The 57,671-nt window shown below is 37.8% G+C and carries 50 protein-coding genes (2 of these 50 only partly in view); 33 read left to right on the plus strand and 17 right to left on the minus strand.

All coding sequences use genetic code 11. From position 1 onward, the window contains the following. Nucleotides 1-513, plus strand: the 3' portion of a protein-coding gene (locus V9G42_08735; GenBank protein MEI2759495.1) for a T9SS type A sorting domain-containing protein. Its footprint begins 1,224 nt before the window's first position; the window shows 513 of its 1,737 coding nt (coding positions 1,225-1,737); its start codon lies beyond the left edge, outside the window; its stop codon occupies nt 511-513. A 91-nt stretch (nt 514-604) separates the two neighbouring features. On the opposite strand, the gene V9G42_08740 is transcribed toward V9G42_08735, so the two are convergent. Further along, nucleotides 605-1,477: a UbiA-like polyprenyltransferase gene (locus tag V9G42_08740; GenBank protein ID MEI2759496.1), complete on the minus strand. Its 873-nt coding sequence runs from the start codon at nt 1,475-1,477 to the stop codon at nt 605-607. A 74-nt stretch (nt 1,478-1,551) separates the two neighbouring features. Between V9G42_08740 and V9G42_08745 the strand changes: the two genes are divergently transcribed. The 5 genes from V9G42_08745 (at nt 1,552) to V9G42_08765 (ending at nt 5,347) form a co-directional block, all read left to right on the plus strand. Beyond that, on the plus strand, nt 1,552-2,124 hold the full coding sequence (locus V9G42_08745; GenBank protein MEI2759497.1) for an acyl carrier protein phosphodiesterase: 573 nt from the start codon (nt 1,552-1,554) through the stop codon (nt 2,122-2,124). A 131-nt stretch (nt 2,125-2,255) separates the two neighbouring features. After that, nucleotides 2,256-3,635, plus strand: coding sequence for a 7TM diverse intracellular signaling domain-containing protein (locus tag V9G42_08750; GenBank protein ID MEI2759498.1), 1,380 nt, complete (start codon nt 2,256-2,258; stop codon nt 3,633-3,635). Nucleotides 3,636-3,644: 9 nt separating this feature from the next. Beyond that, complete coding sequence (locus tag V9G42_08755; protein ID MEI2759499.1) at nt 3,645-4,271, plus strand: response regulator transcription factor; 627 nt, start codon at nt 3,645-3,647, stop codon at nt 4,269-4,271. A gap of 198 nt (nt 4,272-4,469) precedes the next feature. Continuing rightward, nucleotides 4,470-4,664, plus strand: a complete 195-nt coding sequence (locus V9G42_08760; GenBank protein MEI2759500.1) for a LuxR C-terminal-related transcriptional regulator — start codon at nt 4,470-4,472, stop codon at nt 4,662-4,664. Nucleotides 4,665-4,822: 158 nt separating this feature from the next. Then, nucleotides 4,823-5,347: a hypothetical protein gene (locus V9G42_08765; protein MEI2759501.1), complete on the plus strand. Its 525-nt coding sequence runs from the start codon at nt 4,823-4,825 to the stop codon at nt 5,345-5,347. 57 nt (nt 5,348-5,404) lie between these two features. Here V9G42_08765 and V9G42_08770 read toward each other — a convergent pair whose 3' ends face one another. The 5 genes from V9G42_08770 to yidC all read right to left on the minus strand — a co-directional run bounded on the left by V9G42_08770 (nt 5,405) and on the right by yidC (nt 10,755). Further along, nucleotides 5,405-6,817: a bifunctional class I SAM-dependent methyltransferase/glycosyltransferase family 2 protein gene (locus tag V9G42_08770; protein MEI2759502.1), complete on the minus strand. Its 1,413-nt coding sequence runs from the start codon at nt 6,815-6,817 to the stop codon at nt 5,405-5,407. 9 nt (nt 6,818-6,826) lie between these two features. Continuing rightward, nucleotides 6,827-7,483: a CoA transferase subunit B gene (locus tag V9G42_08775; GenBank protein ID MEI2759503.1), complete on the minus strand. Its 657-nt coding sequence runs from the start codon at nt 7,481-7,483 to the stop codon at nt 6,827-6,829. 44 nt (nt 7,484-7,527) lie between these two features. After that, on the minus strand, nt 7,528-7,881 hold the full coding sequence (locus V9G42_08780; protein ID MEI2759504.1) for a four helix bundle protein: 354 nt from the start codon (nt 7,879-7,881) through the stop codon (nt 7,528-7,530). A 290-nt stretch (nt 7,882-8,171) separates the two neighbouring features. Next, nucleotides 8,172-8,879 carry a CoA transferase subunit A gene (locus V9G42_08785; GenBank protein ID MEI2759505.1) on the minus strand — a complete coding sequence of 236 codons (708 nt, stop codon included), beginning with the start codon at nt 8,877-8,879 and terminating at the stop codon, nt 8,172-8,174. A 22-nt stretch (nt 8,880-8,901) separates the two neighbouring features. Then, complete coding sequence (gene yidC, locus V9G42_08790) at nt 8,902-10,755, minus strand: membrane protein insertase YidC (GenBank protein ID MEI2759506.1); 1,854 nt, start codon at nt 10,753-10,755, stop codon at nt 8,902-8,904. 148 nt (nt 10,756-10,903) lie between these two features. On the opposite strand from yidC, the gene V9G42_08795 reads away from it, so the two are divergent. The 10 genes from V9G42_08795 (at nt 10,904) to V9G42_08840 (ending at nt 21,313) form a co-directional block, all read left to right on the plus strand. After that, the gene (locus V9G42_08795) at nt 10,904-12,247 is read left to right on the plus strand and encodes an RsmB/NOP family class I SAM-dependent RNA methyltransferase (protein MEI2759507.1); all 1,344 of its coding nucleotides are present in this window, start codon (nt 10,904-10,906) and stop codon (nt 12,245-12,247) included. Between the two features lie 71 nt (nt 12,248-12,318). Continuing rightward, a complete protein-coding gene (locus V9G42_08800; GenBank protein ID MEI2759508.1) occupies nt 12,319-14,427 on the plus strand; it encodes a tetratricopeptide repeat protein in 2,109 nt (702 codons plus the stop codon). A gap of 153 nt (nt 14,428-14,580) precedes the next feature. Next, entirely contained in the window at nt 14,581-15,579 is a 999-nt protein-coding gene (locus V9G42_08805; GenBank protein MEI2759509.1) for a hypothetical protein, read from the plus strand. A gap of 17 nt (nt 15,580-15,596) precedes the next feature. After that, nucleotides 15,597-16,742, plus strand: a complete 1,146-nt coding sequence (locus V9G42_08810; protein MEI2759510.1) for a carboxylate-amine ligase — start codon at nt 15,597-15,599, stop codon at nt 16,740-16,742. After that, nucleotides 16,742-17,581: a GMP synthase gene (locus V9G42_08815; GenBank protein ID MEI2759511.1), complete on the plus strand. Its 840-nt coding sequence runs from the start codon at nt 16,742-16,744 to the stop codon at nt 17,579-17,581. The genes V9G42_08810 and V9G42_08815 overlap by 1 nt, the downstream gene beginning before the upstream one ends. A 115-nt stretch (nt 17,582-17,696) precedes the next feature. Further along, nucleotides 17,697-18,266: a bifunctional pyr operon transcriptional regulator/uracil phosphoribosyltransferase PyrR gene (pyrR, locus tag V9G42_08820; GenBank protein MEI2759512.1), complete on the plus strand. Its 570-nt coding sequence runs from the start codon at nt 17,697-17,699 to the stop codon at nt 18,264-18,266. Beyond that, nucleotides 18,247-19,176 carry an aspartate carbamoyltransferase catalytic subunit gene (locus tag V9G42_08825; GenBank protein MEI2759513.1) on the plus strand — a complete coding sequence of 310 codons (930 nt, stop codon included), beginning with the start codon at nt 18,247-18,249 and terminating at the stop codon, nt 19,174-19,176. The genes pyrR and V9G42_08825 overlap by 20 nt, the downstream gene beginning before the upstream one ends. A gap of 81 nt (nt 19,177-19,257) precedes the next feature. Further along, entirely contained in the window at nt 19,258-19,614 is a 357-nt protein-coding gene (locus V9G42_08830; GenBank protein ID MEI2759514.1) for an STAS domain-containing protein, read from the plus strand. Nucleotides 19,615-19,631: 17 nt separating this feature from the next. Continuing rightward, a complete protein-coding gene (locus tag V9G42_08835) occupies nt 19,632-20,399 on the plus strand; it encodes a T9SS type A sorting domain-containing protein (protein MEI2759515.1) in 768 nt (255 codons plus the stop codon). Continuing rightward, a complete protein-coding gene (locus V9G42_08840; GenBank protein MEI2759516.1) occupies nt 20,399-21,313 on the plus strand; it encodes a ribonuclease Z in 915 nt (304 codons plus the stop codon). The genes V9G42_08835 and V9G42_08840 overlap by 1 nt, the downstream gene beginning before the upstream one ends. Nucleotides 21,314-21,315: 2 nt before the next feature. Here V9G42_08840 and V9G42_08845 read toward each other — a convergent pair whose 3' ends face one another. Further along, complete coding sequence (locus V9G42_08845; GenBank protein MEI2759517.1) at nt 21,316-23,847, minus strand: putative LPS assembly protein LptD; 2,532 nt, start codon at nt 23,845-23,847, stop codon at nt 21,316-21,318. Nucleotides 23,848-23,958: 111 nt separating this feature from the next. Here V9G42_08845 and V9G42_08850 point away from each other — a divergent pair, with 111 nt between their 5' ends. Then, nucleotides 23,959-25,338 carry an N-acetylmuramoyl-L-alanine amidase gene (locus tag V9G42_08850; protein MEI2759518.1) on the plus strand — a complete coding sequence of 460 codons (1,380 nt, stop codon included), beginning with the start codon at nt 23,959-23,961 and terminating at the stop codon, nt 25,336-25,338. Nucleotides 25,339-25,349: 11 nt separating this feature from the next. Then, nucleotides 25,350-26,279 carry an MlaD family protein gene (locus V9G42_08855; protein MEI2759519.1) on the plus strand — a complete coding sequence of 310 codons (930 nt, stop codon included), beginning with the start codon at nt 25,350-25,352 and terminating at the stop codon, nt 26,277-26,279. Between the two features lie 51 nt (nt 26,280-26,330). Here V9G42_08855 and V9G42_08860 read toward each other — a convergent pair whose 3' ends face one another. From V9G42_08860 to V9G42_08870, 3 genes are read right to left on the minus strand one after another with little or no spacing between them, the layout of a single operon-like run. Continuing rightward, complete coding sequence (locus V9G42_08860; GenBank protein MEI2759520.1) at nt 26,331-26,951, minus strand: bifunctional nuclease family protein; 621 nt, start codon at nt 26,949-26,951, stop codon at nt 26,331-26,333. 33 nt (nt 26,952-26,984) lie between these two features. Then, complete coding sequence (locus tag V9G42_08865; GenBank protein ID MEI2759521.1) at nt 26,985-27,962, minus strand: electron transfer flavoprotein subunit alpha/FixB family protein; 978 nt, start codon at nt 27,960-27,962, stop codon at nt 26,985-26,987. Between the two features lie 24 nt (nt 27,963-27,986). Then, nucleotides 27,987-28,724, minus strand: coding sequence for an electron transfer flavoprotein subunit beta/FixA family protein (locus V9G42_08870; protein MEI2759522.1), 738 nt, complete (start codon nt 28,722-28,724; stop codon nt 27,987-27,989). Between the two features lie 77 nt (nt 28,725-28,801). On the opposite strand from V9G42_08870, the gene V9G42_08875 reads away from it, so the two are divergent. The 4 genes from V9G42_08875 (at nt 28,802) to V9G42_08890 (ending at nt 30,246) form a co-directional block, all read left to right on the plus strand. Then, entirely contained in the window at nt 28,802-29,122 is a 321-nt protein-coding gene (locus tag V9G42_08875; protein ID MEI2759523.1) for a tetratricopeptide repeat protein, read from the plus strand. 95 nt (nt 29,123-29,217) lie between these two features. Then, nucleotides 29,218-29,448, plus strand: a complete 231-nt coding sequence (locus V9G42_08880; GenBank protein MEI2759524.1) for a YtxH domain-containing protein — start codon at nt 29,218-29,220, stop codon at nt 29,446-29,448. 14 nt (nt 29,449-29,462) lie between these two features. Then, the gene (locus tag V9G42_08885; GenBank protein ID MEI2759525.1) at nt 29,463-29,828 is read left to right on the plus strand and encodes a phage holin family protein; all 366 of its coding nucleotides are present in this window, start codon (nt 29,463-29,465) and stop codon (nt 29,826-29,828) included. Then, nucleotides 29,821-30,246 carry a hypothetical protein gene (locus V9G42_08890; GenBank protein MEI2759526.1) on the plus strand — a complete coding sequence of 142 codons (426 nt, stop codon included), beginning with the start codon at nt 29,821-29,823 and terminating at the stop codon, nt 30,244-30,246. The genes V9G42_08885 and V9G42_08890 overlap by 8 nt, the downstream gene beginning before the upstream one ends. 7 nt (nt 30,247-30,253) lie before the next feature. Here the strand turns inward: V9G42_08890 and V9G42_08895 are convergent, their stop codons facing one another. Continuing rightward, nucleotides 30,254-30,418 carry a hypothetical protein gene (locus tag V9G42_08895; protein ID MEI2759527.1) on the minus strand — a complete coding sequence of 55 codons (165 nt, stop codon included), beginning with the start codon at nt 30,416-30,418 and terminating at the stop codon, nt 30,254-30,256. 214 nt (nt 30,419-30,632) lie between these two features. On the opposite strand from V9G42_08895, the gene V9G42_08900 reads away from it, so the two are divergent. Continuing rightward, the gene (locus tag V9G42_08900) at nt 30,633-32,096 is read left to right on the plus strand and encodes a glyceraldehyde-3-phosphate dehydrogenase (protein ID MEI2759528.1); all 1,464 of its coding nucleotides are present in this window, start codon (nt 30,633-30,635) and stop codon (nt 32,094-32,096) included. A 54-nt stretch (nt 32,097-32,150) separates the two neighbouring features. On the opposite strand, the gene V9G42_08905 is transcribed toward V9G42_08900, so the two are convergent. From V9G42_08905 to V9G42_08930, 6 genes are read right to left on the minus strand one after another with little or no spacing between them, the layout of a single operon-like run. Next, on the minus strand, nt 32,151-33,665 hold the full coding sequence (locus V9G42_08905; protein MEI2759529.1) for a T9SS type A sorting domain-containing protein: 1,515 nt from the start codon (nt 33,663-33,665) through the stop codon (nt 32,151-32,153). Next, a complete protein-coding gene (locus V9G42_08910; protein ID MEI2759530.1) occupies nt 33,662-36,622 on the minus strand; it encodes a T9SS type A sorting domain-containing protein in 2,961 nt (986 codons plus the stop codon). Before V9G42_08910 ends, V9G42_08905 begins: the two co-directional genes overlap by 4 nt. A 21-nt stretch (nt 36,623-36,643) precedes the next feature. Then, complete coding sequence (locus tag V9G42_08915; GenBank protein ID MEI2759531.1) at nt 36,644-38,149, minus strand: T9SS type A sorting domain-containing protein; 1,506 nt, start codon at nt 38,147-38,149, stop codon at nt 36,644-36,646. Beyond that, nucleotides 38,146-39,186, minus strand: a complete 1,041-nt coding sequence (locus tag V9G42_08920; protein MEI2759532.1) for a T9SS type A sorting domain-containing protein — start codon at nt 39,184-39,186, stop codon at nt 38,146-38,148. The genes V9G42_08915 and V9G42_08920 overlap by 4 nt, the downstream gene beginning before the upstream one ends. After that, the gene (locus V9G42_08925; GenBank protein ID MEI2759533.1) at nt 39,179-40,699 is read right to left on the minus strand and encodes a T9SS type A sorting domain-containing protein; all 1,521 of its coding nucleotides are present in this window, start codon (nt 40,697-40,699) and stop codon (nt 39,179-39,181) included. The genes V9G42_08920 and V9G42_08925 overlap by 8 nt, the downstream gene beginning before the upstream one ends. Further along, nucleotides 40,696-48,138 (minus strand): T9SS type A sorting domain-containing protein, encoded by a 7,443-nt coding sequence (locus V9G42_08930; GenBank protein ID MEI2759534.1) that lies wholly within the window; start codon nt 48,136-48,138, stop codon nt 40,696-40,698. Before V9G42_08930 ends, V9G42_08925 begins: the two co-directional genes overlap by 4 nt. 469 nt (nt 48,139-48,607) lie before the next feature. On the opposite strand from V9G42_08930, the gene V9G42_08935 reads away from it, so the two are divergent. The 10 genes from V9G42_08935 to V9G42_08980 all read left to right on the plus strand — a co-directional run. Continuing rightward, complete coding sequence (locus V9G42_08935; GenBank protein MEI2759535.1) at nt 48,608-49,840, plus strand: ABC transporter permease; 1,233 nt, start codon at nt 48,608-48,610, stop codon at nt 49,838-49,840. A 210-nt stretch (nt 49,841-50,050) separates the two neighbouring features. After that, nucleotides 50,051-50,419: a 30S ribosomal protein S6 gene (gene rpsF / locus V9G42_08940; GenBank protein MEI2759536.1), complete on the plus strand. Its 369-nt coding sequence runs from the start codon at nt 50,051-50,053 to the stop codon at nt 50,417-50,419. Nucleotides 50,420-50,427: 8 nt separating this feature from the next. Continuing rightward, entirely contained in the window at nt 50,428-50,700 is a 273-nt protein-coding gene (rpsR, locus tag V9G42_08945) for a 30S ribosomal protein S18 (GenBank protein MEI2759537.1), read from the plus strand. Nucleotides 50,701-50,712: 12 nt separating this feature from the next. After that, nucleotides 50,713-51,162, plus strand: coding sequence for a 50S ribosomal protein L9 (gene rplI / locus V9G42_08950; GenBank protein ID MEI2759538.1), 450 nt, complete (start codon nt 50,713-50,715; stop codon nt 51,160-51,162). Between the two features lie 84 nt (nt 51,163-51,246). Then, nucleotides 51,247-51,807 carry an elongation factor P gene (efp, locus tag V9G42_08955; GenBank protein MEI2759539.1) on the plus strand — a complete coding sequence of 187 codons (561 nt, stop codon included), beginning with the start codon at nt 51,247-51,249 and terminating at the stop codon, nt 51,805-51,807. Between the two features lie 209 nt (nt 51,808-52,016). Beyond that, nucleotides 52,017-52,451: a response regulator gene (locus V9G42_08960; protein MEI2759540.1), complete on the plus strand. Its 435-nt coding sequence runs from the start codon at nt 52,017-52,019 to the stop codon at nt 52,449-52,451. 13 nt (nt 52,452-52,464) lie between these two features. After that, entirely contained in the window at nt 52,465-54,816 is a 2,352-nt protein-coding gene (locus V9G42_08965) for a response regulator (GenBank protein ID MEI2759541.1), read from the plus strand. Between the two features lie 11 nt (nt 54,817-54,827). Then, the gene (locus tag V9G42_08970; GenBank protein MEI2759542.1) at nt 54,828-55,997 is read left to right on the plus strand and encodes a sigma-54 dependent transcriptional regulator; all 1,170 of its coding nucleotides are present in this window, start codon (nt 54,828-54,830) and stop codon (nt 55,995-55,997) included. A gap of 90 nt (nt 55,998-56,087) precedes the next feature. Further along, entirely contained in the window at nt 56,088-56,381 is a 294-nt protein-coding gene (locus tag V9G42_08975) for a hypothetical protein (GenBank protein MEI2759543.1), read from the plus strand. Continuing rightward, nucleotides 56,362-57,671: the 5' portion of a T9SS type A sorting domain-containing protein gene (locus tag V9G42_08980; protein MEI2759544.1), read on the plus strand. It continues 1,774 nt past the right edge of the window; the window shows 1,310 of its 3,084 coding nt (coding positions 1-1,310); its start codon is at nt 56,362-56,364; its stop codon lies beyond the right edge, outside the window. The genes V9G42_08975 and V9G42_08980 overlap by 20 nt, the downstream gene beginning before the upstream one ends.

Below are 57,671 nucleotides of genomic sequence, written 5' to 3' on the forward strand. Positions count from 1 at the left end.
ATTTTTGCAACTGTGCTTGACGAAAGTTATACAGGAAAAAATGATGGAAGCATAAAATTGCAGGTAATAGGAGGAATGTCTCCATTAAAATATGAGTGGAGCAATGGTCAAACGGTTAGTGATTTAGTGAATCTGTCACAAGGAACATATACAGTACGAATGAAAGATGGCAATGGTTGTGCTATGGAGCATCATGTTCTGGTTGGATTAAACTATAATGATGCCATGCTAAGAATCGCCAATGCGAATGAAGACAATGCTATGATGGAAATTTACCCAAATCCTTTCAGTAACAATTTTACAATGAAATTCAACACGCAGGTTAGCGACATACAAAGCATCATTGTTTATGCCATGGATGGAAAAATTGCAGAACAGCTTAATCCGGATTTAAAACAACAAATGATTAATGAAATTACGGTCAATGCTTCTAAGTTGAACCCCGGAAAATATTTAGTAAAAGTAACCACAGCTAAAAAAATCTTTACAAGAGTAGTTATACGAACAATGTAATATCAATACTTTTCATGGTTGGTTGTTTTTCACAGGCGCAGTTGGTGGTTCTCTGCGCCTGTAACCGTTTGTAACAGTTACGTTGTGATGCTTAATGTTGTAAAAGAATATCAGTAATGACCATGCCGGCAAAAACAATGCTGGCAATACCATTTGTTGTGGCAAAGGCAATGTTTATTTTGCTGAGATTATTTTCAGAAACCAAACTGTGCTGATAAATAAGCAGTGCATAAAATACTGCCAATCCTGTCCATGCTATCAAGCCCACATGAGCCTGATAAAGAAAAAGTGCAAGAAATCCTGCCGTTAAAAAATGTAAAATCCTTGATATCTGCAAGGCTTGTTTTTTTCCCATTAATGATGGAATAGAATACAATTTATTTTCACGATCAAACTTTTCATCTTGTAAGGCATAAATAATATCGAAGCCGCTGACCCAGCAAAGAACAGCAATACCAATTAATATAGGTACAATATCAAAACTACCTGTTACAGCCAGATAGGCACCTACTGGTGCTAACGCAAGCCCGGCACCTAAAACAAGGTGGCAAAGTGCGGTAAAGCGTTTGGTGAAACTGTAACCAAGAACTACAAACAATGCAACGGGCGACAGGTAAAAGCAAAGTTTATTAATCAAGTATGCAGTTACCATAAAAAGTAAAGCATTAATAATAACAAACCATAAAGCACGGTTTGCTTTAATGATACCGGCAGGAATTTCACGCAGGGCAGTACGTGGATTTAATGCATCAATACCTCTGTCGGCCCAACGATTAAATGCCATTGCCGCATTACGTGCAGTAACCATACATATTAAAACTTTTATTGCCAGAGGCCACAAAACAGGCAGCCCGTTGTGTGAAATAGCCAACGTAAAACCTATTGCAGCAAAGGGAAGTGCAAATACAGTATGACTGAACTTTACAAGTGATAAATATTGTGTTGTTTTTTGTAGTACCTGCATAATTAAATCTATTGCAAAGGTAGTCATTCCTGATGGTTTACATTTTTAAAGGAGCTATTTGCTACATTAGCCCAATGAATTTTCTGGCGCATCTATATCTTTCAGGCAATAATGAACCTGTGATGATTGGAAATTTTATTGCAGATCACCTAAAAGGCAAACAATGGATGGCATTGCCTGAGGAAATTCAAAAAGGGGTAGTGCTCCATCGTTTTATTGATAGTTTTACTGACTCACATCCTGTAGTTGAACAAAGCAAAGCTTTGCTACGGCCTTTTTTTCATAAATACACACCGGTGGTGAGTGATATTTTTTACGACCATTTTCTGGCAGCAGAATGGAATAATTATTCTGACATACCCATTGATGAATATGCCAGGGATGTATATCAACTCATGCATAAAAACTATCATTTTTTACCTGCACGTACCAAAGAAATGTTGGTGTATATGGAAAATGACAACTGGTTGAAAAACTATGCCACCTTAAATGGCATTAACAGAGCACTGAGCGGAATGGGCAGAAGGGCAAAATTTGACAACAACATGCATCAGGCAGCAGAGTTTTTGTATGATAACTATGAGGCCTTTAAAAATCAATTTGAGGTATTTTTTCCTGAATTGGAACAAGCTGTCAAGCAGAAATGAGTTTTTATGCTGTGTTCAAGTTATTGGTATAATCAAGAATATAGTTTGTACAAAATTGTTTTTCTTTATAAAATATCGTGTAATTTTACATCAGTAAAGATTTTTTTTTTCTAACCTAACAGAAACAGATAATGGATTTCAGGTTTCTAACCATAGAAAGTCAGCAGCAAGGAGTAACAGCCTTTATTGCTGTGGTGCTGTTTCAGATGCTTTTTGTTTTTGTTCAATGGGGATTGCATAGGCGAATAGATTATTTGTACTATCTTATCTATTTGTTTACAGTGATACTTTATTCCATAAGCCTTTACAGAGATGTTCTGTATATTGCTCAATATTTTCCATTAGGTGAATGGCTTCTGAAAATCAATTTATATTCGTTGTCACTATTCTCTGTCTTCTTCTACTTTCGGTTTCAACGCTCCTTCCTTGAACTTCCTTTACATCATCCAGAGTTGAATGTATTGGTAAAAAGATTGGAAAAATTCCTTCTGTTTTATTGTATCATAGCGCCACTATTGGTTGTTTTACATGTTGATGATACTATTTTGTTTTCTTTTTTTCTTGCAATGGTATCATTTACTATTCTGGCCTCAGTATATATTGTGAGTAAATTTATTAAAACAAAAATTCCATTAGAACAATTCTCAATCATTGGAGCTGTTTTCATTATTATCGGGTCGTTGTTGACAGTTGCTTTAAGTTTACAGGGTCAACAATCAGTATATATTAGTGTTAACCCTCACCTGCCATTATTGCTTTGCGTATTGGCAGAACTGTTCACCTTTACTACCGGTCTTACCTATAAATCCTATCTTATTGAGAAAGCAAAGGCGAAATCAGAGCAAGATTTACTTATTGCTGAGCAGGAAAGACAAAGGGTGGAAATTCAATTTCTTAAAATGCGTAATGATATAAGCAAGAATCTGCATGATGAGCTAGGGTCAAGTTTGTCATTAGCCCGTTTGCTGATAAAACAAGTCAATACCAATAACCTGAATGGCAGCAATAAATTTGTTGATAATTCAGTAGTTATGATTGATGAAGCCATCGCATCGCTTTATCAAATTATAAAAAATTTGAAGGACGATTCTGTGAAACCCTATAACTGTGTGGAAGCCATCAATCAAATGATTGCAATGTTAAAACCCATCAATAGTGTTGCAATACAATTTCAACATAATATTAAGGAAAATGAATTGCCTGTTTTTATAAATGAACAGCTTTCGCGAATTATATTAGAATTGATAAATAATACATTGAAACATGCAAATGCTTCGAAAATATTAATAGAGATTTTTAAGAATGATGAAATTATTAACGTGAAATATGTTGATGATGGCGTAGGTGTGAATATGGAAAAATGTAATTTAGGTAATGGATTGAAAAATATTGCTGAGAGGGTGAATGATTTCGAAGGCACTTTACAATATTTGTCCACAGAAGGCAAAGGCTTTAGTGTAAGTATTGAATTTGACCATGATATAAAATTAAAAAAAGTAAAAACCGCATAATATAAAAATATGAAAATAAAATTGGTGATTTCAGATGATCATAAATTGTTCGCACAAGGACTGAAAGAACTTATCACACAATCATTGCCGGTTGAGGTGGTGGCAGTTGTTTTTAATGGTAAAGAAGCTATAGAAGCCTGCATAAAACACAAAGCAGACTGGGTGATTATGGATATCAATATGCCCTTAATGGATGGTATCTATGCCTGTAAGGAAATCAAAAGTATCAGCCCGCAGACCAAAGTATGTATTCTTACCATGTTTAATGATATAGCATCGTTGAGTAATGCATGGAGTGCCGGAGCTGATGCTTATTTGTTAAAGGGGAATAATATTGACGAAGTTTTAAAGGCTTATGATGTTGTTAAGATAGGTAAGAGGTATGTATGCGAGGAGTTGAGCCATTTGGTTAACAACAACATTAACCGGCAACAAAAGATAGAGGCTCCGGTTTCAGTGCGGGAATCTGCTATTCTAAAACTGATATGTCAGGGTCTGACCAATGATGAAATAGGCAGGGTGTTTTCTATATCCACACGAACTGTGGACACACATAGAAATAATATGCTCATCAAACTTAAATTACCTAATACGGCTGCTTTGGTACGATTTGCTGTTGAGAGTAAATTGGTGTGACTAGACTTACAAAGTTGAAAAGAAGAAAATTGGCTTTAGTTGGATGGTGAGCATGGGTGAATGTAATAAGTGTAGTTAAAAACTTTTATTTTATTAGATTGAACCTTTCCACTAAAAAAAACTTTAATTTAATATACGTAATTTCACGTATTGTATATATGCTGACTGAAGCGCAGTTTTGTACCACAAAAGTTCTCAATGCAAAGCCCTACAAAACGAGAGATGGAAGTGCTGAAACTAATCAGCAAAGGATATACCGACCATGCTATTGCAAAGCTGTTGGAGTTGAGTGTAAATACAGTACGTACACATAGGCAAAACCTGCGTGCAAAGTTTAATGTTAGCAATTCCATTAGTATGATTAAAATAGCACATGATAAGAAAATGATATAAGAAGTTACCATACTACTACATAGCTAATAAAATAGTGCAGAGGTTTGCATAAGCACTAAAATTACGTCTTTTCACGTATTGCACGGTAGATTACTACCCTTCATTTTTGACAGTGCAATTAATACAATTATATTCTAAACATTTAAAAACAAAGTAGTATGAAAAAACTAATGATTATTGTATGTGCTGTTGCAATAACAGCATTAATGGGATGCGGAAAAGATGGCGAAACCGGCCCACAGGGCCCCGCAGGTGCTAACGGAACAAATGGCACCAATGGAAATGCCAATGTAAAACTGTTTATGTTTGGGCCTACTACGTTTACATCTGCTGATGATAATGAGACTTACAATTTACCATCAGCAGTAACTACCAATATGCTTGATTCAAGTTTGGTTTTATACTACCATAAAACATCTCCTACTTCTGCGTGGTATGCCACTCCCGGTTTAGGTAATAGTGCTCAATATCAAACCAGAGCATACACTTTATCCTCATCAAAAACTTTTATAATTGAAATTACCAATGCTGATGGTTCTAATTACACGGGTGTTTCGCGAACATTCACAAGTATAAAAGCCATTATTGTGCCCTCCTCCGACTACAGCGGCAACCGCCACTCAGGAGTTGATTTTAACAACTACGAAGCCACTATGAAACACTTTGGCTTCCCTTTAGACTAAGCTTATACTAAACCTGGCCACAAGGGTGTTTGCACAGTGCAGGCACCCTTTATTATTTTACACAAACTTAATCTTCCTTGCAGCAAAAGCACACATGCGGAGTAAAATAACACCATGTTTAAAACGCGAAATGTTGGTGCTGCCATAAGTGCGTTCGCGGTAGCGGATGGGTAGTTCTTGTATTTTTAGATTGAGTTTGTATGCGCCAAAAATCAAGTCGAAATCACCAAAGGGATCAAAGTCGCCAAAAAATTTACGGTTGGCAACCAAGCGGTCGTAGTCATCTCTGAAAATTACCTTGGTGCCACACAGTGTGTCTTTAAATGGTTGTTCGAGTAACCATGTAAATGCCTGACTGAAAAATTTGTTCCCCAACATATTTAAAAATCGCATGGCTTCTTTTTCCATAGGGTAAACCAATCGGCAACCATTGATAAAATCACCTTTGTTGCTGGCAATGGCTTCATAAAATTTAGGTAAGTCTTCTGGTGGCATGGTCAGGTCGGCATCAAGAATCATCAAAATGTCACCTTCGGCCATTGCAAATCCTTTTCTCACGGCATCGTTTTTTCCTTTGCCTTCTTGTTTACCAATTTTAATTTTATGTGATGTGGCGTATTTTCCGGCTACTTCGTTAATCCTGTCCCAGGTGTCATCGGTGCTGTTGCCTTCAATAAAAATAACTTCTTGCCATTTGCCAAATTTTGGTATTCGCAGTAGTCCATTTTCAATATTGCCACTTTCATTGCGTGCAGGTATCACTATGCTTACAGAATATTTTTGGCTGACATCTTCGGTGTCATTGGCAAGTGGTTTGGCAATAGAGTAGGTGTTGATGCACATGAGCCTGAACAATGGCAGCTTAGCAATAAACTTATTTATCAATGGCGAGAGCAAAGGAATATTTATGGGTAACAACATACGCCTTGACTCACGATAGCAATCAAAGCCGGCCAGAAACAAAAGGTTTCGAATGTCCATTCTGGTTAGCCAGTTCAGTTGTGGTGTCTTGGTTTTCAGTCCAAGATTTTCTGCCAGGCGTAAAAATGGCTCCCAAAGATGGTTGTGATAGGATACAATGATTTTTGTTCGCTCATGGCAAACTTTTTTCAGTTGCTCAAGAACAACTTGTACATCTTCCAGATAGCCTGTAAGATTTGAAAGAATGATTAAATCATATTTATCGTCAAGGGAGATATTTTCTGCGGCCATTACCTGAAAATCAATCTGTGGAAACTGTTTTTTTGCCTCTGTAATCATTGTAGGGCTGTAGTCAATGCCGGTTTTACGGGCAGCACGGATGTTGTTTAACAACTCACCGGTGCCACAGCCAACTTCCAAAACAGAAAATGTTTCGTGCGAAAAGTAGTTGCAATAAAATGTTATGTCGTTCCAGTAATAACGATGTTTATGCCTGTCACGAATTCTTTTCTCCGCTATTTTTTCAAAATGGTCAAGATATCTCATCATTGCCGGAAGTTAATCAATCACCATTTCCGGAATCTCACCTTCAACAATCAGTTTCCCGGCAGTGGCTTTTTTAATTTCTTCAATAGAAACTCCGGGTGCACGTTCCAGCAGTTTAAACCCATTGGTTGTAACATCCAGCACGGCAAGTTCAGTCACAATTCGTTTAATGCACTTGATGCCTGTGAGTGGTAAAGTGCACTTTGGTAATAATTTAGATTCGCCAGCTTTGTTAACATGCTGCATGGCAACAATGATGTTTTTAGCAGAAGCTACCAAGTCCATAGCACCACCCATACCTTTAACCATCTTGCCCGGAATTTTCCAATTGGCAATGTCGCCAGTTTCACTCACTTCCATTGCACCCAGAATGGTTAAATCCACTTTTTGGGCACGTATCATTCCAAAACTCATGGCAGAATCAAATATGGCAGAGCCTGGCAACAATGTTACGGTTTGTTTACCGGCATTAATCATGTCGGCATCTTCTTCGCCTTCATAAGGAAAAGGACCCATACCCAAAATTCCATTCTCAGACTGTAAGGTAACATTAACACCTTTAGGAATAAAGTTGGCTACCAGCGTTGGAATACCTATGCCAAGGTTTACATACATTCCGTCTTTAACTTCGCGGGCTATACGTTTTGCAATTGCGTTTTTGTCTAACATTTTATTTTTTTAAATTGTAATAAGATGACTAAGTGACGAGGTGATTAGGTTTTTATACTTTTAATAAGTCCATTGAGTAGAGCAGATACTTTGTCATTGAGTTGTTCGAGCTCTTTAAAATCTTTCTTTGATAAAAAACCTAATTCATTTGAAATAACTAGTAACGTATCTAACTCACTGCATGATCCTGATGATATATATAAAAACTGTTTGAATTCTTTTTTTGTGTTTCTGGCAGCACCCTCTGAAATATTACAGGCAATGGAAACGGATGCACGTCTTATTTGAGAAGTTACTCCAAATTTTTCGGCATCAGGAAAAGTTAGTGTAACCCTGTATATTAATTTGACCAATTGAATAGAGTTCTGCCATACAATTAATTTTTTATGTGGTCTCATTTATCTGATTCTCATTTCTAAATTTAAAACGCATGTCATTCATCACTTCATCACTTCATCACTTCATCACTTAGTCACTTCCTCACTCGGTCACTTCCTCACTCGGTCACTTCCTCACTCGGTCACTTCCTCACTCGGTCACTTCCTCACTTCCTCACTCGGTCACTTCCTCACTCGGTCACTTCCTCACTCGGTCACTTCCTCACTCGGTCACTTCCTCACTTCCTCACTTCCTCACTTCCTCACTTAGTCACTTCATCACTTCATCACTTCATCACTTCATCACTTAGTCACTTCTTCCTCACGGTTCGTTGTTCAATTCTCTTCTCATACTTCTCGCCCTGAAAGATACGATGTACATAAATTCCGGGTGTGTGAATATGATCAGGGTCTAATGTGCCGGCAGGTACCAGTTCTTCTACTTCTGCAATGGTTATTTTTCCTGCCATAGCCATCATTGGATTAAAATTACGTGCAGTGGAACGGTAAACTAGATTGCCTTCTGTATCACCTTTCCACGCTTTCACCAAGGCGGCATCTGCATCAAAGGCGTATTCCATTAAATATTCTTTTTCAACTCCATTAAAAGTAAAACGTCTTGTTTCTTTACCAATAGCTACCTCGGTGCCTACACCTGCAGGTGTAAAAATTACAGGCATGCCATATCCAGCGGCCATACAGCGTGTAGCCAATGTGCCTTGAGGTATCAGTTCCACTTCCATTTCACCACTCAGCATCAGTCTTTCAAACTCTGCATTTTCTCCAACATAGCTTGATATCATTTTTTTGATTTGTTTTTTTTGCAATAACAAACCCAAACCAAAGTCATCAACACCGGCATTGTTAGATATACAAGTTAAACCGGTTATACCTTTTCGCACTAAGGCTGCAATACAATTTTCCGGAATGCCACAAAGTCCAAAGCCTCCAACCATCAGGGTCATGCCATCGCGAAAGTCTTTAATGGCGTCATCAACATTTTTTACAATTTTATTCATAACTACATTGCTTTTTACTTTATTATTTTTTCACTCCTCTTTCTTTAGCCATTTTCTCCAGTCGCTCCTGAAACTTTGATTTTTTTACAGGCTTCTTTTTGTTTTCCTGGATTTTTGCATGGATGGCTTTTTCATCAACAAATGATTTAAACAAGTATTGCTGTCCGAAGGTAATCATATTTGCTAAAAAGTAATAATAACTTAATCCGGAAGAGTAGTTGTTGAAAATACCTAAAAACATAATTGGCATCAGGTACATTACATATTTCATGGATGGATTGGTAGCAGCAGTCATTTGCATATTCATGCGTGTATAGATGAGTGTTGACACCGTCATGAGAATGGTAAACAAACTCACATGGTCGCCATAAAATGGAATGTTGAAAGGTAAATCAAGAATAGAGTCGTAGGTGCTCAAATCTTTTGCCCATAGAAAACCTTCTTGCCGCAATTCAATAGATGCAGGAAAGAAACGGAACATGGCAATTAGAATTGGCATTTGTAGCACCATAGGTAAACAACCACCTAATGGACTTACTCCGGCTTTACGATATAATGTCATTGTTTCTTGCTGCAGTTTCATTGGGTCGGATTTGAACTTAGCTTGTATCTCCGACATTTCCGGTTGCAACACTTTCATTTTTGCAGTACTGATATATGACTTGTATGTTAACGGTAACAACACAATTTTAATCAGTACAGTTAGGATTAAAATGATAATACCATAATTGATGTTAAAACTATTCAGAACGTTAAACACAGGAATCACAGCAAAACGATTTACCCAGCCGAAAATTCCCCATCCAAGCGGAACAAGTTTTTCCATTCCGATGTGGTATTTATTTAGCGTTTGATAATGATTAGGGCCATAATAAAAACTCATGCCTGTACTTTCATTAGTCTGATGACTGAAAGGAATGGTAAAGTTGGCATGCATCATTCGCACAGCACCCTCGTTGGCAATAACAGTACTGTTAATTCTTGTCGGGCTTTCAAATGCCTGGTCGGCAATTAATACACTGGAGAAATATTGCTGCTTAAATCCAACCCACTGAACCTTTGTTTTTAATTCTATTCCATCATCTTTGGTTTCACTCAAATGGTCAACTTCTTCGTCAGTATAGCGGTAGTAGATTGTAGAAACAGCGCTTTCATTTTGATGACTCTTCTCCTGCTGCAATAGTTTCTGATTCCAGTTTAGCTCCATATATCCGGCATTGGAAGCTACCAATGTGCCCATGTTTACGAAGTTAATTTTAAAGCCTACACGATAGTCATCACCTTTTAATGAATAGATATATTCAATATAACGGCCTTCACCTGCATTTAACTTTAAAGAAACAGACTGCGAGTCTTTACCTGTTACGGTGATTCCTTTTTCGGGTAAATCAAAATATAAATCCCCTGTAGAAATCATTCTGTTTTCTGAAAAGAAGCTAAGGCTGAATTGGGAGCTATCTCCATTGTTCAACACCAAAGGTTTTCCCTCACCGGTTTTATATTTTTTTAATTCTACATAATCTATCTGCCCGCCTTTGTTTTTAAGCTTTAATTTCAACAAATCACTTTCCAGCGTAATACTTTTGCTTTCGCCCGTTGCAGCTAAGGCAAACGCTCCAAAATTGTCTGTGATTTTTGTTTGCGCTATTGAGTCATTGTTTAAGGTGTCTGCAATTGCTGCTGTATCTGCTTTTAGAGCAGTTATAGACTTGGCTGCAAGTTTCAAACTATCCTGATGCTTTTTTTCAACCAATACAATTGAGTCCTGCTTTCTTTTTGCTGTTTCCTGTTCTTCTTTTGAAGGCTGATTGAAGATTGAAAAACCAATCAACACAGCCATAATTAACACTACTCCTAAAATCGAATTTCTATCCATATTTTTAAAAAAACAGGGCAAAGATAATAAATGCAGCATAGGAGGAGGTGATGTGGAATTCAGAATATGGCTGTAACTCAGAGTGATATAAAACTATGTAGATTCATGTATTTTTACAGCCACAATTTATTTTATAACAGACTTGTTGTTGCCAATAGAATTTCTGGAGTCATTACCACTTTCTGAATCAGAAAAAGAGCTGTTTGTGCAGTCATTACAAAGTCCTGTGCCGGTGTCAATACGGGTAAATCCAAAAAAGATTGTTGAGTCTTTTTCAGGTATTTCTGTGCCATGGTGCAGGCAAGGTTTTTTTCTGATACAGCGTCCGGTTTTTACTCTCGATCCATTGTTTCATTCGGGAGCATACTATGTTCAAGAAGCTTCGAGCATGTTCTTGGAGCAGGTAATTTTGCAACTTAATCTCTGTAAAACACCACTAAATGTTCTGGATGCTTGTGCTGCACCGGGAGGAAAAACAACACATTTATTGTCGTTATTGCATCCGGAGTCTCTTGTTGTGGCAAATGAAGTTATTGCATCCCGTGCCCCAATACTTGTAGAGAATGCTATACGGTGGGGTTATTCCAACTTAGTTATCACCCGCGGAGATGCAGGGCTTTTTAAACGATTGGAAAATATTTTTGATGTCATTGTTTGCGATGCTCCCTGCTCGGGTGAAGGGCTGTTTAGAAAAGATGCAGGAGCTATAAGCGAGTGGAGTCTGCAAAATGTAGAATATTGTTCTTTACGTCAACAACGAATTGTCAATGATTTGTGGGATTCATTAAAGCCCGGAGGTTACTTTATTTACTCAACCTGCACATCAAATCTGACAGAGAATGAAACCAATGTTCAGCAATTTATTAAGAAGCATCATGCTGAGTGTATAAAACTTAATGTTAAAGATTTTCCTGGAGTTGAAGAGTTTCAAAGAGAAGATGCTGTTATGTATCGTTTCTTTCCGCATAAAACGGGGACAGAAATATTTTCATTAGCAGTGCTAAGAAAGCCTGATGTAGGTAATGCAAATTCAGAAAGAGTTCTTCCTAAGAATTTAAAACTAGCAGATAAAGTTCAAACAGACCTGGTGAAAAAACATATTGCTAGGGGAGAGGATATGTTTTGTTTTATACATGACAATCATATCAGGTTTATGCCTATGAGCTTAAAAAAGACATTAAGCCAGTTGCTAAATATGCCGGTAATTCATGCCGGAACAGCAGCCTTTGAAATTAAGGATAAAAATTTATTGCCTTCATTTGAGTTTGCCTTGTCAACAGAAATCATACAAGAAAAATTCTGTAGGGCAGAAGTTGATAAAACCACAATGTTAAAACTGCTCAAAGGTGAAACGCGTTTGTTGGATTCTTTACCATTAGGTCAGCATTTGATAGTTTATCAAAACTTACCAATGATGTTTTTAAAAAAAATAGCAGGGCGTGTTAATGTTAACTACCCACGTGCATGGTTTATAAGAATGAACATTGAATAGGTTGAAAAATGCTTTGGGAGTAGTGCTGTATTTTTTGTAATTTCACTTTACTTTGTTTCAAACATCACAGAATGAAAAAAAAGGCAACGGTTGCAAAGCAAGTAAATCAGGTTAAAACGCAGTCAGGTATTAAGTTATCACAATTAAAAAAATACCTTGGATTATTGCTTGCTGCAATAGCATTTCTGCTTTATGCAAATACACTCAATCACGATTACACTGTTGATGATGGCACTGTAATGCAAAACAACAAAATTGTCAAGAAGGGCATAAGTGCAATACCTGAAATTTTTACAACAGCATATCGCAAAGGATTTTGGGACAGGAATGAAAGTTTGTATCGTCCTTTGTCTGTGGCAATGTTTGCTGTTGAGTGGCAGATTGCTCCTGAAAACCCTGCTATCGGACATTGGGTTAATGTTTTGCTTTATGCTCTCACAGCAGGAGTATTGTTTCTTTTTCTGACCAATCTTCTTAAAGACGACTGGCTGTTTGCATTCATCGCCACACTCATTTATGTCGTACACCCAATTCATACAGAGGTTGTAGCAAATATTAAAAGCCGTGATGAAGTTCTTTGTTTTTTATTTTTAGTTCTCTCATTTAATTGCTTTTTAAAGTTCCTGGACAGGGCAAAACCTGTCTATGCCTTAGGGGTATTGTTTTATTTTATTTTATCGCTTCTGTCAAAGGAAAGCTCTGTTACTGCAATAGTCATATTTCCGTTGATTGCCTATTTCTTCAGACAGCAAACAATTGGTAGAAGTATTAAATTGTCATGGTCACCGGCCATTGCCATTGCTGTTTATCTGACATTGCGCTTTGTTGTGCTTAAAGGAATCTCTAACTTTAATGAAATATTGCCAATTAACAATTCAATTGTTAATTCACAAAACTATCTTCAACAATTAGCAACAGCCGTTTTGATTGCCGGAAAATATTTGTATTTACTGATCATTCCTTATCCGTTGTCGTTCGATTATTCATACAACACTTTTCCTATTGTAGATTTTTCAGAAGTAAAGGCATTACAGTCGTTGGCAAGCTATGTTTTTTTATTGGTTATGGCTATTAAAGGAGTTAAGTCACGCAGCAGGTTTTCATTTGGTATTTTTTATTTTTTACTTACCATGAGCATTGTAAGTAATGTGTTTTTTCTGATTGAATCTGTAATGGCAGAGCGATTTACCTATCTTCCATCATTAGGCATCTGCATCGCATTGACATCAGTTCTTTTTTCTTTCTTTAAAATTGACATTGTTATTAGTGAAAGAATAGATATCAATAAAATTTTAGCAGCAAATAAATTATTTTTCGGAATGATATTACTTGTTTTTGTTGTTTATAGTGGAATGACAGTAGCGAGGAATGCGAAATGGAAAAACAATCTGACCTTGCTGGCAACGGATGTAAAGACATGTCCTGAAAGTGCGCGGATAAGATATGCTTACGGCAGTGCCATACTTATAGAACAGGCTTTGAAAGAAAAGGATCAGTCAAAGAAGATGAATCTTCTTGATAAAAGTATTGAGCAATTGGAGAAGGGAGTAGCTATTTTGCCAACTTATTCCGAGGCTTTTTATCATCTTGGATTGGCTTATAAAGAACGAGAAAACTATGCAAAAGCTATTGAGAGTTTTGAACATGCCGCAAAGAGCAAAACATTTACCGATCCGCAGTTTTTTATTTCATGGGGTGTTGCTTGCGGAAAAGCAAAACGTTATCAGGAAAGTGTAAAAGCTTTGAACCATGCCATAGACCTTGACCCTTCTGCAAAAGAAGCCTATCTGAATTTAGGTGTGTTTTATGATGAAATGCAAGAATCGGATAAAGCAGAAGCGTCTTTAATGAAGGTGATTAAAATAGATTCACTTTCGGACGGAGCATATTATAATTTAGGTAATGTTTATGCCCATAGGAATAATTTTGCTATGGCAATACAGAATTATAAAAAGGCATTGGCAATTAATCCAACCAATGAGGATGCAGTTAACAACACAGGAAACAGTTATGCTGCTTTGCAAGATTATGAAAATGCAATAGTTTATTTCAGGAAAGCAATTGAATTGAATCCTGCTAATGCGAAAGCATTAAACAATTTGGGTGTTACCTTAGTGTTGACAGGAAAGAAAGAGGAGGGTGAGCAGTTTATTGCAAGGGCCAAGAGTGTCGGCAGTTAATTTTGTGGTTTTATTCAACTTGCTCGACCTGAAAGGAATGAATGAGTCATTTTACGATATTCCCTCAAGATGAGGTGTAGTACCAACTTTTACACTTCTTGTTCATACGCTTCTGTTTGTTATTTTTGTGCGATAACACATATACATTGTACAATGAAGAAAATAGGCGTTTTGTTCGGACAGGAGAATAGCTTTCCACCGGCAGTTGTAGAACGAATTAACTCAAAAAATATTGATGGCATTATGGCCGAGGCAGTTCAGGTTGACAAGGTGGTGCAGGGAATGCCTATGGACTATGCTGTGATTGTTGACAGAATTTCGCACGATGTGCCTTTTTATCGTGGTATGTTGAAGAATGCTGCCATCTGTGGAACAGCAGTGCTTAACAATCCTTTCTGGAACAGTGCCGATGAGAAATTTTTTAATAACTGTCTTGCCACTAAAATTGGTGTACCCGTACCCAAAACGGTTCTGCTGCCAAGTAATGTTCATCCGCCTGATACTAATGAAAATTCTTTCAGAAACCTGAAGATGCCTTTGGATTGGGATAATATTTTTAAGTACATTGGTTTTCCCGCCTATATGAAACCGTTTGCAGGTGGTGGATGGAAAAATGTGTATAAATGTAATGATGCTGCGGATTTTTATAACAAACATCAAGAGACAGGTCTGTTGGTAATGCTCCTGCAGGAAGAGATTGTTTTTGATCAATATTTCCGTTGTTATTGTATTGGTGGCAAACGCATAAAGATTATGCGTTATGAGCCACGCAACCCTCACCATCTGCGCTATGTGGTTGATGGTCCTGCACCTGAGCAACATATTCTCGATATAGTTGAAGAATATACTTTTAAGCTTTGTAATGCATTGGGTTATGACATCAATACTGTTGAGTTTGCCATTCGTGATGGTGTGCCTTATGCCATAGACTTCTGCAATCCCGCCCCCGATGCCGACCGCCATAGTGTAGGTGAAGAAAATTTTAATTGGGTTATTGATGCTGTTGCCGATATGTGTATTGAGAAAGCACTGACACATCGCGAAGGACAAGATAACTTAACATGGGGTGCTTTTGTTAAACATGCTGCACAAGGGCATATTGTGAGTAAGCAGAATATGGATGCAATGATGGAATCTTACACAATGAAATAAACATCCCTGAATAAAGTATGGCATACATCAATAAAAAATTCAGACTACCTCAGTTTACACTCGGTGTAGAAGAAGAGTTTCAGGTGATTGATCCGAAAACAAGAGAGTTGCGATCGCACATGCATCAGATTGTTGAAGGTGGCAAAGTAATTTTAAAAGAGCAGGTAAAGGCCGAAATGCATCAGAGTGTTGTGGAGGTGGGAACAAACATCTGCAAAGATGTTTCTGAAGCAAGAAAGGAAGTTACCTATCTGCGTCAGATGGTGGCTAAGTTGGCGCATAAACAAGGACTGGTGATTGCAGCTGCCGGCACACACCCATTTTCGCGCTGGCAGGATCAGCTCATTACCGACCATCCACGTTATGAAGAAATTATTCGCGAGATGCAGGACGCTGCAAGAAGCAATCTCATTTTTGGATTGCACGTGCACATTGGAATTGACGATAGAGAAATTGGTATCAGACTGATGAATCAGGCACGATATTTCTTACCACACATTTTTGCACTCTCTACCAACTCACCGTTTTGGGAAGGAAGAAATACAGGTTTTAAGTCTTTTAGAACCAAGGTTTTTGATAAATTTCCGAGGACAGGTATTCCGGACGAGTTTTCGAGTGCTGCTGAATATGATGCTTATATTCAGTTGCTGGTAAAGACAAATTGTATGGATAATGCCAAGAAAGTGTGGTGGGATATTCGATTGCATCCGTTCTTCAATACCATAGAATTCAGAATTTGCGATATTCCGATGCGTATTGAAGAAACTATTACACTGGCAGCTATCATGCAGGGCATCATCGCCAAGTTGTATTTGTTGATGCAGTTTAATCTGAGTTTCAGAACCTATTCCAGAGCATTAATCAATGAAAATAAATGGCGTGCCGCACGTTATGGTATTGATGACAAATTGATTGATTTCGGTAAAGAAAAAGAGGTAGAAACGCAATTGCTGATTGAAGAAATTACAGAGTTTATTGATGATGTTGTGGGCGATTTAGGTTCACGCAAGGAGGTAAATCATGTTTTTAATATGATGAAGAATGGTACCGGTGCCGACAGGCAATTGGCAGTTTTTGAGAAAACCGGAGACCTGAAAAAGGTGGTAGATTACATAATAAGTGAAACAAATATTGATATTCCCGTAAAAAAGGGAAAAAAGTAATGACAAATTTTATTCCTGTGCGCGTTGCAGTGCTCGATTTGTATAATGGTGAACCCAACGAAGGCATGCGCAGCATCGGCACCATTCTTGACCGATTCAGTAAGTTTATTGAATGTAGTTTTTTTGATGTCAGACAAAAGAATGAAGTGCCTGATTTAAGCTACGATATCTATATATCATCAGGAGGTCCTGGTTGTCCTTTGCCGGCAGGTGATGAGTGGGAAGAACCATTTTATGCTCTTTGGGATAAACTCTTAGCGCACAATGCTGACGCTGACAATAAAAAGAAATATGCCTTTCTGATATGTCATTCCTTTCAGATGATGGCACATCATTTAGGCTTTGGAGTAGTGAGTGAAAGACATTCTCCCTCGTTCGGAATTTTTCCCATTCACAAAACTGAAGATGGGAATAATGACAGAATTATTGGCCGTCTTCCTGAACCGTTTTTTGCAGTTGACTCCAGAGAATGGCAGGTGACCACACCTGACATAGATAAAATAGTACGTAGTGGTGGCAAATTACTTTGCCTTGAAAAAATCAGACCCCATGTTCCCTTTGAGCGTGCAATTATGGGACTTCGGTTCAGTGATGAAATATTGGGAGTGCAATTTCATCCGGAAGCAGATGCAGAGGGAATGTACCGCTATTTTAATCGCCCTGATAAAAAGGAAAAAATTATTGAGCACTACAGCAGCGAAAAATATTATGACATGATTGAGTCGCTTAGTGATCCAAATAAAATTGAGCTGACGCACCATGCCATTATTCCTTGCTTTTTGGCCGATGCCATAGAGCATTTAAATCCACAATTAAAGAAGCAAAAGGCAACCGTTTAAATATCGGTATTGCTATTAGAGTATTTGATGCCTCCGTAAAATTTTAGGGTAAATTTTAAACGGCAATGTAATTTGATTTTTTACAATTAAGATCAAATGCTATTTTTGCCACACGATGACACATTTAATTCTTGCGGGCAAACAATTGGATATTACCATAGAGCGCCTTTGTCATCAGCTAATTGAAAACCACGGCAACTTTAAAGATACCTGTATCATTGGGTTACAGTCAAAGGGTGTACCCTTGTCTAAACGCATTTGTAAAAGGCTTTCAGAATTTTTACCGGAGAGTACTATTCAGCATGGCGCATTGGATATTACATTTTTCAGAGACGATTACCGCAGAAGTGAAAAGTTGCTGATGCCCTCACGAACAGAGATAGATTTTATTGTTGAAGGCAAGAATGTGGTTTTGGTTGACGATGTGTTGTTTACCGGACGTACCATTAGAGCAGCAATGGATGCACTGATGGCTTTTGGACGTCCTGCCAAGGTTGAGTTATTAGTTTTAATTGACAGAAAATTCAGCAGACAGTTTCCAATTGAGCCAGATTATACAGGTCAGGCAATTGATACAGCCATTAATGATAAAGTGCAGGTAGAGTGGAAGGAGAGCGGCAGCAAAGACGGTGTGTGGTTGGTTTCTGAAATCAAATCAAAAACGAATGGGAAAGTTAAGCGTTAAACATCTTATTGGTATCAGAAACCTGAATCCTGAAGATATCAACCTTATTCTTGATACAGCAAAAACTTTTAAAGAAGTCATCAACAGGCCAATTAAAAAGGTGCCTTCCATGCGTGATGTTACAGTAGTGAATTTATTTTTTGAAAACTCTACCCGCACACGTCTCTCATTCGAGCTGGCCGAAAAAAGACTCTCTGCCGATGTGCTGAATTTTACAGCATCATCATCATCAGTCAATAAAGGCGAAACATTAATTGACACAGTCAATAATATTCTTGCCATGAAGGTTGATTTGGTGGTGATGCGTCATCCCAAACCTGGTGCAGCATTATTTTTGTCACAAAAAGTAAATTCTGTGATAGTTAATGCAGGCGATGGAACACATGAACATCCAACACAGGCACTGCTTGATGCTTTTTCAATCCGTGAAAAGTTAGGAACATTAAAAGGTAAAAAAGTGGTTATCGTTGGCGATATTTTGCATTCAAGAGTAGCTTTGTCTAATATTTATTGTCTGCAAAAATCGGGTGCAGAAGTAATGGTCTGCGGTCCTGCTACTTTGATTCCAAGATATATTGAGCAGTTGGGTGTGAAAGTTGAAACCAACCTCATTAATGCTTTGAACTGGTGCGATGTAGCTAATGTATTACGTATTCAACTTGAACGTCAGGATATTAAATACTTTCCGTCTTTAAGAGAGTATATTATGCAATATGGTATCACACTCGACATATTAAAAAAATTACAGAAAAAAATTGTCATCATGCACCCCGGGCCAATCAATCGCGGAGTTGAAATTACTACTGAAGTTGCTGATTCCGATCAGTCTATAATCTTAGATCAGGTTGAAAACGGTGTGGCTGTTCGCATGGCAGTTTTATATTTATTAGCCGGTCAGCCGGTAGGTTGATTTTATAAATAGGACAGCCTATTTGTTTTTATTAAAATATCTTTTTTATATTTGTTTGCAACATTTTTACATCCAACTAGTATGCATTATACCTTAGACAAAAAAGAAAAATACGCAGTGCTGAAGCTTCACGAACAAAAGCTTAATACACTTATTTCCGCTGAACTTAAATCGGAGTTGTTGATACTCAACAGCCAGGGCTTCATTCATATTGTCCTCGATCTTTCCGATACACAATATTGTGATTCATCAGGACTGAGTGCTATTTTAGTAGGCAATAGAATTTGCCGCAATGCCAATGGTAATTTCATTGTAACAGAAATCAGCGAACCGGTAAAGAAACTAATCAACATATCACAACTTGATTCAGTATTAACCATTGTGCCAAAAATTGATGAAGCATTGGCTCAAATCAACAAAGCCGCTTCTGTAAACTGAATTTTAAACTCCTATATATGATAAAAAAGTTACTCTTCTCGTTGATGTTCATCTCCATGTCAGGCATTGCAATGTCGCAGTGTACTCCTGACCCAACAATAATTGATCCCGGTGTTTATCCCGACAGTGCTACCGGCTTGAGCAATGGCACAGTGGGTGTAGCCTACAATCAGGTTATTCAGGTAAGAACATTTTTTGATACTACTGCCACAATCAATTTTAATGGTGTGCCATTTAATGCAAATTTTGAATTGGACTCAATTACCATTCTGGGTGTTTCAGGATTACCTCCCGGACTGACCTATGCATGCAATCCCGGAACTTGTCAGTTTTTGGCAAGCAGCAATGGTTGTCTTCTGCTTTCTGGTACACCTGTAACAGCTGGTGTATATCCTATTACTGTAGATATCATTGCCAGAGGCAAAATAACCAACCTTGGTATATCTTATGGCCAGCCTATGTCAGTGACATATTATACCATTACCATTGACACCAATTCAGGAGTGATAGAGCTTTTGCCAAAAGACAAATTAAGTATGTCGCAAAACCTACCGAATCCTTTTAAACAAAAGTCTGTTGTGTATTTTAATTCACCGGTAAACACCAAGCTCGAATTTAAAATCTATAACATTCTTGGTAAAAATATTTTCAGTGAAACAATTTCTGCAAAAAGAGGCGTGAATACTTATACTATAAATGCCGAAAATCTTTCAGCAGGAATTTACATGTATTCTATCAATTCGGGCACAGCCAACATCACCAGAAGGATGATTATTTCAAAGTAATGTATTTTGAAGTAACGATCTTAGGTAGTAGTTCGGCAACGCCCATCTTTCAAGGTCATCCTACCGCTCAGGTTTTAAATATCCGGGAGCGGTTTTTTTTGATTGATTGTGGTGAAGGCACACAAGGGCAGTTTCTGAAATATAAATTTAAGCTCAATAAACTTTCGCATATTTTCATTTCACACCTGCATGGCGACCATTATTTGGGCCTTGTAGGTTTGCTTTCAACAATGCACCTGCAAGGGCGCACCAGCGAAATACACATCTATGGCCAGCCGGAGTTAATGGACGTTATAGAACTTCAATTACGATTGTCGCAAACACGATTGCGATATCAGTTGATTTTTCATCCTGTTCAGCATTATGCACCTGCCATAATTTATGAAGATGATGATATGCTCATTAAATCAATTATTCTTAACCACCGCATCCCTTGCACGGGATATCTTTTTTCTGAAAAGCCTAAGCCCAGAAAGTTAATTATTGCCAAGCTGCAACAACATAATATTCCTTTTTCTTTCTATGGAAGACTTAAAGACGGGTTTGATTACGAAGATGACGAAGGAAAAATTATTCCTAATGCAGAGCTGACTATTTCCTCTACAGCACCACGTTCTTACGCTTTCTGCAGCGATACATGTTATGATGAATCAATTATTGATGAAATAAAAGGCGTAAACCTGCTCTATCATGAAGCAACATTTATGAATGATTTGGCAGAGCGGGCTAAAACAACTTTTCATTCAACAAGCCTGCAGGCTGCAACTATTGCAAAAAAAGCAGGGGTTGATAAACTAATAGTGGGTCATTTTTCTGCACGCTATCGCGATTTAAAACCTTTGCTCGATGAAGCACGGACAGTATTTAAAAATACAGAACTTGCCATTGAAGGTCAGAAATTTAGTGTTGAATAAAATTAGAAATTATCGTAGCGGTCGTTTTTCTTGGTCAACTTTAAATCCTGAAGTACACTAGACTTTACGTTAATTTGAAAATAATAGTTGGCCTGATAGCCGAAAGGCACCCAGTTAAGACGCATTTCCCAGCAATGTAAATCACGATAAAATCCTAGTGAGGTATAAGACTGCTTTTTGGTTTGAAAATCATAACCTGAATTGAATGTTATCTTCCAATGTTCTGTCAATGAAATATCTCCATTGAAACCAACGATTTGCGATAAATTTCCTTTCTCATTTGTCGGTCGTGAATAGGTAATGCTGTAATTGACAGACAAATTATAGGGTACAGAAAAGTCAACATAATCATCAGGATGATCATTGATTTCTTTTACCTGCTCCATGGTTCCTTTTAAACTTTTTTTATTTCCTTTCTGACGATTCAGATTAAAACCAACACTACCACCGGCTGAGGTGAGTCGTGCAATTTTTCCATTCTCTGTAAGAGAATATTTTGCAATTCGTATTCCTTGATCGTTCATCAGATATGGATCAAAAGTTCCTGATGCTGTTAAGCTAACCATATCAAAAAGCGTAGTTCGGGCATTCATACCGATGGGCGAGAGATTAAATGAATCTGCTGATAAGTTGTATGATGCAGATAAACCAAAACTTTCCAGAATTTTAATCTTTTTAATGTTGACAGCTGTATCAGTATATTGTCTGGTTTTCATCTCCAGATTATTGTCTAAACTAAAACTAAGCAAATTTGATTTCCCTTGTGAAGGTCCGCCATAAAGTGTGTTTTCGTAGATGGAATAACGTCTGCTGTTGCCAATGCTATCTGTTTGCACAGTTTTATAATAACCATATTTATTCTCACCAAAATCCGGTCTGTACATATAGCTTAATGTTGGTGAAAGCACATGTCTTATTGCAGCTATTTTCCCTTTCTTGAATTGCTTCATACCATAAATTCTTGTGTTCAGACTTAACGAGCCGTTGTATTCATGTGCAGCGTTGAATCCTTTAACAGTGTCGGTCATAATGCTGTTATTTTCGGCATCAAATCGTTGCTTGTAGGTTTCTATATACCAGCGTTCGTTAAAATTGATTACCGGTGTAAGATTAAAATATTTCATCACTTTAAATGATGCACTGACCGGAATGTTATGTTGCATCCCGTTTTTCATCTTTTGCAGTGTCGTGTTTTTGAAAAATAAACTATCGGGATTCTGTAATTGATTTTGTAATGTGCTGCTATAACCAACACTTATTTTTTCATACCATGCAAGTGTGCCTTCCTGTTCTTTTTTACGGAATGGATAGATGGTATTCATGCTCAGATTAATGCTTGGTGCAGTTAAATAAATTATTTTGGTTTGCGTGTTTTGCGAATGGGTGATGGCAGATGAGAAGTTGAGTTGTTTATTGAAAAATGAGCGTGAATAAGAAATTGATGAATTGAACGTGTTGGTCAGGTAGTTTGATGCACTTGAAATATTTCTGGTATAATAGTCGTTTGAGCCTGCACGAACAGAAGCGGAGAAAATTCCGTTGGGTCTGGCTTTTGGATCTTGTAAGTGACTCCAGTTTATGAAAAACTCTTTACTTCGGCTATAGTCAGGTAAATCTTTTTCGCTCACTTTAATAATAGAGTAGAGGAAGGATAAATTTCCATTATAATGATAACGGTTATTATATCGTGAAGATGCTTTTACAGCCCAGCTGCCAAGTGTATAAATATCTGCTGTAAGTTGAAGGTCAACATGATCGCTAATTCCAAAATAATATCCACCATTTTTAAAGAAAAATCCAAGTGCATTGCTTTCACCGTATGCAGGAAATAATATTCCTGAGCTTCGACCTTTAGTGTTAGGAAATAACCCAAAAGGAATGGCTGCAGGTGCTGGAACATCGCCAATAATCAGATAAGCCGGCCCTGTAATTATTTTATTGTTGGGAATTACTTTGAGTTTATTTGCTGCAATATAGTAGTGTGGGGTATCTAAACTACAGGTAGTGTATTTGCCATAGCGTATATAACTGCTTTCATCAACTTTTTTAACTATGGCACCATGTATAAAGCCATCGCCTTGCTGTGTTATGACATGATAAACCTTACCTTTCTTCGTGTCGAAGTTATAACGCATGGTATCTGCTTTAAATTCATCATCGCCTTCCTTAAAAACGGGCATTCCATAAAGTTTTCCTGATGAATCGCGGAGACCTGCCGAAAAAACATTCTTTGTATTCCAGTCAACTTCAATATAGGCAGCCTTAAGTTCAATATTTTCATAATTAACCTGAGCTTTTTCATACATAAAAACCTTTTCATGCTCAATGTCAAATTCAATGGTGTCATCAGCAACATAATGAACTTTTGATTTTATGTCATTGTTGACCCCTGTTTTAATGGTGTCTTTAGACACTGTATCAATGGATAATGAATCTTTTAGAGGCGTTTGTGCAAGTATATTTTCAGTTGAAAATATAATGACCGTCAGGCACCACAATATTGTAATCGTTAATAAGTTTTTAAAAACGGTCATTTACAAAAAAAGGAGATGGAGTTAAAAACGATATTTTTGGAGCCGCAAAGGTAATTGAACAGAATTTAACACCATCCAAAGAAACGCAGAATCATGTTGTTTATTTATAAGATGATAAAAATAAGGGTCATTTTTACAATATCATTGTTGTTTTTTATTTGTATTTCAGCGTCTAATGGAACCTATAAGGAGCCGTATCGAATCAAGACCATCGTAATAGACCCCGGTCATGGCGGACATGACTCAGGTTGCTTAGGTGCCTCTTCCAAAGAAAAACAAATTGCACTTGAAGTAGCACTGAAATTGGGAGAAATGATTACTCAAAAATACCCTGATGTAAAGGTTATTTACACCAGAAAAACTGACGAGTTTGTTGAATTGCATGAGCGCGCTGCAATTGCTAACCGTAATCATGCAGAGCTTTTTATTTGCATACACTGCAACTCCGGCAGCCCGGCAGCATTTGGAGCTGAAACCTATGTTATGGGTTTGCATAAAACAGAAGACAATCTTAATGTGGCTAAACGTGAAAATGCCGCAGTGCTGTTAGAAAAAGATTATAAACAAAAGTATGATGGCTTTGATCCTAATTCGCCTGAAGCCAACATTGTTTTTACTTTATATCAAAATGCCTACCTGACACAAAGTCTCAAGTTTGCCTCGGCAGTTCAGCAGCAGTTTGAAGTGTATGCCGGACGTTATAACCGAGGTGTTAAGCAGGCAGGTTTTTTAGTACTTTATAAAACAGCTATGCCATCAGTTCTGATTGAAACCGGATTTTTAACAAACAGAACAGAGGAAAAATATTTGCTTACAGAGAAAGGTCAGAATGCTATTGCTTCAAGTATTTTCAGGGCTTTTATGGAGTATAAATTAGATATGGAAACTCCAGGAGCTAAAATTCCTCAAGGGAGTGCAGAGAATGACTTGAATAAAAACATATTAGAAGTAAAAAATAACGATAATCAATCGGATAAGGAAACCACACAACCACCTCAAAAGGCAACTGATAGTGAGAAAAATACAGCAACGCCAAACAACACTAAAGAAAATCAGGAAGTAAAAAAGGAAACAGTCAAAAAGAATACAGACACACCTGTTACCCAAAAGGAGACGCACCCAGCAGAAAATAACAAAACAGAAACTACTGTTAAGCCTATTGCTTCTAAAGAAAAGGTGATTCCTTCAGAGGTGAAGAAAGAAAATGCCAATTCAGATAAATTACCTGATTTTTTTTATACCGTACAGCTGGCAGCAATGCCAGAGGCATCAAAAGAAGAATTAAAGCGATTTGAAAATCTGCCCGACATTAATACTTTTAAAGCAGAAAATGGGATGATTAGAGTATGCCAGGGTGTTTTTACAACGCATGCCAAAGCATTATCAGCACAATCACAGCTTAGGGCAAAGGGGTATAAAGATGCATTTGTTACGCCTTACTATAAAGGCAAGCGAATTTCAAATAAAGAGGCAGAAGCAATAAAAAAATAAATTCAAATCACGTGAAAATATCAAACGAAGTAAAAGTAGGCATAGCATTTACACTTACCATAGCCGGTTTTTTCTGGGGTATGAACTTTTTAAAAGGGACAGATTTATTCTCTACATCAAACAAATATTATGTTGTTTATGACGATGTGAATGGTATCGTAAAATCGAACCCTGTAATTATGAATGGGTTTAAAATTGGGCAGGTAGATAAAATTATTTATGCCGAAGACAAAAGCGGACGGCTTATTGTTACTCTAAGAGTAGATGATAATGTTTTTATTCCCAAATCGTCAAATGCAGTTATTGTTTCAAGTGATTTGTTAGGCTCAAAGGCCATAGAACTTGAAATGAGTGAGGACAAAACACCTGCAAAAAATGGCGATACCCTTGTAGGTAATGTGCAGTCAGGGTTAACAGATCAGATTAAACCATTAAAGAGTAAGGCAGAAGGATTGGTTACCTCACTCGATTCATTATCGTTTGCATTAACACAACTCATCAATGAGCGTTCACGCAGCAGCCTGAATAATATTTTTGCTAATCTGGAGCACACTACTGAAGGTCTGGATAAAATGGTGAATAATTCAAATAGTAAGCTCAACAGTATGCTTGCAAATATTGATGGTGTAGCCGGAAACCTCAACAATAAACAGTCTGACATCAATGGTATTTTAAAAAATGTTAACTCACTAAGCGATTCGCTTAGCCGATTGCAACTTAACCTCACCATTGAAAAACTCAATAAAACTATTGCCGAACTAAACAGTGTGTTAGGCAAAATTGATAACTCGCAAGGCAGTTTGGGTAAGTTGGTTAATGACGACAGTCTTTACAATAACCTCAATAGTGCATCTGCTAATCTTGATAAACTTCTCATTGACTTAAAGGCAAACCCCGGAAGGTATGTTAACATTTCTGTGTTTGGTAAGAAAAATAAATAACAACGCCAGCTTTATATCACACCTCAAGCAGTAGCTTTCTCCTAGCGAAGTTTATTTATTCCTCCTTGTTAATTCGTCTCTGATTTTAGAAGCAGCTTCATAATCTTCGTTGTCAATGGCATTAATAAGTGCTTCGTTAAGCTCCTCAGTGGAAAGGTGTGAAAAATCGTTTAAAGCAAGTGTTTTGGGCTTTTTTCTTTGAGGAGGAAAAGTCTTTTCAGGTTTGGTAATTTCATTCGGTTCATCACTTACATTTAGTTCTCCTTCAATTTCAACTCCGGCCTGCGACAATATGAAGTCAAATGTATAAATCGGACAGTTAAAACGAACGGCTAAGGCAATTGCATCACTGGTGCGGGCATCAATTTCAAGTTGTTTTTCGCCATTGCTGCAGACAATCTTTGAATAAAAAACACCTTCTTTCAAGTTGTAGATTGTTACTTCATTAATATGGATTCCGAAAGAAATAGAGAAGTTTTTAAAAAGATCATGTGTAAGCGGTCGGCTGGGAGTCATGTTTTCCAACTCAACGGCTATAGCCTGAGCCTCATAACCACCAATGATTATAGGTAGCCTTCGTGTGCCGCCCTGCTCATTCAATACCAAGGCATAGGCTCCACTTTGTGCCTGACTATAAGACAAACCGAAAATATCGAGTCTTATTTTTTTCATCAAGGTTTAAAAGTAAACAAACTTTTAATATAATCAGCCATTAGCGGCTTTAAATTTTTTAACCTCTTCAATAAGCTTTGGTACTACTTCAAATGCATCACCAACAATACCATAATCAGCTGCTTTAAAGAATGGGGCTTCCGGATCTTTATTAATAACCACAATAGTTTTGGAGGAACTAACACCGGCAAGATGCTGTATTGCACCGGATATACCAATGGCAATGTATAAGTTAGGACTTATTGCCAATCCTGTCTGTCCAACGTGTTCGCTATGTGGACGCCAATGTGCATCACTAACAGGCTTAGAACATGCTGTTGCAGCACCTAATAAAGTTGCAAGTTCTTCTACCATTCCCCAGTTTTCAGGTCCTTTTAAACCACGACCAGCAGATACAACAATCTCGGCTTCAGGTAAAGAAATTTTATCTGAAGCTTTTACGATCTCTTTTACCAGAGCAGTAAAATCGCTGTCAGCAACAGATGGACTAAATGACTCAACTGTGCCCGATGCCTGATTCTCTTCTGCTTTGAAACTGTTTGGCGAAACAGTAATAACTTTTATGGAAGAGGTCAACTCAATGTCAGCAAATGCTTTGCCTGAAAAGGCTGAAGTTCTCACCTTAAAACCATTGCTTAAATCAGGTAAACCAACAGCACCATCAACCATTCCGGCTTTAAGCTTAACAGTAACCCTTGGTGCCATAGCCTTGCCATTAAATGTGTTTGAAATTACTACAACCGATGCATTGCTTTGTTTTGCTGCTTCTGCAACTACTGAAGCGTACGCTTGATTTATAAATTGCTTTAATTTTTCATTTGTTACATGTAAAACTTTATCAGCACCATAGCGGCCTGCCTTGTTTTGCTCATCAGGTGCTAAATCACCAACAGCAAGTGCAGTTAAGGTGCCTCCTGAGTTTTTAGCAATTGCTTTACCATAACTTAAAACTTCCGTTGCCGATTTTTTTAATTTTCCTTCTGCAGTTTCTATATATACAAGAACATTCATATCTTAATTCTCAGATTTATATTATTAAATAACTTTAGCTTCTATGTGTAATGCATCTACAAGTGCTTTTACATTTGATGCATCAATTAACTTTACCTGTGTTCGTGGCGCAGGTTTATCATAACCTACCAATTGCTGATGTGTTTCCGTAGCAACTGCAGCAACAGCCTGCAAAGGCTTGGTGCGGGCACTCATTATTCCGCGCATGTTGGGAATACGTGGTTCAGCCATCCCTTCAGTTGCACTAACAACAAGTGGAGTAGGACATGAAACAATTTCTTTACCTCCTTCAATTTCGCGCTCAAGGGTAACATTTTTATCAGCTACTTCAAGCGATTTTACAATGCTTACTGATGGAATGTTTAATAGCTCACCAACCATTGCTGCAACTTGCGAACCATTGTAATCAATAGATTCACGACCTGTAAGAATCAAATCAAAACTATTTTTCGATGCATAGTCTGCAATTTGTGCAGCAACAAAAGAAGCGTTTGCCGGATTGGCATCTATCCGCACAGCATCTGTTGCGCCAATGGCTAAAGCTTTGCGCAAAGTGGCATCTGTGGTAGCATCACCAACATTAATTACAGTAACGGTTCCACCTGATTTTTCAGTCAGTTCCAATGCACGAGTAAGAGCAATTTCATCATAAGGGTTGATAATGTATTGTATGCCTGATGTAGCAATAGATTTATTGTCGGCAGTGAAACTTATTTTGGTTGTCGTGTCGGGTACATGACTGATACAAACTAAAATTTTCATATTTAAAATGATTAACTACTTTTTTCGGAATGCAAAAATAGGTATTATTGTACTTCATTGAAATAAATGTGAATGAAATGTCAACAGACAGACTTCAGCAACTAGAGGCTATGTATGCCGATAATCCACAGGAATTGTTTGTTTTATACGCCCTTGCACTAGAACACGTTAAGCTAAATAATGAGGAGCAGTCTGTAAATTATTTTGAGAAGGTTTTATCAGTAAGCAGAAGTTATTTACCTGTTTTTTATCAGTATGCTTTGTTCTTACAGGATATAGATCTCTTAAAAGCCAGAAAATTATGTCAGGAAGGTCTTTTGCTGGCAGAAAATCAACGCAAACAAAAAACTAAGGCAGAACTGCAGTCTCTTTTAGAACAATTGTCAGATGGCGATTAAACAATTACCCACCTATGTTGTTTTGCTAAAATATTCATCAATAAACTGTAAAGGGTGATTATCTTTGTAAAATAAAATTATTAAAATAATATGCTATGTCTAATGGTTCAAAAATTTTAGGTGCGCTGCTGATAGGGGCTGCTGCCGGTGCTATACTCGGAGTGTTATTTGCTCCTGATAAAGGCGAAGAAACACGCAGAAAAATCAGAAAAAAAGGAGAAGATATCCTCGATGATATCAAACGAAAAATAAATGAAGCTAATGATGAACTTGATAACTTGTCCAAAGAAATGGAAGATGGCAATCCATCAGCTAAAGAATATTGATCGTAATTTGGAATATGCCACAGGAAAAAAATACGCTGCAGACACTTTACGAAGAGGCACGGGAATATGTTGAGGTAAAACTTGAGTTAACCTATCTTAATTTTCAGCAAAAACTGTCTGAAATAGTATCGTCACTTACAGTTGTGTTTGTTATTGCCATTCTTGCATTGGTTGTTTTTGCATTTTTAAGTGTTGGATTAGCATTACTGATAGGTCAATATTTAAACAGTATGTATGCAGGCTTTTTTATTATGGCATTGTTCTTTTTTGTTTTATTGATTGGTGTAGCTGTGTTTTCACAACGACTGATAAAAGAGCCTTTAATGGATTTTATTATCAAACGACTTAATAGTTCTGAAAAAAATGCAGCTGATGAATAAGTCAAAAATTACCAACTATAAAGAGTTGCTGGCAGCAAAAAATGTCTTGCATAAACGCAGTTTGGTTTTAGAAGACAAAATGATTAATAATATCAACACATTGAAAAGTGAGTTGACACCAGCCAATATTCTGAATAAAACCTTTAAGTCATTATTGTTTGAAAACAAGACCGGCATTGCCGGTAGCGCATTAAGGATTGGTGCCGAGTATTTAATTGGCAGAGGTGCGCAACGTAAAAGTGGGTCGGCTTTGTATGGAACGTTAGGCTATGTTGCTGCAAAATCACTGATTAGCTTTGCTCTTGAAAACAAAAAGTTTTTGCTGGATACTCTAAGTAAGTTGTTGAATAAAATTGACGTGAGAAAAAATGATCCGGATAATATTTTTGATCAATCAACAGCTGATGATCACTTCTGAATAGCGATTAAAGCTTTTCTTTTTCAATCACTACCTTATAAGTTTCTTTTTTCTTTTTGGAAGTAAAACTTAGAAGACCTGCAAGAACAGAAGATTTAAATAGCACCAGCCCAACAAGACTGATTGTTTTATCTGCCCACTGCATAATAAATATGTTTAAAAGCTGTTTCATCCACCTTGAATTTCAGACAACAAAAGTCAATCTAATAATCCGTTAAACGGATAGAACAATAAAATGTTTTTAACAAGTTGTTGTTTAGTTAATCAGAAAATCATTTTAAAACACTGAATTACAAAGTAGTTGTAATGTAATAAATGGGACAATTTTGTTGTAAAACGTTTGTAAACATGGAGTATATTTGCAGCCTGAATAAAATCAATAAAAAATGCAAACAACAGCAGCAAATGATGTAAACTATGAACAGGATTTAAACGAATGGATTAAGGCTGAGAAAGCTGCCATTGAGTTAATTCATGTTACCGGATCTTTATGGTTCGACAAATCAGTAGAATTGGTTATGTTTCGCAATCAGATGATTGATCGCAGTAGCAGCCAATTGTTGAACCTGATTCAGTATTCTAAGGAAATTGTAAAAAAGCCGATTAATATTTTTGACGCTTTAGCTATTGCCAAAGAGTTAAACGCTATTGATCTTGCACCATCACGTCTCGATTTAGGACGTTTGGCTCATGAATGGCTTGTTGATAAAGAGAAATATCAAACGGTAAGTAAGTTTATTGCAGATAAACTAAAGGATTTTATCGGTAAAGGCAAAAAGACATTAACACCTAAAGATGTTGTTCTTTATGGTTTTGGTCGTATAGGCCGATTGCTGGCGCGCGAGCTAACTATCATGGCTGGCAAAGGCGAACAGCTTCGTTTACGTGCAATAGTTACCCGTGATAAAAGTGATGAAGATATTATCAAACGTGCAGATTTGTTACGTACAGATAGTGTTCATGGGCCATTTCCGGGCACTGTGATTGAAGATATTCAAAATCGTGCTCTCATAATTAATGGACATACCGTACACATGATTTCAGCAAAGAATCCTGAAGATATTGATTATACAAAGTATGGGATTAACAATGCGCTGCTGGTTGATAATACCGGTGTTGCACGCGACCGTGAAGGTTTAGGTAAACATTTACTTTCAAAGGGAGTAGATAAAGTATTATTAACAGCTCCCGGCAAAGGTGACATTCCTAATGTTGTTTATGGTGTAAATCAAACACAACATGATGCAAGTGAAAAAATCTATTCTGCGGCCTCTTGTACAACCAATGCCATTGTTCCTGTGTTGGCAGTAATTAATAAAACATTAGGCATCGAACGTGGACATATAGAAACCATTCACTCCTATACAAACGACCAGAATCTTCTTGACAACTATCATAAAAAATACAGAAGAGGTCGCTCGGCCGCTTTAAATATGGTAATTACTGAAACAGGTGCTGATAAAGCAGTATCAAAAGCTTTACCTGAATTGGCCGGTAAAATTACAGGCAATGCTGTAAGGGTTCCTACTCCTGATGTATCCTTAGCAATTCTGAACCTGACGTTAGGAAAAAATTCAGATAAAGATTCCATCAACGAAATTCTGAAAGAAGCAGCACTTAAAGGTGATTTGGTTGAGCAAATTCAATACTCGTACGGTAATGAATTAGTAAGCACCGACCTTGTAGGAAATCCATGCGCAAGCATTGTTGATAGTCCTGCTACTATTGTTAGTAAAGACGGAAAGACAGCAGTGCTTTATGTTTGGTATGATAATGAATATGGCTATAGCCGTCAGGTAATTCGTTTTGCAAAATATCTTGCTGACGTTATCAGACTGACTTACTATTAATTTTTAAGATTTAAGAAAAACAAAAGGCTTTCTCTAAAAGGGGAAGCTTTTTTATTACTCCTTAAAGACAACCAACTTTTTATGCACCCTTTCATTGCCGCTGCTAATCACACATTGGTAAACTCCGTTAGCGATTTTGGACAATGAGATGTATTGCATAGTGCTCCAAGGCGGCAGGTTTTGTTTGTAAATTTGTTTGCCGGTTATATCAAATAATTGAAGTGTGCCGGATTTGTTCTGTGGCAAGAGATAAACTATTTTAAAATTACCATTGCTTGGGTTGGGGGAAATTGAAAATTTGAAATCATGTTGCTTAACGTCATTAATGCCTGTAATCAAACATGGGCAGGTAGTTTGTGTGGTATCACAACCAAGATAGTAGTTGGGATGATTAACATGTGAAAAACCTAAATAGCATGGTGTTTGGACAGCATGTTGCAATACATTACAAGCTAAACCTGCACTATCCGGTTGGTCAATAACACCAAAATAGGGTGCTCCGCTACACGATGAAATATAAAATTTACCGTTGGCCGCAAGGTACATATAACAAAAATCTGTCCAACCACCATAAGAAAATGTATCGTACTGGGCAACCAATTGCTGTGTTTGCCAAATTTGAGCAGCCTGCAAGTCATACTGGTAAATATTGATTTGCGAAAACTGATACAGTAATTTAGAATTAGGTGAAAATCCTAATCCTAATCCATAGATTGAATCAGGTAATAATGTGTATTTTGAGTTTGAAAATAAACCGGAACATCTGTCAAAATCAAAAAGCCGAATATCCCTTTTTAAAGGTTTACCCATTATTCCAGTAGGATTCATAGTTATATAAGCATACTTTGTTCCATCAGGCGAAAAAACCTGAATAGAGCTAAAACTTGTGTGCATCGGCACATTTAAATGTTGCTGCTGAATATTAGTGATGCCATTGGGGGTTAACAATACCGTAAACACCACATCGCTGCTGTCTTTAAGTACTGCCACCCACCAATCTCTGCCATTGGCATGTTTACAGGCTGTAACTCCAAAAACCAATGTGTCGCTAAATGCAATTTGATTTTTAAGTGTCACTGCTCCACGACCACTATCCAAAGACATGTCAATGATGGAGTAATACAGATTGCGCGGATATACACTTACATCGCCTGTTTGATGAAGCAACAAATATTTACCCACACTATCAGGATAAGGCAAAATTACTTGTGTAATTGGTTTTGGAAAACCAAATGAACAATATCCATTTGCGAATGGACCTGGGTTTAATCCACCACCATTAACCATAGTATCTCCTGTTGCATTGGCAATCCAACAACCGTTGGTATAAAACAATAAATTACCGGCACTGTCGGAAATATTGGCCTGTGCCTCCATAAATTTCATCTTCCTTACTTGTGAGAATACATTAAAGTTAATTGAGTCAATTTCTGCTATTGCTTTACCAGAAGATGTATAAGGAGGCATTCCAACAACATCATACCCCAACAAATAATTGTGATTATAACCCTGCCCCAAACAACTAAAGCCATGCAATAAAATAATACTGATTGTTATTAGCTTTTTCATCGTGCAATAATTAATTTTTTAACCCTGCTATAACCGTTGCTGTCTTTTATTTCTACCATGTACATGCCCTGTAAATACTTATGAGTATAAATGGTAAACTGTTTTTCACCATTCAGCTGCCATTCGCCCATCATATACCCCAGCATGGTGCGTAGTGTTAACTTCGTTAATCCATCAACCGGTGACAGTATCCTTACCTCTGTTTTGCCATCGGCAGGGTTGGGCACCAAATCAAAATCTATGGCTATATAGTTTGTAAGTCCGTTTGCCGTTTGAGCCATTCTGTAAATACCTTCCTGCAAGCAGGCATACAGGTCGTCATACTCCAAACTGTCGTTAAACAATGCCAGCATGTTTCTTGCTTGATAAACAGAGACCCCACCACTGTAGGGACATTGCATGGCAATGTTTAACAGTGTATTCATATCAGTCTGCAAACTGTCTTCGCCTAGCTGTTCTGCTTTTCGCAGTAGCTCAGTCATTGTTTTTTGATTTATCTGCGGCAACGTTACCGGTTGCACCGCAGCATTAGTATTGGTGCTGTTAACCCAATTGCCTGTTTGGATATTTTCAATCTGTTGCATTAAATTTTTACGTGTAGTCTGCTGTGTGTTTAATTGTTGTACAAGATTATCCAACATGGTTTCGTAAAGTGTAGTGGAGTTTTGTTTTAATAAGTTATCAACAATATTCAAACTGTCAGTAATCTGTTGTATCAAATTATCGGATGCAGCTAACAAACTATTAAAATAGCCATTGATAACAAAGGCTGATTTCTGAAAATCCTTTGTTTCACTCAGTTTGCCGATAACAGTGTTTTGATTGTTTATATAAAAAGCAGCAAGCACCGAGTCGCTGCCACGAAGGGTGTCGTTGGCAACAAGCAGTTCATAAAGATTTTGTTGGGCAATGCTTTTAGTTTCTTCAATAAATTCTGTTGACAAAGTATCGCCTCTGGCAATGTTATACAGCAACAGTGTGTCTTCTGATGTGGTAAAGGCTGCATAACAGTCATTGCCGCATTGGTCAGGTGTGCCAGATTGCGGAATAAACCATGGTCCGTTAGGTGAATAATTCAGTGGATGCCAGATGGTGTTAACCGGTGTGTGAATTATAATTCGAGATAAAGCTGGATCACCCAAATTGGTTGCATTAACTTTATTAAGCACATTTAACCACCGGTTGCCTTTCTGCATCTGTTGGCCAATGATGGCAGCAGTGTTCAGGTACAAACCCATATCGCAACTGTCCACATCGTTGGTACGATATACATTGTTTTTGGTGCAATCACCACCCATATACACTCCGCAGTTTTGAAAACGTATGTGATTGCAGTTGATGTTAAAGCCTTTGCTCTGTGCTACCTCCATACCTTTAGATATTAAAAGTGTGTCGGCTGGATAGTTGGAAATTATGTAGTTGCATGTTACCGTTGCCGTGTCGCTGCCTAATAGCTGAATGCCTGTAGTTAAAGGTTTTTGTGAGCCAACGGTATATTGATTAATGTTGTTGTAGTTGATTTGTGGCCTGAGTGCAAAGCTGCTTTTTATGCCTGTTGCAGCTGCATGTAATGCAATCATGTTGTTGTAAATATTGTAGTTAGCACTGGAGGTGTTGGTTAATTCATCAAGTGTTATACCTACGCCTTTGCTGCTTCCTTGCATGGTTATGGTATTACCTTCAATTGTTACTGATTTTGCACCTTCGTTGCGCGACAAATATATACCATAACTCTTTGCCTGAATATCGTTGTAGGTGATGTCTGCTGTGCGTAGTTTGCAACGCGCAGCATAGATACCCGTTAACACTTGTCTAAAGGTTAGATTGTGCGCTTTTAATTCACTGTAAATAGCGTAAATACCTCTGTCGCACTGCTGCACTGTAGTGCCTCCGGATGCCAGAGGTAGCATGTTAAAAACTCCCAATGTGTTTTGGCTGTTGCCCCAACTGACAACAGCCGTTCCGCTGGGTTTGGTTGGCCAACTGCCACTGTTACTGATAAACTCAAACTTGCTGTTAGTTAAAGTTAAATGACTGTTAACACTGTAAATGCCAAACTCCATTTTACTGAAATAATTTTCATTAAAAAGGTTGTCACCAATGGTGCAAAACATATTGTTGAGCCAGATGCCACTCAATGGTACAGTGCCATGAGTGGGTTGCCCCACATAACTTGGTTTAAATCCATTTGCCTTAGTAAATGTTGTACCCACAACGGTTAGTTGTGCAAAGCCATAAACATCGCTCTGTGCCAGTTCGGGCTGGGCATTAATGCCGATGATATTGTCGTAAAAATTACTGTTTACAGATTTTACAATGCCTTTGTTGCGCAGCAAGATGCCGTTTTCTGCATCGCGAATGGTGCTTGTGTTTAAGGTTACAATACCATTAGCCAACACTTCTATCCCTCTCCACATGGTATCACAAGCCTGAATGGTTGTGTTATTAATCGTAAAGACACCTCCGTTTTGTACAATTATCTGCGCTCCGGCAGCGGTGTAAACAGTGCAGTTGTTCAGTGTTAAATTTCCGTTTACATAAAAGCGGTTGGCTACAAATATTGATTGGTTGTTGATGGTTGCATTGCCGGAGAAAGTACTGTCTGCAAAGGTCGTGTCGGTGTTGGCACAAGCATTGAGAACGTTTACACAAACACTATCTTTCCACGTAGTATTTGCCGGAGAAGTAACGCTTGCTACATTGTAAAAGCAACTGCCGGGTTGGGTAAAGTAGCCGCTTACTGTGAATGTGCTGCACTGCATGGAGGTGAGGGTAACTTCTCTGTTCATTTCTTTTGCTTGTCCAAAAGAAACGAACCAAAGAAAAAGACACCAACAAAGCCAACCGCAAATTTTCTTTTTACGCAATACCTGCCCTTCATAAGTTGGAAAATTTACGGTTCGCACCTTTGTTGGATCGTCAGCGCACTGGGATTGTAGTATTATAAACCGATACATAGCTGTTTTAAAAATACTACACTACTCCTTAAAAACAACCAACTTTTTATGCACCCTTTCATTATTGCTTATGATTGTGCAATTATAAACTCCGTTTGCAAGTTTTGGTAAGGATATATATTGCATTGTACTCCACGGAGGTAAGTTTTGTTTGTAAATTGCTTTGCCGTTTATATCAAATATTTGAAATGTACCACTTTTGTTTTGAGGTAAGAGATAGATTATTTTGAAGTTCCCGTTTGATGGGTTAGGGGAAATGGAAAATTTAAAATCATGCTCAATTTCTGCAACAGAAGTTAAAGTATCACAAGCACTACCAATTAAACGCCCTAAATAATAATTGGGGTGATTGGGCACACCAATAAAATAACAATCCGTAAAAACATTATGTAACTGAACACCGCAAGCTACGCCTGCACTGTCAGGGTAATTTATTTCATGCAAATGCTCTACACTACTTGTTGATGAAATGTAAATCTTGCCGTTTGCAGCAAGATACATTAAATAAAAATTAGTATAAAAAGGCGGAACAGACGAAGGAAAAACATCATTGGTTGCAACTAACTGAAAAGTTGCGCCAATGTCCGAAGTATCAGTATTAATTTGATATAAATTTTCTATTGTTCCAAAGTAGAGGTATTTTGAATTTGGTGAAAATGCAGTAGCAAATGAAATATTTCCATCAGTAAAGTCAATAACGGTGTCTAAGCTAAAAACACCTGAACACCTGTCAAAATCGAACAACTGAACTTTTGATTGGTAACTCATTCCAACAATATTGCTACATGAAAAAGCAAATTTTTCACCGTTAGGTGAAAAGGTTGGTTGTCCACCAAACCCTAATGGAAAACCTGCAAATTGCAGGTTTTGACTTCCCATATATTGAACGGCATTTGGTGTTACTAAAAAAGTATGAGCAAGGGTTGCGTCAAAAGATAATGCCACTACCCACCAGTCTCTACCATTGGCATTTTTACAGGCAGCCATTCCGACACCAAAAGCGTTAGTAGCAATAATATTATTCTTGCTTATAACAGCACCTAATCCCCCATTTAATGTTATATCAACCGTTGTATAAAAAATATTAGGTACGTTAGCAGTTGTGTAATCTAAAACCTGATGAAACAAAACATACTTATTTGAATCATCAGGCATTGGCAAAAATAAATTAGCATAGGGCATTGGCAAGCCGTATTGCTTAAAGTCATCTGTAAAGGAATTGGGATTTAAGCTATCACCATTCACCATGGTATCTCCTATGGCATCGGCTATGAAAACTCCATTGCTGCTCATTAAAATATTTCCGTTTTCATCAGCAATATTTCCCTGTGTGTCCATAAAAGGTATTGTTCTTGTTTCCGTTTGGATATTATAAGAAGTGCCAGTAAAACTCATTCTTGCTTTTGCTTGGTCCCCCAAGAAAAAAATTGAGTTTCTGCCTTGCGAAAATGCTGTTGTTTTTAATACTACCATTAGTATTAAAAACAACAGCATTTTTAAAATGCTGTTGTTTTTAATAATTTTCATCGTGTAATAATTAATTTATTAATGATTGACTTTTTACCAACGGCATTTACGGATATGGAATAAACTCCCTGACTTAAATTTGAAACATTGATTATGTGTTTTTGATTTTTGCAATCAAAAACATCATCATATACTATTTCATTCAAAACATTTCTGATTTGAATTTTACATATTCCGTCATCTATTCCTGTTAATTGAACGGTTACTTTATCATTTGCAGGGTTCGGAATAATTTTAATATCACTTGATGTTATTTTTTCTGTTGAATCATTTGCAAAGCGGTACACTCCACTTTGAAGGCAAATATTAGCATCATCATAAGAAATAGAATCATTTATTAATGCTATGTATGTACGTGCTCTTTCCACTGCCTTACCTCCCACATAGGGACATTGACTTGCAATTGCAATTATTCCTGAATAGTTATCTCTGAGGAATTGTAAATCCTCATCTGTTTCCATATAGTTTATCTCCATCTCATTCATGTAAACACCATTCAACTCAGGTAATTCACCGTTGACCACATAACTGTTTTGCAGTTCTGCATTTGTAAGATTATCATTAAATAAGGCCTCTATCTGTAAATTTAAATTATATATTGTTTGATTCAGAAATTCTATGGTGTAAAGAATTTGATCTCTTATGACTTCCCATCCAGCAGGGTGGTTTTCATCCAACTTTTCAATGCTATCGGTTAATGTGGTTATTTGCAAATTACAACTGTCAACTAATGCCATTAAGGTAGAATCATAGGTATATGCAGCGCTTAAATATGCTTCAGCATCGTATAAATATCCTGTATTCTCACTTTGATGTTCTTCCATAAATTGAATATAGGTGGAATCACTAAACCAAAGAACAGAATCATCAGCTAACTCCCTATACAAATACTCTTCGGCTATTGCTCTGCTTTCTTCAACATATTCTTCCGACTCTAACGTTCCGTTAGCAATCATTACATTTAATACGGAATCCGTTAAAGCAGGGGGTTGTGAACTGCATACAGTAGAAGAAGAACAATAAAATGTATTATTCATGATACATTATTAATTTTTTTGTTACACTGAAATTATCGGAAATTATTTTGACGGCATAAACCCCGTTTGAAATTTTAGGCAATGAAATAAATTGCAGCGTACTCCATTGGGGTAAATTTTGAGAATAAACGGCTCTGCCGTTTATATCAAAAATTTCTAACTTGCCTGATGTGTTTTGAGGTAACAAATACATGATTTTAAAATTTCCATTATTGGGATTTGGTAAAATTTTAAATTTAAAATCATGCTCTATTTCTGAAACAGAAGTTAAACTATCACACACACTACCAACCAAACGCCCTAAATAATAATTGGGGTGATTAGGAACACCTCTAAAAAAACAATTTGTATGTATGTTGTGCAAATTGACGTTACATAAAACTCCTGCACTGTCAGGATAATCCATTTCATGTAAATCTAAAACACTGCTGCCTGATGAAATATAAATTTTACCGTTTGCGGCAAGATACATTAAATTAAAGTCAGTATAAAAAACAGGCGGTGCAGAAAGAAAAGTATCATTAACAGCAACTAACTGATATGGGATTAATCCAAAACTATCCGTATCATATTGATAGATATATTTTACACTTGCAAAGTACAAGTATTTTGAACTTGGTGAAAAGGTTGTTGCTGTTGAAAGATAATTATCAGAATAATCAATGACAGTATCTAAACTAAAAATGCCTGAACACCTGTCAAAATCAAACAATGAAACACAGGACAAATAATTCATGCCTGTAATACCATAGCTGCCTCCAAAAGCAAATTTTTCACCGTCAGGTGAAAAAACAGGTTGACCTGCAAATCCATAAGGAAATCCTGTAACAGGAAATGTTTGTAATCCCATGTATTGCAAGGTGTCAGGAGTTAAAAGAAAAACGTGCATTCCGGTTGCAATGTCAGACATTGCAACTATCCACCAATCCCTACCATTTCCATGTTTACAGGCAGCAATTCCCCAACTGAAAACACCTGAAAGAGCAATGTTATTTTTTGAAATAACCTGTCCTAAGCCTCCATTCATGGACAAATCAACATTAGAATAATAAATTTCTAATGCGTCTAATCCTACGGGGGCGTTGTAATCAGCAACCTGATGAAACAAAACATATTTATTACTATCATCAGGCATGGGTAAAAATAAATTAGCGTAGGGCATTGGCAATCCGTATTGTTTCCAATCATCCGTAAATAAATCAGGATTTAATCCGCCACCGTCCAACATGGTATCACCTGTTGCATCAGCTATAAAAATTCCATTGCTGCTCATTAATATATTTCCGTTTTCATCGGCAATATTTCCTTGTGTAAATATAAAAGGAATATCTCTTTGCTCTAAGGATAAATTATATGATGTGCCTGTAAAAACCATGCGAGCCTCGTTTGAGGTAGGCGCGTCATGGTAGCCCATAAAAAAGATAGAATTTCTTCCTTGCGAAAGTGCTGTTTCTTCTATTGAGAAAAAAATTATGAGAAGAAAAAGCATTTGTAAAATGCTGTTTCTTCTCATCGTGTAATAATTAATTTTTGAACCTTAATTAAATTATCATTCAATATGATTTTAACAGCATATAATCCCTGATTTATTTTTGAAACATCAATGCGTTCCTGATTATTGCAATTAAGTTGTTTACTTAAAACAATCTGATTAAGATTATTTATTATTTCTATTTTACAGTTTTCAGCATTTATACTTTTTGCTGTAATGGTAATATAATCACCTGCGGGATTAGGTTGTATAATTATCTCATCATTTACTTTTTCTGAAACAGTATCTCTTCCTATCCTGTAAATTCCACTTTGCAAACAGATATAATCATCATTATAAATGACAGAATCATTTATAATTGAAATCATACTTCTTGCACGCTCAACAGCACTGCCGCCAACAAAAGGACATTGTTGAGCTATTGATAGCAGTTCATTATAGTTATCAATCAAAACCTGTTTATCTTGTCCTGTTTCTAAATAATAAATTTCAATATCATTAACAGCAGCAGCATTTGTTTCGGGCAATTCACCATTAACAACAAATTCATTCATGTAATCTGCATTGGCTAAATTATCCGTTATAATGGACTCACGTTGTATGTTTATGTTATTAATAGTTTGGTTCAAAAAACCTATTGTATAAATAACCTGCTCTACTAAATCATCTAATCCTTCCACATACAATTTTTCAAGGCTGTCCGTCAGAATGGTAATTTGCAAATTACAACTGTCTATTAACGCCATCATTGTGGAATCATATTGATATGCTGCACGTAAATATTCTTCGGCATCATACAGATAAGCCACAGGCTCACTCTGATTTTCTTCCATGAACTGAATATAGGTGGAATCACTTACCCATAGAGCAGAATCGTCAGCCAGTTCTCGGTAAATATATTCTGCTGCTATTGCCTTTGCTTCTTCCGAAATTTCTTCTGAATCAAAAATTCCTGATTCAATTAAATCACGAATAGTTGAATCAGCTAATGCAGGCGGCTGTGATAAACATACTGCTGAATTAGAACAATAAAAAGTATTGCCTCCGTTTGTGCGCTGAAACCAAACAGTAGGTGTTACCACAGGATTATAAATCGTACTTAAAGATGAATCTACTATAAATAGAGATTGAAAAACATATTGAGGTAATGATAAGTTAACTCCTCCAAAACCGCTTACGGTTGGCACATTCCATTTGTTACCATGATGAGGCTGTGTACCAATATAAGTAGGATTATTAGGTGAGCCTGTGTTCAGGTACAATCCTATATAATGTCTGTTCATTTCATTGCCCCTGAAAACAGTACCAGGATTAGAACCTCCAAAGTTAAACCCTCTGTAAGTGGAATCAGACTGATTACAGGAAACCGTTAGTTTATTGTTGCTGTTTCCTATTGTGTAACCCATAGAATTTCCTGTTATTCCACTGCTGTATGTTCCTTCTACATTGTTGCAACTTACATTACTCCGCTGGTTTGCAAAAACAGAAATACCGCTTCCATTACCATTCAATTTAATTGTGTTGTATTTTATTTTGGCAGTGTTCAATGCTCCTGCATAAATACCATGTGTGGCATTGTTAAGATTTAGTATATTGTTGCTGGCGTTGTAGCGTACAAACGTATTGGCATTGCCTTCGCTCATCCATATACCGTAGTGAGCCAATGATAAACCCGAAGTTGTCATTCCGTTAGTGGTAATGTTATTGTTGGTTGCATACATAAACTTTGCAAAGGCATTACTCAGCATTTTTATTGCTATATGACTTGCCGTAATAGTGCAGTTAGAAACTGTATTGGTACTCAACATTGGCGCGTTCATTTGTTCAACCCCTGTTCTTACATTAAGCAAATGTATATAGTTAACAGTTAATTCAGAGCCATTTGCATAAATACCTCTGTAACTGCTGTCAACGGTTGTGTAGCTCCATGCCTCCGGCAATACTGTTAATTTGCCTGAATGGTTGTTGTTTTTTATGCTTGTTATGGCTGTACCTCTATAAGGAGTATTGTAAAACGTATCGTAATTAATGTTTTTAAAGACACTGCGTTTTACATTTAAGATACTGCCAATGCTTACGATGCCTGTATTCAGATTGTTAAAAATGTTTAATTGTAATGGCAATGTCCCGCCAATCGTCCCAATCCAATCATTCAATAAAACACCGCACTGCGGCTTTGCGCCATGTGTATTTTGTCCTGTGTAGTTTTGTTTAAATGCTGTAAAATCAAAAGTTGTTTGTTCTATTTTTAAAGTAGTTCCATTGTAGAATGCATTTGCAGATGGCGGCATATACACACCCAGTACAAAGTTTTTGATATAAGCGTTTTGCATTGTAGCTTTTGCTTTGTTGTTGACCAATATTGTTGTGTCACCATCGGCAACGGTGCTGCCTTCATGCACCAGCAACTCTCCAAAATCTTCTACAGTTATGCCACGCCACATGGTGTTGCAGCCTGTTACAAAGCTGCTGTCAATGTCTAAATAACCGCCAGCCATAACAATAATGTGCGCTCCTGCATCCATATACACGGTGCAACGCATAAACTTTAAGGTGTCGTTCACATACAGTGTTCCTGCAATGTAAACCGATAATGTATCATAACGATAATTTAATGTAGGGTCGGAATAGGTGTTGTTTGCAATAATCAATGTCTGCGCATTGGTGCAGGGATAACCCACATTCACGCAAACAGAATCCATCCAAACCGTATTAGCAGGAGAAGTAACAGAAGCTACATTATAAAAGCAACTGCCCTGTGTAGTAAAGTAACCACTCACAGTAAACGTATCACACGCCATAGAGTTTAGCGTTACTGTTGCAGGCAGGGTGCTGTTGGTAATCACAAAATTTGCAGGGATGTTGTCTGCAAGTGTACCGGTTTGCGTATTTACGCTGTTGTTGCACACAGTAATGGTATAGGTCACCGTATCGGTAAAGGCTGCTGCCGTGTCGGTGCCGGCAGTTTTGGTAATGCTCCAGCAGTCTGTACAGGCAGTGCTGTCCATAAACAGCGGATTCTGGTTGTTGTAGTTAAAATAGGCTGTATAGGAAAGCGAGTCGCCACAGTAGTTTTTGCCGGCAACCAGTATGTCGGGCAATGTGGTGTCTGCAGCAAATGCGCACTCAGGAATAAGATTAAAATATATACACAACTTGTCAGTAAGGTGTATGCCGCCATTGGCAAAGCCCAAGGCCTGCATGTTGGCGGGGGTTATCTGCCACGAGGGGGCGCTGCCTGTAAGGTAGGAAACAGCAACGGGCGTAGCTTTGGGGTTCAGTATATAGGCACTGAGCAGGTTCAGCCCCTGTGGTATATTAATCAGCCCTGCAAAGTCGGGATAGGCATATCCCGGATTGCTGTTAAAAATGCAGGTAAATTTTTTAAGGGTGTCGCAAAGGGTGTAATTATTAGGGATATATCCTTTGCCTTCGCCAGTGATGGCTGCCTCAAAATATTCTATTCCAAGCGTCACAGAGCCGGCACCACATACCGTATCGGGTATTTGCGAAGTGGCCACAGGAAAGCCGTTGCAGTTCCATCCGTAATATAAAGGAAAGGTCTTTATGGTGCTGTCGCAGCTCACAAAAGTAGCGCATAGCTGCCCTGTAACAGAATCATTGGGTGCCAGATGGGCCGTAAGCGGAATGATGCCGTTAACGGCATTGATGGCACTCTGACCCGTGGGGGTAAACTGCCAGTTTTGAAGGGCAGGGATTGCCCCATTTAAAGGCACTCCTAAAAACACATTGTCGGCACCGGTGCTGTAAAGGTCAGGCGTTCCGGTATGTACCACAACCTTTGGATTGTGCACTTTAACTGTCCAGCACAACTGTTGCTGTTGTGCATTGGCAACGTTGCTCACAGGTAATACAAGGTTCAGGTTGGGCTGTACCAATAGCGGCTGTATGTTGGCATTAAACGGAATGGAGTCTGCTGCTGTTGCTAAAGGTGTGCAAGAGAGGTTTTCTGTTGGATTACATTCCGACTCAAACAATCCTGTGCTGCTATAAACGGAAGACAGCGGCAGGGTGTCAATGGCCGTGCTACAGTCGAACCTTCGGATAAAACACTGCAATTCCAAACGGGTAAACTGGTCGCCAGCAAAGGCAGCCGTATCATTGCCTGCAGGACTCATGCTTTGTTGCAAACAATGCATGACTGGCAGTGAGTCAAAGGGTATCTGCACCAGGCCTGTAAGCTGTGGTGGTGTCAGTGTGTCGTAAGCAGAGAATGGCGCCATCGGTTGTCCGTTGTTATCATAATACACACCGGAACGGACTCTCATCAGGGAGATGTAATAACCGTTAGGTATTTGAAAACTAATGGTATCGGCAAAAAGTGGTGGCACTCTATATTCGTATGGATAAACATCAAAGATACGGTTTCTGTAGCCTGCAAGGTCGGCAATATAAACGGCTGTGATTAATTTTTCGCAGCCCTGATTGTTGGTAACAGCGCTGTTGTTGTAATAAGAGGTGGGTACAAAGTAAAACCTGCCGCCAAAAGTTTCGCAGTAGAAACGTGCCGAGTCAACAAAGTTCTGATTGGGCAACGGATAACCACTGTTTGTGTTAAAGGAATAATGAAAGTCTGTTTCCATAGCACCAACGGTGTTTGGCATTTGCGGCAGGGTAGCTATGGCATCGGCACCTTGCTGTTTGCCTGTAAACCACAGGTTGTTGGTGATGGGCGAATTGCATACCAGATTGCTTACAGAATTAAACGGCAGACAGTAGTTGCCGCAAACCGAGTAGCGCACTTTAAGTCTGTAGCGTTGCCCTGTTTTAAAAGCCACAAAGGGAAAAGAGGTGTTGGTAAAAGTTTCAAAGGCTTGAATGTTACCACCGGTGGTGTCGCAAAAAGTAAACAGCAACTGATTGCGCTGAACATCGGCAATCACACAATGGCTGTAAGCATCGGCACGATTAAAAGCAACCACACTTTGGGTAACAATACTGTTGCCTGTCAGCCCAAAGTCTGCACAATCTATGCAGGCATTGGTGTTGGGAATGAGCGTGTCAATATAAAGCACTACACTGTCAATGGTAAGGTCAAAAGAATCCAGCCCAAAGGGAATGATTCGGCTCAGTTGCATAAAGTGCAGTGGCACTCCGGCAGTCACTAATTGCTGATAGGTGTATCCGCCACCGGTGCCGGAGTTGTCGCCATCCTGAAAATAGGCGGAAAGATAGTCTTCGAGGGTATCGCTGTAATGGGCAAAATTTTCGTTCAAATAATTTTTAAAAGTGTTGTAATAATTGTCGCCTTTGATTATCTTTGTTGCATTATCAGTGCGGCTGTCATTATTGCTGTCCTGTAAGCCAAAAGAAATACGATTTATTTTATAATTCGAAACAATAGCCCCTGGGGCGAGGCATCCGGGGCAGTGGACACTTATTTGGTCACCGGTGTAGCTTAGCGGCAGCCATTGTTGTCGCACATCAGAAATCACGGGCAGGGTGTTGGGCGTGGTTTGTGTCAGGGTAAAACAGTTTGACGGATTGGGCAAGGTATAAAAGTTGATTTGATAGGGTGTAGCTCCTTTATCAATTCTGCAGCAGGCCTGCACGGTAAATTCAAAATGGGCGCTGTCTAAAAATGCTTTAAAGCCTGCACTGTTCATGTTAAAATAGTAGTTGTAGTTTCCGGCTTCACAAAGGTTGGTGTCAACAGCAGCAAACACATAATCGGGTTTAATAACAAGGGTGTCGCCTTGCGTAATACGATAGTAAACCAACTGTGCATGCGTGGCAGGACCGGCAATGCGCAAATTGGTGTCGCAATGTACCTCTGCTCTGAGCCATCCGTTCATCAGGCAGTTGTTTACAGGCACACTGCAACCATAAAGCTGATAGTCGTAGGGCGATGGCAGGAGTCCTTTTAAACGCACTTTCAAAAGAGCGCTGTCGCCAAAGGTGGCACCCGGTGCTACGGAAAGGTCTGTCACCGTTGGGCTGAAAATTAAATTCTGAGAAACATCTGCCGACCCTCCGCTGGCATGTGTGCTGATGGACGTAGTGTTGGCTAAGCCTATATTATAGTCCGCAGACACACCATCGCCACAAACTTTTCTTCCCTTAACAGAATTAAACGCCCAGTGGTTATAATTTTTTTGGACGTTAAACAGGTTGGTATCTTCTTCGGAGCAACGCAGGGTGTTAAAAGCGATAATAACGGTATCAGTATTGCCGAAGTTCTTTATTTTGAAAGCTGCTTCAAACAAGGCATCGGCAACTAAATTTTTGCACAGCCAGTCGCTGCGGTGAACGGTATCCACAGCAACAGTGCAAAGGCTTCCTGTATTTTGATGCCAGCTAAAACTAAGGAATGGAATTAATGACAGTGCATTATAATTGGGCAAGGCATTATTGAGTGTTGGAAAGGATTGGTTTATGTTAAAGAACAAAGAATCCATGGCTCCCATACCACTGTTGGTAACACGATATTGCCAGTGAACAAAGTTCACCGTATCGTTCAGGCAACTGAAATCATACAAAGAGTCTGCTGGCGCCAGACGTTCTATTTTCACAACAGGAGCATCGCCACTGTTAATGTAGTAGTTTACGGTGATACCATTTTTGCAATTGGTGCAGAAAATATTTGATGGAATGTTGTTGTTGCATGTCCATTGCAACTGCGCAGCTACAGACCCGCAGGCAGGGCTTTTATCCAAACATTCATTAGCCTGAACAGCCTGCCTGATGACAAGGGTGTCGCCAATGTTCAGCACCTCAGCAATGTTGGGTGTTGTTGGAACAAAGTTGCCGTTTAACCCAATATTATATTCCGGTTGCCCTGTTGTAATCCGTTGACAATAGTTTGTAGCATCGGGTGTAAAAGTAAAGTTGAAATTGAGTTTTGTAGTACCGGTGTTCTGATAGTAGAAATAAAGAAATGAATCTGTTTTGTAGTAGGCCACCTTGTTGAGGTTAGAGGATAAGGACACCAGCTTGGGTATCTGCACATTGAGCGAGGTGTGCACATTGCCCTGATTGTTGACGGATATGGTATAGTTATTGGCAGAAGAGTCTGTAAATGTTTGGACGAAATTAATATTGCTGTTTCCCTGTGGTGCACCTGATATAACGGAGCAGTCAATAAAAGCATGATAGGATAGTGTTACAGCGTTGTTGTTGGTTACGGTAAAACTCATGGTTTGTCCGTTGTTGTAGGTAACTACATTGCTCACATTGTTAGATGCAATAATAAAATCAAGATAGATGGGGCTTGCATTGCTGCAATTTGCCGCAGGTGCATTGCTAAGCGAGGCAGTAATGACTACCCTTGCACCGGTGGCTCCTGAAAATGAAAGTGAGTAAACATTGCTCTCGCAGGCACCTATGGTGTCGGGCGGCAGTGTTAAGGCAATATTTACTGTCTGTGATTGGGCTCTTGTAAGGAATGTAAACATGCAGAGCAAAAGGGCTATTGCAGTTGTTTGGATTTGGTTTTTCATATTATTTGGTTTTTAAAGGGTACAGCTAAATTACATTGATTTTTTGGATTTTGTAGCGATTGCTTAAAAATTAAAACGCGGGCTGATTCCCTTGCTCGTCATAGTGGGAGTCGAAGCCCAGCACACGAAGCAAAAGGAACGCCCACGTTTTACGTAGGCGTTTCTACTTTTACTTTCCTGTGTGCTTGAAATCTTCGACTTTTCTATGACAGGAAATTTTAAAGCGAAACGCTTTTTATTTTTTACTTATTTGTTTTCTCTATCTTATTTATTTTTAATCTATTTCTATTTTGTAAAAGTGTACAATATTATTGAAACTAACAAATATTTATTTAATAGTTCACATTGTCTCTGGAAAATTCTTCACCTTGTATGCTTGAATTTTCAAAACTTAAGCCTTTTTGAAAAAAATTGACTTTCATTATGAGTTAAAACCTTTCGGGGCAAAGATTAATTGTAATTTAGCGCCATGCCCATTTTTGAAAATATACTTTTGGCTCTACATGCTGTAAAGTCACAGTTACTCAGAACAATACTGACAGTGTTAATCATTGCCATAGGCATAATGGCTTTGGTAGGAATACTTACTGCCATCGAAGGCCTTAAGGCATCCATCAATGAAAACTTTACCAGTATGGGAGCAAACACATTCACCATAAGAAATTCAGGTTTGGGAATCAGGCTAGGTAACTCAGGCAAAAAGGCCAAAAGATTTAAGGAAATTACGCTTCAGCAGGCAGTGTTGTTTAAATCTGGCAATACCTATCCTTCAATTATAAGTATATCAACCATGTGTAATAGTGTTGCAGTTTGTCGTGTGGGTTCAGAAAAAACCAATCCGAATATTTTGGTAATGGCTGTTGATGAAAACTATTTACAAACCGGAGGTTATACAATTGCAACAGGTCGTAATATGACGCAGACAGAGGCTATGCGTGGAGATAATGTAGTGATGATTGGTTCAGAAATAAAAAACAAGCTTTTCCCGAATTCGGATGCTGAGGACAAAGAAGTTTATATTGATAATAGAAAGTATAGAATTATTGCCGTACTTGCTGAAAAAGGTAACAGCATGGGTTTTGGTGGTGATAAAGTATGTTTGATTTCACTTATCAATGGAAAGCAAAAATATGGCAGCGACAACCGTTCATGGACCATTAGTGTTAAGGTTAATCATGTGGCAGGACTTGAAGCAGCAGTTGATGAGGCAACAGGTCTTTTTAGGACAATCAGAAAAGATCGTGTTGGAGAAGAAAGTTCGTTTGAAATAATTAAAAGCGACAGTATTGCAGCAATTGTTATTGATCAGTTAAAGAATGTCAGTATTGCAGCAACATTAATAGGGTTAATCACATTGCTTGGTGCAGCCATTGCTTTGATGAATATTATGCTTGTCTCTGTCACAGAGCGTACCCGTGAAATAGGTATTAGAAAATCGCTTGGTGCAACAAGGTTAATCATCTTAAAACAGTTTTTGATAGAAGCAATTGTTATTTGCCTGCTGGGAGGCATTGCCGGTGTTATTTTGGGAGTGTTAGTAGGTAACTTGATGGGTATGGCAATGAATGCTGTTTTTGTGGTTCCGTGGAATTGGATTATTGCCGGATTGCTACTGTGCTGTTTTATAGGAATTGCCTCAGGATTTTATCCGGCCATGAAAGCTTCGCGCCTCGACCCGATAGAAGCTTTGCGCTATGAATAAAAGCTGCAATCAGCTTAAAACAAATGAACAATGTAGTTATATTATTGATTTTTAGTATTTTAATATAATTTGCTTAGAGTGATCTTTGTAGTGAGGTATTAGTAAATTTAATATTAAAAAAAAGTAAAAATTCTGTTTTAAGAAATTAATAATAACACTATCTTTGCCGTCCGCTTAAAAAAGGCTATTAAACTGAAATATATATAACAAATGTCAAACCAGTACGAAACCGTATTCATTCTTACACCCGTACTCAGCAATGAGCAGATGAATGAAGCGGTTGACAAATTCAGGAAAATCCTCACCGACAACGGTGCCATGATTGTTCATGAGAACAATTGGGGATTACGCAAGCTTGCTTATCCGATTCAGAAGAAGAACACGGGCTTCTATTATCTGATCGAATTTAAGTCAAGCGGTGAACTCATCAACAAATTGGAAATCGAATACAAGCGCGATGAGCGTGTAATGCGATTCCTTACTGTTGCGCTCGATAAGCATGCCATTGCTTACAATGAAAAGAAAAGAAAGAATGCAGCGTTGAAAAAGAAAGAACAAGAAGAAGCACCTGCTAATTAAACGAAGGAATTATGAGCTCAAAACAAGGAGAAATAAGGTATCTCAACCCAGTAGCGGTTGACACCACAAAGAAGAAATACTGTCGTTTCAAGAAAGTTGGAATCAAGTATATAGACTATAAAGACGCCACATTCCTCATTAAGTTTGTTAATGAACAAGGCAAACTTTTACCAAGAAGAATTACAGGCACATCATTAAAATACCAGCGTAAAGTTGGTCAGGCTGTTAAGCGTGCGCGACATCTTGCCCTGATGCCTTATGTTGGAGATTTGTTAAAATAAGAGGAGGCAACAATGGAAATTATATTAAAACAGGATATTAAAAATCTCGGCTATGCCGATGAAATTGTGAAGGTTAAGAATGGCTATGGCCTGAATTACCTTATCCCTAAAGGAATGGCTGTTATTGCCAGCGAAGCCAACAAAAAAGTGCATACCGAAACAATGAAACAGCGCGCTCATAAGATGGCGAAAATCAAAGGAGATGCAGAGAAATTAGCAGATGCTATTTCAAGTGTTACTTTGACAATTCCTGTAAAGGTTGGTGAAAATGGTAAGCTTTATGGTTCGGTAACTTCTCAAAATATTGCCGACTCATTGAAGAAGTTGGGTCACAGTATTGATAAGAAACAAATCGAAATGCCCGAAGAACATATTCGTAAAACTGGTGCATACAGTGCCTCTGTTACATTGCATCGCGACATCAAAGCGAAAATTAATTTTGATGTAGTTGAGAATGCTTAATCAGGTAAAATAAATTAATTAATAAACAGGCAGCGCTTCATCACGTTGCCTGTTTTGTTTCAAAAACAAATAAATAAAAAAACTATGGCAGATACAGGCGATATTGGAATTGGTTCAGTAATCAGATTTAATGGAGATTTATATCAGGTTGTAGAATATCAACATCGTACACCGGGCAACCTTCGTGCTTTTTATCAGGCAAAACTTCGTAATCTTAAAAATGGCAAGCTTGCAGAAAACCGTTTTCGCTCTGGCGAGCAAGTAGAAGTGGCACGTGTTGAATATAAAACCATGCAATATCTTTATAAGGATGGAGAGAACTTAGTTGTAATGGATAATGAAACTTTTGAGCAACATTATATTCCTGAAGTGATGATTGGTGACAGTGCCAGTTATCTAAAGGAAGAGATGATGTTAAAGATTGCTTTTGAAGGCGAAAATCCTATACTTGCCGAGCCGCCAACTTTTGTTGAATTGGTAATTACTTACAGTGAACCGGGTGTTAAAGGCGATACTGCCACAAACACTTTAAAAGCTGCAACTTTAGAAACAGGTGCAGTGGTTCAGGTACCGCTTTTTGTGAATGAAGGCGAAAAGATTAAAATTGATACCCGCACCGGCACCTATGTGGAACGTGTAAAATAAAATCTTAAAAATTCTTGATTGAAACCCCGCTTATGGCGGGGTTTTTTTATTGCCTTTTTTTGAACTTAGAAACATAACTGCACCTGTATTCTTTTATCATTTCTATCAAATCTTTCTGAAATCTTACATTTTTCTTTTAGCAACATACCCGTGTTTCAGTAACCAATAGTGTTGATAGCAGTATAAGATGTATTCAAAAATGATTAGGTATGACAGTTGATATACCACCGGGAATAATTTTAGTGGAGGATGACGACATTGACAGAATGGTTGTTATTCGAGCATTTGCGAAGAATAATATTAAAAATCCATTGCACATTGCTCGTGATGGCGAAGAAGCATTAGAAATGCTCAAAGGGTTGAATGGAAAGGAAAAACTTGACCCACTGCCTAAAATTATGCTGCTCGATATTAATATGCCACGTATGAATGGGCTTGAGTTGCTTCGTGAAATCAGACATGATGAAGAACTTAAAACCATAAGCGTATTTATGCTCACAACATCCAAAGACGATCAGGATAGGCTGGAGGCATATAAAAACAATGTGGCAGGATACATAATTAAACCTGTCTCATTCGATAAGCTGGTTGAGGCAATTGCCGTATTAAATACCTATTGGAACCTTAGTGTTTTACCCGTTTAAATAATTTTTTATTATGTCTTACAAAAAGATAAACCTATTAGTTGTTGATGATGATGAAGTAGATAGAATTGCCATTAAAAGAGCAATAAAGTCATCAGGATTTAATGCCGACTTACATTTTGGAGATACCTATGACGAAGGTATGGAGAAAGCGTTAAGTATGGAATTTGATGTTTTGATAGTTGACTATTATCTGGCAGCGATGAATGCAGGCGATTTTATTTCAGAATATTCTCAACGTGGTGGCACGGCACCAATCATTGTAGTTTCATCGCAAGGTGAGGAAAAAATTGTAGTCGAACTGATGAAAGCCGGTGCATGCGATTATATTCCCAAAGCTGTTTTAACACCTGAATCAATTGCACGTGCATTAAAAGGTGCATTAAAATCAAAAGCTAACAAAAACAATCATAGTAATATTGAAACAGCCCTTGTGCAAACTGAGAGAACGCTCAATGCAGTGGTGTCAAAATCACCATTGATTCTGTTCAGCATAAACGAGTCAGGAATATTTACCTTGTTTAAAGGAATGGCAATGGATACAATCCGTTTGTCAGAAGAAGAAGTAATTGGAAAGTCTGTTTTTGAAATCTGGAATAAGCTCCCTGTCCGATTGAAGGATGTTAAGAAAGCATTGCTTGGAGAAGAGTTTAAACAGAATATGGAGTTTGAAAGCCGCTTCTTTGAAGTACATTATATGCCTTCTGTAAATAAGGAAGGTGTACTTACAGGCATAATGGGTATTGCCACAGATATTACAGGACATAAGGAGCAAGAGGATGAATTACGTCAGCAAATTATTCTATCCAGTGAAGCACAGAAAATGAAAGAGCAGTTTCTGGCCAACATGAGTCATGAAATTCGCACCCCTATTCATGGAATTATAGGCATCACAAAAATAATACTTCAGTCAAAGCTCGATAAAGAACAGTCGCACTATTTAAATGCTATCAGAAAATCAGCAGATAATCTTCTTGTGATTATTAACGATATTCTAGACTTCTCGAAGATAGAAGCAGAGAAAATGACTTTTGAGTCCGTATGCTTCAACTTATTGGAATTGATTAATACCATAAACGAACTGTTTAAAGCGCGTGTGACAGATAAAAGTGTTAAGATTATTACAGACTTTGATCAGCATTTACCGAAACTGATAAAAGGAGATCCTGTTCGTTTGAGTCAGGTAATAAATAACCTCATGGGTAATGCCGTGAAATTTACACATAAAGGCTCGGTAACACTAAAGGCAGAATTAATTGATTCGACTGATGAAAAAGTTAGCATCAGCTTTAAAGTAATTGACTCCGGAATAGGCATTGCTGAAGATAAGCTGGCTACTATTTTTCAATCATTCTCGCAGGCAGGAACAGACATCACACGTAAGTATGGCGGAACAGGTTTGGGATTAAGTATTGCTAAAAAAATTGTTGAACTTCAGGAAGGAAATATTCGTGTTGAAAGTAAATTGAATCATGGCACAACCTTCATTTTCGAGATGCCTTTTGATTTACCTGCACCGGGAGAAGTTGAAACAGAAGAAAAGAAAGTTGCAGATGTTCATGCCGATTTTAACGGAAAGATAAACATCCTTGTTGTTGAGGATAACGATATCAATCGTTTGATTATTAATAAACATATTAAAGATTGGGGATTTGAGCACGATGAAGCTTGTAATGGATTGGAAGCAATAGAGAAGCTATCTGCCAAAGATTATGATGTTATTCTGATGGATATTGAGATGCCGGAGTTAAATGGTTATGCGGCTACAGAAAAAATCAGAACAGAAATGAAAGGTCGTAAGTCGCAGATTGCAATTCTGGCCATGACGGCACACGTTTCTACAAGCGAAAAAGAAAAATGCCTGGCAGCAGGAATGAATGATTACGTCTCGAAGCCGTTTGACCCTACTGAAGTAAAAAATAAAATTATTGAACTTAGTGGTAGGGCTAGTGAGTCTGTTGCCGAACAACCACTGGAAGACACTACTGTAAAAAATAGTAATCCTCAGACAACTACAAAGCTAACAAGCCTTAATTTTCTGAATGAAATGTCAGGTGGCAATGCCGATTTTATTAAAGAATTTCTGTCTTTGTTTTTAACTAACATGCCATTGTCTGTTGACGAACTTGAAGAGGGTTTGAAGAATAAAGACTTTGAAAAAATAAGACAGTCGGCACATAAAATGAAACCTTCTTTGAATTATGTTGGTTTAAAGGATACGTACGAAACGGTAGCAACACTGGAGAAGTACGCCAGAGAAAAATCAAATTTTGACGATTATGCGGCAATGATAAAAAAGATTTCTGATGAATGCAGCATTGCCTGTATTGAACTTGAAAGTGAACTAAAAAATGTAGAAGTATAAATAATAAAACTATGGCTAAAATTTTTATTGTGGAAGATGATGCAATGGTGGCAACACTGATACGCCAGTCATTGTCAAAGAACCCTGATTTCGAGATTCAGCATTTTGAATCGGCAGAAGAATGTTTAAACAATCTGCATCTGAATCCTGACATTGTAACTATTGACTATCTCTTGCCAGGAATGAATGGTGTAGGTCTGATGCGGAGAATTAAAGATTATAATGCATCTATAATGTGCATACTGGTTTCTGGACAGGACAGTCTTGAAGTGGTTGTTGATTCTTATAAAAGCGGAGCACAGGACTACATTATTAAAAATGATAATCTGTTTGTGAATCTTGAAAATTCAATAAAAAATCTGAGCATGAATGTGGTGTTGAAGAAAGAGAATGAAATGCTTAAAGACCAGATTATTGACCGCCACAAGTACAGTAACATCATGGGAAGCAGTAATGCTGTATTAAGAATTTTACGCTTGATTCAGAAAGTTGAAAAAAGCAATATGATGGTGCTTGTTACCGGGCAAAGCGGAACGGGTAAGGAGCTTGTTGCCCGTGCTTTGCATTATAACTCACCTCGCGCCCGTAAAAATTTTGTTACCGTTAATATGAGTGCCATTCCGGAAGAGCTCATAGAAAGCGAATTGTTTGGTCATGAAAAAGGAGCATTTACAGATGCTCGTGAACGCAGAATAGGAAAGTTTGAAGAAGCTAATGAAGGAACAATTTTTCTTGATGAAATTGGTGAGATGCCTTTAAGCTTACAGGCTAAATTACTACGTGTATTGCAGGAAAAAGAGATTCAACGTATTGGAAGTAATAAAACTATAAAGCTTGATTTCAGAATGGTGGCAGCCACCAACAGAAATCTGGCTCTGGAAGTCAAAGAAGGACGATTCAGAGAAGATTTGTTCTATAGGATTCAGGGATTCCTTATTCATTTACCTCCATTAAAAGAAAGAGGTGATGACATTATTCTTTTGGCAAAACACTTTCTTGATCTTTATGCTCAGGCTAATAAAACACCGGTGGCACAACTCTCAAATGAAGCAGCTAAGTTTATGCTTGATTATGAGTGGCCGGGTAATATTCGTGAACTCAAAGCAGTGATGGAAAGGGCAGCAATACTTGCAGATAATGCAACCATCTCAGTTGATGATTTAATGTTTGTTAATCTATAGTTGCAACTAGTAAAAATTTAAAGGCCGCACCGAAATGCGGCTTTTTTTATGCAACCTTTTTGTTGATTTTACATATAAGGATTTACAGAGATGAGCAAGAAAAGAAAGAAAAACCATCCAAATAGGTTAAAGCAAAGTGCCAGGCTACGCCTCAATTTTCGTTTGGTTGCCGTTGCTGCAACAATGACTGTGGCTGTAGTTGTTGGTGGCATAATTTATTTTAATATCTCCAACTCTAAAAAATCAAAGGCAAGCACTACGACATCAAATGCGGAACTAAGGCCCGTAGATTTTAATATTCCTGAATTAAAGAATAATTTCAGAGAGGAAACTATTAGTGGTATCAGTGTAAGAAAGATGAAGGATGAGCACGTCACGAATTAAAATTTTATTTTCTCGCTTTTTATTGATTTCTTTTTTTGCATACTGCAATTCGATTTATGCTGTTACAAAAACTACAACGACTTCCGGTAGTTGGAACAATCCTGCTATATGGTCACCGGTTGGAGTTCCGGCTTCTTCAGATGATGTTGTTATATCCTCTGCACAAAACATTACAGTATCACAACAATCATTCTGTAAATCGCTTACAGTCTCTGGCAATGCAATGCTTAGTTTATCACCTTCTGTTTCGCTTCAGATAAATGGAGGTGTCAGCATTTCTGGCACGCTGGATATGAATGGAGGAAACATCAAGCAAGTTCAAAGTGGCGCTTTATTGCAAATTGGCGCTTTAGGTAAATTGATTTGGAATCCGGGTGACAACAGCTTGGCTGGGGCATCACTTTTAACAAATTCTGTTGAGTCCTTCAATGAAAAATCAACAATAGAAATCAAGAAATGGTATTCTTATGCTACTGTACCATTAGCCTCTGTAGTAACAGGCAATTTTGGAAATATCACAATCAGCACGCAGGTGGGAAGCACTTTGTTTGAGTGGAATCAAGATAATCAATTCGAGAGCCATCAGATTAAAGGCACACTAACAATAATCAATGGATGGGTTGTGTTGGATAAGTCAGGAAGAATTTCCGACACTAAAATCGGTAAGATAATCTTACCTAATGTAAATTCTGTTCTTGAATTTCATAGCGGTAATCATCCATCATCATTCAAAGTTACAACTGATAGTATAGCAAACATTGGTGGTGAAATAACAGGAATTCTAAATGGTGAAGGTAATGTAACACTGAACACAAACGGTGGCTTTCTGAATATGGGAAATGTAGAGTTAATCTATAATAAAGGAACTTTAAATACGTCTAATGGAAATGCAAAACTCAATGTCGGAGGCAAGTACATGCAAACGCATGGAGACTTAAGAGGAGTCTTTAATCTCTCTTCAACATCTGCCGGAAATGCTGAGCTTAAATTTAATTCACTCGAAATGACAGGAGGTTTGTTGTTTGCATATTATGCTTGTAATGCTTCAGGAGCATTAAATTCTGTTACTGTTACAAATGATTTGATTCTTAATTTATCTAATGCATCAGACAAATTCAGAGTTAATGGACTTACAACATTGGCTGGTCAATACAGCAAATCGCGTTCATTATTAAAAGTTGATGGTAACCTGATTCTATCCGGTAATGCAGCAGCTGAGTTTACATCAAGTGGAAGTGTAGGTGCAGAAGAAAATAGAATTAAAGGAGATGTAAATATTTCAGGACTAAA

The organism is Bacteroidia bacterium (assembly GCA_037045145.1).
In the GTDB taxonomy this organism is placed as follows: Bacteria; Bacteroidota; Bacteroidia; order AKYH767-A; family OLB10; genus OLB10.

Excerpts from the sequence above, each read along its gene's own strand:
- V9G42_08930 (MEI2759534.1), bottom strand. The coding sequence starts at position 48,138 with ATGAAAAACCAAATCCAAACAACTGCAATAGCCCTTTTGCTCTGCATG.
- V9G42_08845 (MEI2759517.1), bottom strand. The coding sequence starts at position 23,847 with ATGACCGTTTTTAAAAACTTATTAACGATTACAATATTGTGGTGCCTG.
- V9G42_08835 (MEI2759515.1), top strand. The coding sequence starts at position 19,632 with ATGATAAAAAAGTTACTCTTCTCGTTGATGTTCATCTCCATGTCAGGC.
- V9G42_08770 (MEI2759502.1), bottom strand. The coding sequence starts at position 6,817 with ATGATGAGATATCTTGACCATTTTGAAAAAATAGCGGAGAAAAGAATT.
- V9G42_08860 (MEI2759520.1), bottom strand. The coding sequence starts at position 26,951 with ATGAAAAAAATAAGACTCGATATTTTCGGTTTGTCTTATAGTCAGGCA.
- V9G42_08780 (MEI2759504.1), bottom strand. The coding sequence starts at position 7,881 with ATGAGACCACATAAAAAATTAATTGTATGGCAGAACTCTATTCAATTG.
- V9G42_08830 (MEI2759514.1), top strand. The coding sequence starts at position 19,258 with ATGCATTATACCTTAGACAAAAAAGAAAAATACGCAGTGCTGAAGCTT.
- V9G42_08850 (MEI2759518.1), top strand. The coding sequence starts at position 23,959 with ATGATAAAAATAAGGGTCATTTTTACAATATCATTGTTGTTTTTTATT.
- V9G42_08890 (MEI2759526.1), top strand. The coding sequence starts at position 29,821 with ATGAATAAGTCAAAAATTACCAACTATAAAGAGTTGCTGGCAGCAAAA.
- V9G42_08885 (MEI2759525.1), top strand. The coding sequence starts at position 29,463 with ATGCCACAGGAAAAAAATACGCTGCAGACACTTTACGAAGAGGCACGG.
- V9G42_08915 (MEI2759531.1), bottom strand. The coding sequence starts at position 38,149 with ATGAAAATTATTAAAAACAACAGCATTTTAAAAATGCTGTTGTTTTTA.
- V9G42_08920 (MEI2759532.1), bottom strand. The coding sequence starts at position 39,186 with ATGAATAATACATTTTATTGTTCTTCTTCTACTGTATGCAGTTCACAA.
- V9G42_08960 (MEI2759540.1), top strand. The coding sequence starts at position 52,017 with ATGACAGTTGATATACCACCGGGAATAATTTTAGTGGAGGATGACGAC.
- V9G42_08870 (MEI2759522.1), bottom strand. The coding sequence starts at position 28,724 with ATGAAAATTTTAGTTTGTATCAGTCATGTACCCGACACGACAACCAAA.
- rpsF (MEI2759536.1), top strand. The coding sequence starts at position 50,051 with ATGTCAAACCAGTACGAAACCGTATTCATTCTTACACCCGTACTCAGC.
- V9G42_08970 (MEI2759542.1), top strand. The coding sequence starts at position 54,828 with ATGGCTAAAATTTTTATTGTGGAAGATGATGCAATGGTGGCAACACTG.
- rplI (MEI2759538.1), top strand. The coding sequence starts at position 50,713 with ATGGAAATTATATTAAAACAGGATATTAAAAATCTCGGCTATGCCGAT.
- V9G42_08800 (MEI2759508.1), top strand. The coding sequence starts at position 12,319 with ATGAAAAAAAAGGCAACGGTTGCAAAGCAAGTAAATCAGGTTAAAACG.
- V9G42_08935 (MEI2759535.1), top strand. The coding sequence starts at position 48,608 with ATGCCCATTTTTGAAAATATACTTTTGGCTCTACATGCTGTAAAGTCA.
- V9G42_08805 (MEI2759509.1), top strand. The coding sequence starts at position 14,581 with ATGAAGAAAATAGGCGTTTTGTTCGGACAGGAGAATAGCTTTCCACCG.
- V9G42_08975 (MEI2759543.1), top strand. The coding sequence starts at position 56,088 with ATGAGCAAGAAAAGAAAGAAAAACCATCCAAATAGGTTAAAGCAAAGT.
- V9G42_08815 (MEI2759511.1), top strand. The coding sequence starts at position 16,742 with ATGACAAATTTTATTCCTGTGCGCGTTGCAGTGCTCGATTTGTATAAT.
- V9G42_08785 (MEI2759505.1), bottom strand. The coding sequence starts at position 8,879 with ATGAATAAAATTGTAAAAAATGTTGATGACGCCATTAAAGACTTTCGC.
- V9G42_08880 (MEI2759524.1), top strand. The coding sequence starts at position 29,218 with ATGTCTAATGGTTCAAAAATTTTAGGTGCGCTGCTGATAGGGGCTGCT.
- V9G42_08765 (MEI2759501.1), top strand. The coding sequence starts at position 4,823 with ATGAAAAAACTAATGATTATTGTATGTGCTGTTGCAATAACAGCATTA.
- V9G42_08810 (MEI2759510.1), top strand. The coding sequence starts at position 15,597 with ATGGCATACATCAATAAAAAATTCAGACTACCTCAGTTTACACTCGGT.
- V9G42_08900 (MEI2759528.1), top strand. The coding sequence starts at position 30,633 with ATGCAAACAACAGCAGCAAATGATGTAAACTATGAACAGGATTTAAAC.
- V9G42_08925 (MEI2759533.1), bottom strand. The coding sequence starts at position 40,699 with ATGAGAAGAAACAGCATTTTACAAATGCTTTTTCTTCTCATAATTTTT.
- V9G42_08750 (MEI2759498.1), top strand. The coding sequence starts at position 2,256 with ATGGATTTCAGGTTTCTAACCATAGAAAGTCAGCAGCAAGGAGTAACA.
- V9G42_08875 (MEI2759523.1), top strand. The coding sequence starts at position 28,802 with ATGTCAACAGACAGACTTCAGCAACTAGAGGCTATGTATGCCGATAAT.
- pyrR (MEI2759512.1), top strand. The coding sequence starts at position 17,697 with ATGACACATTTAATTCTTGCGGGCAAACAATTGGATATTACCATAGAG.
- V9G42_08775 (MEI2759503.1), bottom strand. The coding sequence starts at position 7,483 with ATGTTAGACAAAAACGCAATTGCAAAACGTATAGCCCGCGAAGTTAAA.
- V9G42_08865 (MEI2759521.1), bottom strand. The coding sequence starts at position 27,962 with ATGAATGTTCTTGTATATATAGAAACTGCAGAAGGAAAATTAAAAAAA.
- V9G42_08740 (MEI2759496.1), bottom strand. The coding sequence starts at position 1,477 with ATGCAGGTACTACAAAAAACAACACAATATTTATCACTTGTAAAGTTC.
- V9G42_08840 (MEI2759516.1), top strand. The coding sequence starts at position 20,399 with ATGTATTTTGAAGTAACGATCTTAGGTAGTAGTTCGGCAACGCCCATC.
- V9G42_08745 (MEI2759497.1), top strand. The coding sequence starts at position 1,552 with ATGAATTTTCTGGCGCATCTATATCTTTCAGGCAATAATGAACCTGTG.
- V9G42_08905 (MEI2759529.1), bottom strand. The coding sequence starts at position 33,665 with ATGAAAAAGCTAATAACAATCAGTATTATTTTATTGCATGGCTTTAGT.
- V9G42_08760 (MEI2759500.1), top strand. The coding sequence starts at position 4,470 with ATGCAAAGCCCTACAAAACGAGAGATGGAAGTGCTGAAACTAATCAGC.
- V9G42_08895 (MEI2759527.1), bottom strand. The coding sequence starts at position 30,418 with ATGAAACAGCTTTTAAACATATTTATTATGCAGTGGGCAGATAAAACA.
- V9G42_08965 (MEI2759541.1), top strand. The coding sequence starts at position 52,465 with ATGTCTTACAAAAAGATAAACCTATTAGTTGTTGATGATGATGAAGTA.
- yidC (MEI2759506.1), bottom strand. The coding sequence starts at position 10,755 with ATGGATAGAAATTCGATTTTAGGAGTAGTGTTAATTATGGCTGTGTTG.
- efp (MEI2759539.1), top strand. The coding sequence starts at position 51,247 with ATGGCAGATACAGGCGATATTGGAATTGGTTCAGTAATCAGATTTAAT.
- V9G42_08755 (MEI2759499.1), top strand. The coding sequence starts at position 3,645 with ATGAAAATAAAATTGGTGATTTCAGATGATCATAAATTGTTCGCACAA.
- V9G42_08825 (MEI2759513.1), top strand. The coding sequence starts at position 18,247 with ATGGGAAAGTTAAGCGTTAAACATCTTATTGGTATCAGAAACCTGAAT.
- V9G42_08910 (MEI2759530.1), bottom strand. The coding sequence starts at position 36,622 with ATGTATCGGTTTATAATACTACAATCCCAGTGCGCTGACGATCCAACA.